Source organism: Campylobacter sp. 10_1_50 (genome assembly GCF_000238755.1).
Classification (GTDB): Bacteria; Campylobacterota; Campylobacteria; order Campylobacterales; family Campylobacteraceae; genus Campylobacter_A; species Campylobacter_A concisus_R.
In genome coordinates, this window is record NZ_JH414888.1 from 696,776 (window position 1) to 754,446 (window position 57,671).

General features: G+C 40.2%; 54 protein-coding genes and 1 pseudogene (2 of these 55 running past the window's edge). 33 read left to right on the top strand and 22 right to left on the bottom strand.

Going from position 1 to position 57,671, the window contains the following annotated elements:
- Positions 1–45: the 3' portion of a hypothetical protein gene (locus tag HMPREF1019_RS07805; protein WP_009295171.1), read on the top strand. It extends 909 nt beyond the left edge of the window; the window shows 45 of its 954 coding nt (coding positions 910–954); its start codon lies off the left edge, out of view; the stop codon is at positions 43–45.
- Positions 42–551 (top strand): hypothetical protein, encoded by a 510-nt coding sequence (locus tag HMPREF1019_RS07810; RefSeq protein ID WP_009295173.1) that lies wholly within the window; start codon positions 42–44, stop codon positions 549–551. Before HMPREF1019_RS07805 ends, HMPREF1019_RS07810 begins: the two co-directional genes overlap by 4 nt.
- Positions 552–608: 57 nt before the next feature.
- Here the strand turns inward: HMPREF1019_RS07810 and HMPREF1019_RS07815 are convergent, their stop codons facing one another.
- The 5 genes from HMPREF1019_RS07815 to rsmA are packed head-to-tail and all read right to left on the bottom strand — an operon-like array spanning position 609 to position 6,196.
- Positions 609–1,439 carry a tetratricopeptide repeat protein gene (locus HMPREF1019_RS07815; protein ID WP_009295176.1) on the bottom strand — a complete coding sequence of 277 codons (831 nt, stop codon included), beginning with the start codon at positions 1,437–1,439 and terminating at the stop codon, positions 609–611.
- Positions 1,440–1,496: 57 nt separating this feature from the next.
- Positions 1,497–2,270 (bottom strand): pseudouridine synthase, encoded by a 774-nt coding sequence (locus tag HMPREF1019_RS07820; protein WP_009295179.1) that lies wholly within the window; start codon positions 2,268–2,270, stop codon positions 1,497–1,499.
- A 1-nt stretch (position 2,271) separates the two neighbouring features.
- Positions 2,272–3,225: a KpsF/GutQ family sugar-phosphate isomerase gene (locus HMPREF1019_RS07825; RefSeq protein WP_009295180.1), complete on the bottom strand. Its 954-nt coding sequence runs from the start codon at positions 3,223–3,225 to the stop codon at positions 2,272–2,274.
- 9 nt (positions 3,226–3,234) lie between these two features.
- Positions 3,235–5,388 (bottom strand): ribonuclease J, encoded by a 2,154-nt coding sequence (locus HMPREF1019_RS07830; RefSeq protein ID WP_009295182.1) that lies wholly within the window; start codon positions 5,386–5,388, stop codon positions 3,235–3,237.
- The gene (rsmA, locus tag HMPREF1019_RS07835; protein ID WP_034901652.1) at positions 5,354–6,196 is read right to left on the bottom strand and encodes a 16S rRNA (adenine(1518)-N(6)/adenine(1519)-N(6))-dimethyltransferase RsmA; all 843 of its coding nucleotides are present in this window, start codon (positions 6,194–6,196) and stop codon (positions 5,354–5,356) included. The genes HMPREF1019_RS07830 and rsmA overlap by 35 nt, the downstream gene beginning before the upstream one ends.
- 106 nt (positions 6,197–6,302) lie before the next feature.
- Here rsmA and HMPREF1019_RS07840 point away from each other — a divergent pair, with 106 nt between their 5' ends.
- Genes HMPREF1019_RS07840 through rlmN form a run of 4 tightly spaced genes read left to right on the top strand, consistent with a single transcriptional unit; the run spans position 6,303 to position 12,161 of the window.
- The gene (locus HMPREF1019_RS07840; protein WP_009295187.1) at positions 6,303–9,581 is read left to right on the top strand and encodes a DEAD/DEAH box helicase; all 3,279 of its coding nucleotides are present in this window, start codon (positions 6,303–6,305) and stop codon (positions 9,579–9,581) included.
- Positions 9,582–9,583: 2 nt separating this feature from the next.
- Positions 9,584–10,339: an imidazole glycerol phosphate synthase subunit HisF gene (gene hisF, locus HMPREF1019_RS07845; RefSeq protein WP_009295189.1), complete on the top strand. Its 756-nt coding sequence runs from the start codon at positions 9,584–9,586 to the stop codon at positions 10,337–10,339.
- A complete protein-coding gene (locus HMPREF1019_RS07850) occupies positions 10,339–11,019 on the top strand; it encodes a purine-nucleoside phosphorylase (protein ID WP_009295190.1) in 681 nt (226 codons plus the stop codon). The genes hisF and HMPREF1019_RS07850 overlap by 1 nt, the downstream gene beginning before the upstream one ends.
- Positions 11,016–12,161, top strand: a complete 1,146-nt coding sequence (gene rlmN, locus HMPREF1019_RS07855; protein WP_009295191.1) for a 23S rRNA (adenine(2503)-C(2))-methyltransferase RlmN — start codon at positions 11,016–11,018, stop codon at positions 12,159–12,161. The genes HMPREF1019_RS07850 and rlmN overlap by 4 nt, the downstream gene beginning before the upstream one ends.
- Before the next feature lie 154 nt (positions 12,162–12,315).
- On the opposite strand, the gene HMPREF1019_RS07860 is transcribed toward rlmN, so the two are convergent.
- Positions 12,316–12,681 (bottom strand): hypothetical protein, encoded by a 366-nt coding sequence (locus tag HMPREF1019_RS07860; RefSeq protein ID WP_009295193.1) that lies wholly within the window; start codon positions 12,679–12,681, stop codon positions 12,316–12,318.
- A gap of 164 nt (positions 12,682–12,845) precedes the next feature.
- On the opposite strand from HMPREF1019_RS07860, the gene HMPREF1019_RS07865 reads away from it, so the two are divergent.
- Entirely contained in the window at positions 12,846–13,049 is a 204-nt protein-coding gene (locus HMPREF1019_RS07865) for a transcriptional regulator (RefSeq protein ID WP_002940622.1), read from the top strand.
- Here HMPREF1019_RS07865 and HMPREF1019_RS07870 read toward each other — a convergent pair.
- A complete protein-coding gene (locus HMPREF1019_RS07870) occupies positions 13,036–13,956 on the bottom strand; it encodes a pseudouridine synthase family protein (protein ID WP_009295194.1) in 921 nt (306 codons plus the stop codon). The genes HMPREF1019_RS07865 and HMPREF1019_RS07870 overlap by 14 nt on opposite strands.
- Before the next feature lie 186 nt (positions 13,957–14,142).
- On the opposite strand from HMPREF1019_RS07870, the gene purB reads away from it, so the two are divergent.
- The 14 genes and pseudogenes from purB to HMPREF1019_RS07945 all read left to right on the top strand — a co-directional run bounded on the left by purB (position 14,143) and on the right by HMPREF1019_RS07945 (position 29,910).
- On the top strand, positions 14,143–15,474 hold the full coding sequence (gene purB / locus HMPREF1019_RS07875) for an adenylosuccinate lyase (RefSeq protein ID WP_009295195.1): 1,332 nt from the start codon (positions 14,143–14,145) through the stop codon (positions 15,472–15,474).
- 364 nt (positions 15,475–15,838) lie between these two features.
- Positions 15,839–18,214, top strand: a complete 2,376-nt coding sequence (locus HMPREF1019_RS07880) for a ribonucleoside-diphosphate reductase subunit alpha (RefSeq protein ID WP_009295196.1) — start codon at positions 15,839–15,841, stop codon at positions 18,212–18,214.
- A 17-nt stretch (positions 18,215–18,231) separates the two neighbouring features.
- Positions 18,232–18,642, top strand: a complete 411-nt coding sequence (locus tag HMPREF1019_RS07885) for a hypothetical protein (RefSeq protein ID WP_009295197.1) — start codon at positions 18,232–18,234, stop codon at positions 18,640–18,642.
- A 9-nt stretch (positions 18,643–18,651) separates the two neighbouring features.
- Positions 18,652–19,134: a TIR domain-containing protein gene (locus HMPREF1019_RS07890; protein ID WP_009295198.1), complete on the top strand. Its 483-nt coding sequence runs from the start codon at positions 18,652–18,654 to the stop codon at positions 19,132–19,134.
- Between the two features lie 478 nt (positions 19,135–19,612).
- Positions 19,613–21,895 (top strand): annotated as a pseudogene (locus HMPREF1019_RS07895) (ribonucleoside triphosphate reductase).
- Between the two features lie 87 nt (positions 21,896–21,982).
- Positions 21,983–22,657 carry an anaerobic ribonucleoside-triphosphate reductase activating protein gene (locus tag HMPREF1019_RS07905; RefSeq protein WP_009295201.1) on the top strand — a complete coding sequence of 225 codons (675 nt, stop codon included), beginning with the start codon at positions 21,983–21,985 and terminating at the stop codon, positions 22,655–22,657.
- A gap of 84 nt (positions 22,658–22,741) precedes the next feature.
- Positions 22,742–23,887 (top strand): iron-containing alcohol dehydrogenase, encoded by a 1,146-nt coding sequence (locus HMPREF1019_RS07910; protein ID WP_009295202.1) that lies wholly within the window; start codon positions 22,742–22,744, stop codon positions 23,885–23,887.
- Between the two features lie 29 nt (positions 23,888–23,916).
- Positions 23,917–24,558 (top strand): NAD(P)H-binding protein, encoded by a 642-nt coding sequence (locus tag HMPREF1019_RS07915; protein WP_009295203.1) that lies wholly within the window; start codon positions 23,917–23,919, stop codon positions 24,556–24,558.
- Complete coding sequence (locus HMPREF1019_RS07920) at positions 24,555–25,325, top strand: SDR family NAD(P)-dependent oxidoreductase (protein ID WP_009295204.1); 771 nt, start codon at positions 24,555–24,557, stop codon at positions 25,323–25,325. Before HMPREF1019_RS07915 ends, HMPREF1019_RS07920 begins: the two co-directional genes overlap by 4 nt.
- A gap of 69 nt (positions 25,326–25,394) precedes the next feature.
- The gene (locus tag HMPREF1019_RS07925) at positions 25,395–26,831 is read left to right on the top strand and encodes a subtype B tannase (protein ID WP_009295205.1); all 1,437 of its coding nucleotides are present in this window, start codon (positions 25,395–25,397) and stop codon (positions 26,829–26,831) included.
- A 15-nt stretch (positions 26,832–26,846) separates the two neighbouring features.
- Positions 26,847–27,527, top strand: a complete 681-nt coding sequence (locus tag HMPREF1019_RS07930) for a putative quinol monooxygenase (RefSeq protein WP_009295206.1) — start codon at positions 26,847–26,849, stop codon at positions 27,525–27,527.
- Between the two features lie 8 nt (positions 27,528–27,535).
- Positions 27,536–29,107 (top strand): tannase/feruloyl esterase family alpha/beta hydrolase, encoded by a 1,572-nt coding sequence (locus HMPREF1019_RS07935; RefSeq protein ID WP_009295207.1) that lies wholly within the window; start codon positions 27,536–27,538, stop codon positions 29,105–29,107.
- A 15-nt stretch (positions 29,108–29,122) separates the two neighbouring features.
- Complete coding sequence (locus HMPREF1019_RS07940) at positions 29,123–29,683, top strand: NAD(P)H-dependent oxidoreductase (RefSeq protein WP_009295208.1); 561 nt, start codon at positions 29,123–29,125, stop codon at positions 29,681–29,683.
- Positions 29,680–29,910 carry a DUF2798 domain-containing protein gene (locus HMPREF1019_RS07945; protein ID WP_009295209.1) on the top strand — a complete coding sequence of 77 codons (231 nt, stop codon included), beginning with the start codon at positions 29,680–29,682 and terminating at the stop codon, positions 29,908–29,910. Before HMPREF1019_RS07940 ends, HMPREF1019_RS07945 begins: the two co-directional genes overlap by 4 nt.
- 37 nt (positions 29,911–29,947) lie before the next feature.
- Here HMPREF1019_RS07945 and HMPREF1019_RS07950 read toward each other — a convergent pair whose 3' ends face one another.
- Both HMPREF1019_RS07950 and HMPREF1019_RS07955 read right to left on the bottom strand, forming a co-directional pair.
- On the bottom strand, positions 29,948–30,238 hold the full coding sequence (locus HMPREF1019_RS07950) for a DUF5339 domain-containing protein (protein WP_009295210.1): 291 nt from the start codon (positions 30,236–30,238) through the stop codon (positions 29,948–29,950).
- A gap of 112 nt (positions 30,239–30,350) precedes the next feature.
- A complete protein-coding gene (locus HMPREF1019_RS07955; RefSeq protein ID WP_002940712.1) occupies positions 30,351–30,995 on the bottom strand; it encodes a ferritin family protein in 645 nt (214 codons plus the stop codon).
- 240 nt (positions 30,996–31,235) lie between these two features.
- On the opposite strand from HMPREF1019_RS07955, the gene HMPREF1019_RS07960 reads away from it, so the two are divergent.
- From HMPREF1019_RS07960 to HMPREF1019_RS07985, 6 genes are all read left to right on the top strand, one after another.
- Positions 31,236–31,892 (top strand): thiol:disulfide interchange protein DsbA/DsbL, encoded by a 657-nt coding sequence (locus HMPREF1019_RS07960; protein ID WP_009295211.1) that lies wholly within the window; start codon positions 31,236–31,238, stop codon positions 31,890–31,892.
- A gap of 8 nt (positions 31,893–31,900) precedes the next feature.
- Positions 31,901–32,521 (top strand): protein-disulfide oxidoreductase DsbI, encoded by a 621-nt coding sequence (dsbI, locus tag HMPREF1019_RS07965; RefSeq protein ID WP_009295212.1) that lies wholly within the window; start codon positions 31,901–31,903, stop codon positions 32,519–32,521.
- Positions 32,522–32,568: 47 nt separating this feature from the next.
- The gene (locus HMPREF1019_RS07970; protein WP_009295213.1) at positions 32,569–34,218 is read left to right on the top strand and encodes a sensor histidine kinase; all 1,650 of its coding nucleotides are present in this window, start codon (positions 32,569–32,571) and stop codon (positions 34,216–34,218) included.
- Positions 34,219–34,221: 3 nt separating this feature from the next.
- A complete protein-coding gene (locus tag HMPREF1019_RS07975) occupies positions 34,222–34,899 on the top strand; it encodes a response regulator transcription factor (protein WP_009295214.1) in 678 nt (225 codons plus the stop codon).
- A gap of 62 nt (positions 34,900–34,961) precedes the next feature.
- Positions 34,962–35,498 (top strand): hypothetical protein, encoded by a 537-nt coding sequence (locus tag HMPREF1019_RS07980; RefSeq protein ID WP_009295215.1) that lies wholly within the window; start codon positions 34,962–34,964, stop codon positions 35,496–35,498.
- Between the two features lie 87 nt (positions 35,499–35,585).
- Positions 35,586–36,320 (top strand): hydroxymethylpyrimidine/phosphomethylpyrimidine kinase, encoded by a 735-nt coding sequence (locus tag HMPREF1019_RS07985; RefSeq protein ID WP_009295216.1) that lies wholly within the window; start codon positions 35,586–35,588, stop codon positions 36,318–36,320.
- A gap of 141 nt (positions 36,321–36,461) precedes the next feature.
- On the opposite strand, the gene HMPREF1019_RS07990 is transcribed toward HMPREF1019_RS07985, so the two are convergent.
- The 7 genes from HMPREF1019_RS07990 to HMPREF1019_RS08020 all read right to left on the bottom strand — a co-directional run bounded on the left by HMPREF1019_RS07990 (position 36,462) and on the right by HMPREF1019_RS08020 (position 47,756).
- Positions 36,462–37,427 carry a UDP-glucuronic acid decarboxylase family protein gene (locus HMPREF1019_RS07990; protein WP_009295217.1) on the bottom strand — a complete coding sequence of 322 codons (966 nt, stop codon included), beginning with the start codon at positions 37,425–37,427 and terminating at the stop codon, positions 36,462–36,464.
- Positions 37,399–40,605 carry a radical SAM protein gene (locus tag HMPREF1019_RS07995; RefSeq protein WP_009295218.1) on the bottom strand — a complete coding sequence of 1,069 codons (3,207 nt, stop codon included), beginning with the start codon at positions 40,603–40,605 and terminating at the stop codon, positions 37,399–37,401. Before HMPREF1019_RS07995 ends, HMPREF1019_RS07990 begins: the two co-directional genes overlap by 29 nt.
- Positions 40,581–42,209: a glycosyltransferase family 2 protein gene (locus HMPREF1019_RS08000; protein ID WP_009295219.1), complete on the bottom strand. Its 1,629-nt coding sequence runs from the start codon at positions 42,207–42,209 to the stop codon at positions 40,581–40,583. The genes HMPREF1019_RS07995 and HMPREF1019_RS08000 overlap by 25 nt, the downstream gene beginning before the upstream one ends.
- Positions 42,210–42,272: 63 nt before the next feature.
- Complete coding sequence (ilvD, locus tag HMPREF1019_RS08005) at positions 42,273–43,946, bottom strand: dihydroxy-acid dehydratase (protein WP_009295220.1); 1,674 nt, start codon at positions 43,944–43,946, stop codon at positions 42,273–42,275.
- A 940-nt stretch (positions 43,947–44,886) separates the two neighbouring features.
- Positions 44,887–46,014, bottom strand: coding sequence for a cytochrome d ubiquinol oxidase subunit II (locus HMPREF1019_RS08010; protein ID WP_232210189.1), 1,128 nt, complete (start codon positions 46,012–46,014; stop codon positions 44,887–44,889).
- Positions 46,004–47,539 (bottom strand): cytochrome ubiquinol oxidase subunit I, encoded by a 1,536-nt coding sequence (locus HMPREF1019_RS08015; RefSeq protein WP_009295223.1) that lies wholly within the window; start codon positions 47,537–47,539, stop codon positions 46,004–46,006. Before HMPREF1019_RS08015 ends, HMPREF1019_RS08010 begins: the two co-directional genes overlap by 11 nt.
- A gap of 1 nt (position 47,540) precedes the next feature.
- Positions 47,541–47,756: a DUF4492 domain-containing protein gene (locus HMPREF1019_RS08020; protein ID WP_009295224.1), complete on the bottom strand. Its 216-nt coding sequence runs from the start codon at positions 47,754–47,756 to the stop codon at positions 47,541–47,543.
- Positions 47,757–47,882: 126 nt separating this feature from the next.
- Here HMPREF1019_RS08020 and HMPREF1019_RS08025 point away from each other — a divergent pair, with 126 nt between their 5' ends.
- From HMPREF1019_RS08025 to HMPREF1019_RS08045, 5 genes are all read left to right on the top strand, one after another.
- Positions 47,883–49,517 (top strand): CTP synthase, encoded by a 1,635-nt coding sequence (locus HMPREF1019_RS08025; RefSeq protein WP_009295225.1) that lies wholly within the window; start codon positions 47,883–47,885, stop codon positions 49,515–49,517.
- 81 nt (positions 49,518–49,598) lie between these two features.
- Complete coding sequence (locus HMPREF1019_RS08030; protein ID WP_009295226.1) at positions 49,599–50,177, top strand: membrane protein; 579 nt, start codon at positions 49,599–49,601, stop codon at positions 50,175–50,177.
- A gap of 312 nt (positions 50,178–50,489) precedes the next feature.
- Complete coding sequence (gene recJ / locus HMPREF1019_RS08035; RefSeq protein ID WP_009295227.1) at positions 50,490–52,064, top strand: single-stranded-DNA-specific exonuclease RecJ; 1,575 nt, start codon at positions 50,490–50,492, stop codon at positions 52,062–52,064.
- Positions 52,065–52,240: 176 nt separating this feature from the next.
- The gene (locus HMPREF1019_RS10025; RefSeq protein WP_156786511.1) at positions 52,241–52,402 is read left to right on the top strand and encodes a hypothetical protein; all 162 of its coding nucleotides are present in this window, start codon (positions 52,241–52,243) and stop codon (positions 52,400–52,402) included.
- Positions 52,403–52,521: 119 nt separating this feature from the next.
- Entirely contained in the window at positions 52,522–53,004 is a 483-nt protein-coding gene (locus HMPREF1019_RS08045) for a hypothetical protein (protein WP_009295228.1), read from the top strand.
- A gap of 18 nt (positions 53,005–53,022) precedes the next feature.
- Here the strand turns inward: HMPREF1019_RS08045 and HMPREF1019_RS08050 are convergent, their stop codons facing one another.
- Both HMPREF1019_RS08050 and HMPREF1019_RS10545 read right to left on the bottom strand, forming a co-directional pair.
- The gene (locus tag HMPREF1019_RS08050; protein WP_009295229.1) at positions 53,023–53,655 is read right to left on the bottom strand and encodes a protein-L-isoaspartate(D-aspartate) O-methyltransferase; all 633 of its coding nucleotides are present in this window, start codon (positions 53,653–53,655) and stop codon (positions 53,023–53,025) included.
- Between the two features lie 60 nt (positions 53,656–53,715).
- Positions 53,716–53,841, bottom strand: a complete 126-nt coding sequence (locus HMPREF1019_RS10545) for a hypothetical protein (RefSeq protein ID WP_262359245.1) — start codon at positions 53,839–53,841, stop codon at positions 53,716–53,718.
- A gap of 193 nt (positions 53,842–54,034) precedes the next feature.
- On the opposite strand from HMPREF1019_RS10545, the gene HMPREF1019_RS08055 reads away from it, so the two are divergent.
- Complete coding sequence (locus HMPREF1019_RS08055) at positions 54,035–54,550, top strand: hypothetical protein (RefSeq protein ID WP_034901546.1); 516 nt, start codon at positions 54,035–54,037, stop codon at positions 54,548–54,550.
- Here HMPREF1019_RS08055 and HMPREF1019_RS08060 read toward each other — a convergent pair whose 3' ends face one another.
- The 4 genes from HMPREF1019_RS08060 to HMPREF1019_RS08075 all read right to left on the bottom strand — a co-directional run.
- Complete coding sequence (locus HMPREF1019_RS08060; RefSeq protein ID WP_009295231.1) at positions 54,551–55,315, bottom strand: carbon-nitrogen hydrolase family protein; 765 nt, start codon at positions 55,313–55,315, stop codon at positions 54,551–54,553.
- Positions 55,316–55,810: a hypothetical protein gene (locus tag HMPREF1019_RS08065; protein ID WP_222859712.1), complete on the bottom strand. Its 495-nt coding sequence runs from the start codon at positions 55,808–55,810 to the stop codon at positions 55,316–55,318.
- Positions 55,797–56,819 carry a ribonucleotide-diphosphate reductase subunit beta gene (locus HMPREF1019_RS08070; protein WP_009295233.1) on the bottom strand — a complete coding sequence of 341 codons (1,023 nt, stop codon included), beginning with the start codon at positions 56,817–56,819 and terminating at the stop codon, positions 55,797–55,799. Before HMPREF1019_RS08070 ends, HMPREF1019_RS08065 begins: the two co-directional genes overlap by 14 nt.
- A gap of 71 nt (positions 56,820–56,890) precedes the next feature.
- A protein-coding gene (locus tag HMPREF1019_RS08075) for a PepSY-associated TM helix domain-containing protein (RefSeq protein ID WP_009295234.1) crosses the window boundary here: on the bottom strand, positions 56,891–57,671 show its 3' portion. Its footprint extends 344 nt past the window's final position; the window shows 781 of its 1,125 coding nt (coding positions 345–1,125); the start codon falls outside the window, past its right edge; the stop codon is at positions 56,891–56,893.

The window sequence follows — 57,671 nt, forward strand, 5'->3', positions numbered from 1 at the left end:
CTTTACGTGCTTAAATACTATTTGTTAAGAGGATTTTTATTTTGATAAAGCAAATTTTTTCTCTTTGTTTATTGGCTCTAGTCTTAGCCGTGCTCGCCTATAATGCCGACATAAGCGATGATAAAATTTTAGTCCTAAATAACGGCAAGTCTGAGCCCATAGAGCAGCTAACGCCAAATAAATTTATATGTTATGAGAGCAGGACGCTCATAGCTGATAACAACGACACAGCACAGGCCATCATGCCAAATGGCGACATCTACTTTTTTAACGACATCACAAATTCTTTCATCTGGTATATGGCGCAAAAGAGCAAAGATAAGATCAAGCTATATGTCTATTCAAGAGATACAAACCGCTACATCCCAGCGCAAAATGCCTGGTACTCGAGGGTCGATATCACGCCGATGGGATACGGCATAGGGGCGTATGAGTTTCACACTTACGGCATAAACGACAACTACTTTAAAGAGGTCTTGCTCTACGCAGCACGCGGCGAAACGCTGCTAAATCCATATATAAACATCCTACTTTCAGAAAATAGGATATAAATTTAGAGAAGCTCTAAATTTGTTAGAGCTTACTAGATTGTTTTTAGTATCAAGGCACTATTCGTTTAATTTTTTGTAAAAATCGCATCCTGATTGAAACCCTAATTTGCAAGCCTTACCAAAATATTCTTTTGCTATGTGATAGTCTTGTTTTGCGCCTTTGCCTTTTAGATAAAAAGCTCCTAAATTAAAACAACCGCGATTGTATCCATTATTGCAAGCTTTTTCATACAATTCTGCTGATTTACTGTAGTCTTGTTTTACACCTTGACCGTTTTCATATAAAATTCCTAAACTAGAACAGCTATTACTAACTCCATCATCACAAGCTTGTTTGTATAGATCGGCTGCTTTATAATAGTCTTGTTTTACACCTTGACCAATATTGTATAAAATCCCTAAATTGTAACAGCTAGTGCTATATTTGTCACTGCAAGCTTTTTGCCATAATTGAGCTGCTTTATAATAGTCTTTCTCTACGCCATGACCGTTTATATATAAAACTCCCAAATTATGGTAGGCTTGGGCAACATTGCCATCACAAGCTTTTTTGTATAGTTTGACAGCTTTGGTATAGTCTTGCTCTACTCCTTGTCCTCTTTCATAAAAACCACCTAGATTATAGCAACCAATAGCATCTTTACTATCACAAGCGTGTTTATACAAGGCGGCTGCTTTATTATAGTCCTGCGCCACACCTTGACCGTTTTCATATAAAGTTCCTAAATTAGTGCAACTATCAATATTTCCATCATTACAACCTCTTTGCCATTGCTTGGCGGCTTTATCAAACTCGCCTTTATTATAAGCTTCAAGCCCAAGCTCAAAAAGATCTTCGCAAAAGCCAGTGGTTAGTAAGATCATGGATAAAAGAACAATCTTTTTCATCTCTTCTTCATTTTTGTAAATTTAGCTTGTCTCTTTGTTAGAGAAGCAAGCCTGATGTTAGTATCTAACGTTATTAACTTTCAAAAAGTCTCTTAGGTCTTCGTATTCGCTATTTTCGAAGTAGCGCCATTTGCCAGGCTTTAGCATATCAAGGCTAACGCGTCCAAAACTAACACGTTTTAGATCCATCACTTCAAGGTCAAAGTAGCCAAAAAATCGGCGTAGCTCCCTGTTTTGACCCTCGTTGATGATGACCTTTAGCTTTGTGTAACCACCGCTTGAGCCAAAGACCTTGTAGGCTAGAAATGGCTTAAATTCCATTGATTTTATAGTGGTTTTTGCGTGCGCGCCTTTGGTGGCATCCTTGGCGAAAAAGCCATTTGTCATCGCCTCTATCACCTCTTTTGTCACCTCGCCTTTTACTTTTAGGTAGTATTCGCGCTCTAAGTCGCTATTCATGAGCGCTGTGGCGATCGCTGGAGCGTCAGTTAGTAAAAGTAGCCCCTCACTTGCGTAGTCTAAGCGTCCCACGCTAACAAATTTTGCAAATTTCTTATCTAACGTGTCGTAGATCGTCTTTCGTCCGCGGTCATCTTTTTTGCTAACTAGCTCGCCCTTTTGTTTGTGATAAACGATAACGGTAAATTCCTTTTTTAGCTTTATCAAACGGCCATTTATGCGCACTTTGTCATCTTCATCCACGCTTGTAGCAAGGTCGCTAACCACACGCCCTGCTATGCTAACCTTGCCAGCTTTTATCAGCTCATCTGCCTCACGGCGTGAGTAGTTTGTGTTATGTGAGATAAATTTATTTAGTCTTGTTTTTTCCATTTTATAGTCCTAAATTTGCAAGGTCATGGATGTGTAAAACACCCACAGGCACGCCATTTTCTACGACAGCAAGAAGCTGAATTTTATACTTTTCTATTAAAGCTAACGCATCTACAGCTAACATCTCTTTGTTATCTATCTCTTTTGGATGCAAGGTTGCAAATTTCATCGCTGGCTCTTCTAGGTCAAAGTCCTCTCTCATAAGCGCACGCCTAAGATCGCCATCACTTAAAAGAGCGTCTAGCACGCCATCTTTATTGACTATTAAAACCGTGCCAAGCTTGCCATGTGTCATCGTATCGATCGCGCTTTTTAGGGTTGCATTCCAGCGGACTATCGGTAAATTTTCGCTTCTCATCACATCTTTGACCTTTAAAAATAGCCTCTTGCCAAGGCTGCCACCTGGATGAAAATTTGCAAAGTCCTCTTTTTTAAAGCCGCGCTTTTGCATCAAACAAACAGCTAACGCATCGCCAAGAGCTAACGTTAGCGTGGTTGATGCCGTTGGGGCGGCATTTAGCGGGCACGCCTCTTTTTCTACATTTATATCTATAAAATCGTCGCTAAATTTACCAAGCGAGCTTGTCTTGCTTCTTGCCATAGCGATTATTTTTACGCCAAAGCGCTTTACATGAGGCAAAATTTTGACAAGCTCATCGCTCTCGCCACTAAAACTAATGGCTAACAAGATGTCATCTTTTTCTATCATGCCCAGATCTCCATGCATGGCCTCTGTCGGATGCAAGAAAAAGCTTGGCGTGCCGGTGCTTGCAAGCGTAGCAGCGATCTTTGCGCCCACGTGACCGCTCTTGCCCACACCTGTTACTATGACTTTGCCTTTTGCATTAAATATCAAATTTACGGCATCTTCTATCTCTACGCTTTTAGCGTGTCTTAAAAGCTCGTTTGCCTCTATCTCTAAGACTTCAGCGGCGATTTGGTTGGCTTTTTGCATAAATTTCCCTTACATTAGATAGATGATCGGCACGATAGTTGGGTACTTTTTGACCTTTCTAAATATGTGCTTTCTGATCACTTGGCGCACCTGTGACTCGAGCAGTCTGCTATCTTTCAAAAGCTCCTCTTTGACGTTGCTTAGGTACTGCTCTAGCACGCCCTCCATCTCTTTTCTAAACTCGGCGTCTTGCTTATCGCCCACAAGGCCGTAGCTGATGACGCGAGGCTTGTTGATGAGCTTTGCGCCGTGACGTGAAATTTGAGCGATTATCATGACGACACCTGCTTCGGCGAGGTTTTGTCTGTCGATGACGACGTCGTCTGCGATTTGTTTATTTATTTGATTGTCTATGAAGACTTTGCCAGTTTTTACCGTTTTTACACGTTTTAGGTACTTTTGACAAACCTCCATCTGATCGCCGTCGCTCATTAGATAGATATTTCTCTCATCCACACCACAGCTAATGGCCGTCTCTTTGTGCTTTGCGATGTGGTTGTACTCGCCATGCACTGGCAAGAAAAATTTTGGTTTTATGAGGCGAAGCATCAGCTTTTGCTCTTCTTGCGCTGCGTGACCGCTGACGTGGATCTCGCTAAAGTCTTGATAAGCGACGCTCGCACCTGATTTTAGTAAGAAATTTAGCACCGTTGAGACGCTGTTTTCGTTGCCTGGGATCGCTTTTGAGCTGATGATTATCTGATCGGTTGGCTTTATCTTTATATATTTGTGCTCGTCTGTCGCCATGCGGTAAAGCGCGCTCATAGTCTCGCCCTGAGAGCCAGTAGTGACGATAAGCACCTCGTCATCTTTAAATTTACCAACCTCGTTTGCGTCGATAAAAATTTTCTTATCGAGCTTGATGTAGCCAAGCTCCATAGCAGTGTATAAATTTCTCTCCATTGATCTGCCGATGACACAGACTTTGCGGTTGTATTTTAAGCCCCACTCGATCGCTTGATAGACGCGGTGAATGTTTGAGCTAAATGTGCTCATTATGACGCGGCCTTTTGCCTTTGAAAATATCGCGTCAAAGGTCTTGCCTACGCTACTTTCACTCTTCGTAAAGCCATCTTTGTAGCTATTTGTGCTATCGCTTAATAGACAAAGTACGCCACGCTCGCCGTAATACGCTAGTCTGCCAAGGTCTGTTGGGTAGCCATCTATCGGCGTGTGGTCGATCTTAAAGTCGCCTGTGTGTATGATCGTGCCAGCCTTTGTTGTGATCGCAAGTGCTGAGGCGTCGATGATAGAGTGTGTTATATGTATCCACTCGACCTCAAAGTCGCCTATGAGATATGGCTTTCTTTTTTCGACCGATCTAAAGAGTGAGCGCTCTTGTTTTAGTCCGTGCTCTTCAAATTTATTATTTATCATGCCAAGTGGAAGCGGTGTGGCGTAGATAGGAAATTTAAACTCTTTGTAAAAATAAGGCACCGCGCCGATGTGATCTTCGTGTGCGTGAGTGATGATGACGCCTTTTATCTTATCTTTTATCTTGCGAACGTAGTCGAAGTCTGGGATGAGGATATCCACGCCGTGCATGCTCTCGCTTGGAAAGCTCATGCCGATATCGACGATTATTGCGCTAGTTTCTGTCTCAAAGACGGTCATATTGCCGCCGATCTCGCCAAGGCCACCAAGTGGAGTTATGCGAATTTTATGTTCGCTTGAATTTAGATATTTTAGTGGCTCAAGTCTTAGCTCGTGAGTGGCTTTGTTTGCCTCCATCGCGCTTGCGATATCTTGTTGCCATTGCTCGTTGCCATTTAGCTTTGCGGGTAAATTTTTCTTTGGTTTTTTAGCCTTTTTTGGCTTCTCTTTTTGCTCTTTTGCCTCATTTTTAGCTTCAGCTTTTGGCTCTTGTTTTGGCTTTTCTTTTTGCTGTTTTTGCTCTTTTGGCTTATTGTTTTCGCCAGTTTTGTTTTGATTTTTATTATTTCTTTGCTTTTTTGGGCGAGGATTTTGACTCTTTGGCTCGGCGTGCGTTTTGGCTTCAGCTTGCTCTGCTGCAAAGAAGTTATCTATCACGCTTTTGCTTGCCAGTGATGTTTGCTCGGTAGTTTCGCCCTCTTGTTTTGGCTTGTTTTTTGGTCTAAATCTTCGTCTTTTGTTGTTTTTACTTTGGTTAGTTACAACTTTCTCTTCGTTTTTGTCGTTCATTATCTTCCTTTAATCTTTCAAATACTTTTAGATAAGAATCGACATCTAGTTCGTGTGGACGTAAATTTTGAGCTAAGCCTAGGTCTTCAGAAATTTCTTCTAGCGCCTTTTTGTCAAAATTTGTGGATAAATTTTTCAAAAGCGTCTTTCTTGGCGAAGCAAACGCAGCTCTTAAAAATGCTTTAAAAGCCTCGTATTGTTTTGCATCTTTGAAAATCCCGTCTTTGCCAAAAATCTTTTTTGTTTTTTGTAGTTTGATGACTGAAGATGTGACCTTTGGAGGTGGGTTGAAAAGCTTTGCATCCACGTCAAACAAGAGCTCACACCTACCTTGAAGTGAAGCGAGGATCGATAAAGCGCTAAATTCTTTATCCTTGCTCTTTGCACTAAATTTAAGAGCAACCTCTTTTTGTATCATCACAATAAGCCCAAGGCATTTTTCGTCATCTATCGCATTTAGTATCATCTTCGTAGCAACGTAATAGGGTAAATTTGCGACTAAAAAGTAGTTCTGGCTACTTAGTCCGCCATTTTGCTGCCACTGCTCTAAAGCATCTTTACAAAAAAGTTTTAATTGTCCATTTTGGATCTCATTTGCAAATTTGACCTTTAGAATTTGAAACAGCTCACAATCTATCTCAAAAGAGGTCGTCTTATAAATTTGCAAAAGTCTAAATGTCAAATCACCTAAGCCAGGCCCAATCTCAACGACGTTTTCTACGTCCTTGGGTATCGCTTGGATGATCTTATCTAGTGTCGCTTTGTCTTGTAAAAAATTCTGTCCAAAGTGCTTTTTTGCCTTTATCATAGCCGCGATATTAGCCAAAAATTACTTATACAATGATTACAAGTTTAGTTTAATCATATATAAAATGGACTATAATCACTAAATAACAACAAAATAAGGCGCAAATTTGAGTAGGGCAAACACCTTAAAATACTTTTTATTATCACAATATTTAGAGCCAAAAACCTTAGATGAGCCAAAAAAGACAAATAGCAAATTTAAAAAATCAATGGACCTTGAGATCGCAAATTTCGATGAGAAATTTATGCAAATTTTAAGGACATTTGACAGGTCGCTTTTAAAAAATGGTGTAGAAATTTCGATTTATGGCGGCATTTTTGAGACTGACTTGCTTGCCCTTGCGATATCAAAGCTAGCAAAGGTGAAATTTGAAAAAGAGCAAATTTTAGAGGAGCTACGCTCTGAGCAAACGAGCTTTGAAAAGGCATTTTGTTATAAGCTTAAACTCTCTGGTGATCTAGTATTTTGCAAAAATGAGCAAAATTTTGCTCTAAAAGATGCAAATTTAGATGATGAGCTAAGCCCATTTTTCACGCCAAACTCATCAAATGAGCTCTTTATACCAACTGCTCCTTGGGCGATGGTGCGCCTAAACCATCTAAAAGAGATCAGCCAAAACGACTTTAACAAAGAGTGCGAGCACATCAAGGATAAAATTTCTATCCATAAAGAGAAAATGAAGCTTAGCGACTATGTAAAAGCAGTCCATGAGGAGATAAAAAGCTCGCTAAAGACGCCATTTTGCAAAGACGTGATCAGGCTTGAAGTAAGGATCGCTGATCCAAATTTTAAAGAGAACGACGCCCTTTTAAATAGCTTTTTTATAGATGATATAAATTTACTTATCAAATTTTACGAGTCAGGCAGGACGCACGCGCTGACGGATCAGTTTTTAGACGAGGGCAGTGAGAATAAATTTGAGAGGATTGACGTTAGAGATGAGCTAAATCAAAGGGCGGTGAGGGACTTTTTTAAGGCTGAGCGCTACCCAAGATCGGCTTTTGCGAGTGATTTTGCCCTAAATTTCTCACAGCAAATGGCACTAAATAACATCATAGAGAAATTTAAAGAAGGAAGCGGCGGGATTTATAGCGTAAATGGTGCTCCAGGCACGGGTAAAACGACACTTTTAAAGGACGTGATGGCTGAAGTGGTGACGCTTAGGGCGATGAAGCTCGCGCAAATGAGCAGGCACGATATCTTTGAGCCAGTTTATGACAGCGACGAAAAGGCGCTTTATTTTAGACTAAATGACGAGCTGCAGGGCTTCGAGATGGTCGTTAGCTCTTGCAATAACGGTGCGGTTGAGATTTTGAGCAAAGAGCTAAGCCAGTTAAAGAGCATAGGGGATTATGCGGGCGAGATTGATTATTTTAAATTTATAACCACAAGGCTGCTCTCGGCTGATGAAAAGAGCGAATATGGCGAGAAGTCCTTTGTCTCAAAGCCAGCTTGGGGGCTATTTTGCGTGGCGCTTGGCTCAAAGCAAAACAAGTCAAATTTTGTTTTTAACGCAATTAATGGCGTAAAGATCGAGGCTACTCACAGCCAGTATGACAAGATCGCAAAAGAGTATGGCGAGTTTTTGGAGCAAGATGGCTTTTTGATGGGGCTTGGCAAATATCTGGCAGTTGGCGAAGGGGTTGATGACTACGACGTGGCGAAAGAGAAATTTAACCTTGCGCTTCACGAGGTAAATTTACTTTTTAGCGAGATCAGGATCAAAGAAGAGGAGCTAAAGAGCCTTAAAACAGAGCTAGCTGACGTCGATAGAAGGCTAGAGAGCTATAACTCAGCCAAGCAGATAGAGGAGTTTTTATCTCCTCTTGAGAGCGAATTTACTAGCGTTAGTGACGAGCTTGAAGATAAAAAGGCTGAATTTAGCGAGCTAACAAGAGTTGTTAGTCAAAATGAAGCTTTGCAGGAGTATCTAAGTACACCAGAAAAGCCGCCATTTTTTCTCTTTCAGCAGATTTTTAAGACAGAGGCCTTTGAAAAGTATAGCGACGAGGCGCTAAAGGTCGGTGAGATAAATCGCCAGATAGCTGAGCAAAATTTAAAAGCTAGCAAGCAAAATGGCGAGAGCAAAGAGAAAAATGAGGCAAGGCTAAACGAGCTAAAAGAGGAGATAACAGGGCTTGAGAGCAGGGCTGCAGAGCTTGGTGTAAAGATAAATCTCTACAAAAGGCTACAAAGCGACTTTGCTAGACGCCAAAAGATACTTGGTAGGAGCGAGGAGCTAGATATCTTTCTAAACGGCAGCTTTAGCGAGAGCAACGAAGAGATGCAAAAGAGTATGCCATTTATGATGGAATTTGGCATAGATCAGAAATTTCACAAGACAAAGCTTTTTAAGGCTAGGATAGAGCTTTTTAAAGAGGCGCTAAATTTGCACAAAGCTGCCATTTTTGCCTGCAAAGAAGCTGTTAGGACAAATTTACGTGCCCTTAGCGTTATCTTTAACGATGAAAAGATGGCTGAGAAAAACGGCTTAGAGGCAAAGCATAGACGCGAGGTTATCAAGGGGCTCTTCTTGCTAACGCCAGTTGTTAGCTCGACTTTTGCCTCGTTTAATAACACCTTTAAAGAGCTTTTAAATGGCGATATAGGCATGCTTTTGATAGATGAAGCAGGGCAGGCAAATTTAACTAACGCGTTAGGTGCCTTGCTTCGCTCAAAGATGGCCGTGGTTGTTGGCGATCCACTCCAGCTTGAACCAGTAGTAACGCTGCCAGTTAGTTTAAATAGGGCGATACTTAGCTACTGCGAGGCAAAAGAGGAGTTTAACTTGCTTAAGTCCTCTGTGCAACTAAGAGCCGACAAAGCGCAGAATATCGGCACATATATAAAAGGTAGTGGTGAAAGTATCTGGGTCGGCTCGCCACTTATCGTGCATAGAAGGTGCGCTAACCCTATGTTTGAGATATCAAACGAGACTACATACGACGATATGATGATACTTGGCAGAAGTGCAGCTAGTAAATTTGCAAACACTAACGTGCAAACAAAGTGGATAGATGTTAGAAGCGAGGAGTGGATAGGCAACTACAACAAAGTCGAGGGCGAGGTGGTTAAAGAGCTCTTGGCAGGCGAGCTAGCTGATGAGAAAAATAACATCAGGATAATAACGCCATTTAAAGATGTTTGTAGAAATTTAAAAGGTGCTGGCACTATCCACACTATGCAGGGCAAAGAGGCTGATGTTATTGTCTTTGTCTTAGGGGGAGCGACAAAGGGTGCTAGAGCGTGGGCTGCTAGCAAGCCAAACCTGCTAAACGTGGCGCTAACAAGAGCAAAAGAGGTTATTTATATAGTTGGAAACCGAGAAAATTGGGCGAGTTTGCCATACTTTGAGGTGGCAGCTAGAAAGATAGACAAAGGATAAATTTGAATCATTTTGCAAAACGCATAATCCCATGCCTCGACGTAAAAGACGGCAGGGTCGTAAAAGGTGTAAATTTTGTTGGACTTGTCGATGCTGGAGACCCAGTCGAGATAGCTAAAAGATATAACGACGAGGGCGCTGACGAGCTTTGCTTTTTGGATATCACAGCCTCTCACCTTGGTCGTGATACGATAGTTGATGTGGTAAAAAAGGTCGCAAGCAAGCTTTTTATACCCCTAACCGTTGGCGGTGGCATACGCACGATAGATGATATCTCACGCCTTTTAAATGCGGGCTGCGACAAGGTGAGCCTAAACTCATCGGCGATAAAAGATCCAAATTTGATCGACGAAGCGGCTAAGAAATTTGGCTCACAGTGTGTCGTCGTAGCGATCGATGCTAAGAAGATCGAAAATGGTTATAGTGTTTTTATAAATGGTGGCAGGATCGATACCAAAAAAGATGCCTTTGCTTGGGCAAAAGAGGTCGAGTCGCGCGGAGCAGGGGAGATATTGCTAACGTCTATGGACAACGACGGCGTCAAGCAGGGCTTTAGCTTGGAGCTAACAAAGATATTTAGTGCGCTTTCTATACCGACTATTGCAAGTGGTGGCGCTGGCAAGGTGGAGCATTTTAAAGAGGCTTTTGAGGCTGGGGCTGATGCGTGTTTGGCGGCTTCGATATTTCACTTTGGCGAGATCGAGATAAAAAAACTAAAAGAGTATCTTAAAGCAAATGGCGTTGAGGTTAGGCTCTGATGTTAGTTATCTCAGCTGGAAAAAATGAAATTTTTGACTTTGCTTTGCCAATGGGGGTGGGGCTAGTCGATATGGCGATAAATTTGACAAAGTTTTTGCAAAAAAAATCATGCGCGGGAGCTGATGAAAAGGGTATAAATTTAAAAAATATTGATCCGCACTACCTCGCAAAGATCGAGGCTAAATTTGCAAACTCATCAAACCCAGAGCTGCAAAATCTAAACCAAAATTCGTCAAAAAATCCCGAGCGAAATTTATATCAAATGCTAGAAAAGATAGTTTTTGTTGGCTCAGCTGGCCTTTATAAAGATGGTGAAATTTTACAAATTTATGAAAGCTCGATTGGGGCAAATGTTGAAATTTCTAGCATAGAAAATAGATCTTATTCGCCTATTGAGTGTGAAATTTCTTCTATTGTTTCACGTGGAACTATCAAAACAAATTCATCAAATTTCATAACGACAGACAAAAATTTGGCCCATAAAATGTTTGAAAAGGGTTATTTTTTAGAAAATATGGAGTTTTTTTCTGTTCTAAAAGTGGCTCAAATTTTTAAAATTCCGGCTTATGGAATTTTTGTAGCGACAAATTTTTGTGATAAAAATGCGCATGCTGACTTTATAAAAAATCACTCTGCTGCCAAAGAGCTACTAATAAAATATGTAAAGGAAAATATGTGAAAAATTTGCTTGATCTTAGCATTGAAGAGTTAAAAGAGCTAGTCTCTCCCTCTTTTAGAGCGACGCAAATTTATGAGTGGGTATATAAAAAAAATGCTACTGAATTTAGCCAAATGCTAAATTTGCCAAAGGATATGCGTCAGGATCTGACTGAGAAATTTTATCTTGATCCTCTAAAATGTGTGAAATTTGAGCAAAGTAGCGACGGCTCTATCAAGTATCTTTTTGAGCTAAAAGATGGACTAAAGATAGAGAGCGTTTTGTTGCCGATGAAAGAGGAGATTAGCGACGAAGATGGCAAGATTAGTCGCCATGCTCGTTACACTGTTTGTGTTAGTTCGCAGGTTGGCTGCAAAATGGGCTGTGCTTTTTGCCTAACAGCAAAGGGCGGGCTTGTTAGAAATTTGACTGCTGGGGAGATCGTAGGGCAAATTTTATGGATAAAAAGAGGGAATAACATACCATACGAAAGGCGCATAAACGTTGTCTATATGGGTATGGGTGAACCGCTTGATAACCTTGCTAACGTTAGTAAAGCGATCAAAATTTTAGCCCTTAATGAGGGTTTGGCTATATCGCCACGCCGTCAAACCGTTTCAACAAGTGGCCTTGGCAGCCAGATAAAAAAGCTTGGCGAGATGGACCTTGGTGTCTTGCTGGCCATATCGCTACATGCTGTTACTAACGAGCTTAGAAGCCGCCTGATGCCGATAAATAAGGCGTATAATATCGAGGCTGTTATGGATGCTGTTAGGGGATTTCCTATCGATATGCGAAAGCGTGTAATGTTTGAATATCTTGTTATCAAAGACTTAAACGACAGCGTTAGTGACGCTAAAAAGCTTGTAAAACTGCTTCATGGTATTAAGGCAAAGGTAAATTTGATCTATTTTAACCCGCATGAAGGTAGTGAATTTGGACGGCCTGAGCTTGCTAGCATGCTAAAATTTCAAGAATATCTAAGGGATCATGGCGTTACCTGTACGATCAGGCAGAGCAAAGGACTTGATATAAGTGCTGCTTGTGGCCAGCTAAAACAGCGAAATGAAAACCCAAAATTCAGAGCTAACGTTAGCGATAAGAACGCAGCTAAAACAGAAGAAAAACCAACTAACGATAAAACTAACGTGAGTAAAAAATGACAGCTCTTGATATCGCCGAGATAATTTTTATATGTATCGTAGTTGGAGTTGGAATCTTTGGACTTATTAAAGTTATATCTGGGGAGAAATAGTATTTTTTAAGGTATTAAAGCCAAACTTGTGCAAGTATAAACTAAAGTTTGGCTTATAAAATCTACTCGTCAAAGGTTTTGTTTTTGTTGTGATAGTAGTAAAGATATATAAGTCCAATAGGCGCGATAAATATAGCAAAGCTAAAACATATAAGCATAGTTATAATTTTAGTTGCAAGTAAAAATAATGCATTTACAAAAAAGACGTTATTCCCAAAAATAAAATCGACTATACTTTCATAAACAAAACGCGAATACGGATAAATTAGAGCATTTGCCACAAAAACAAGAGCCACTAAAATCGATGCTCTACCTAAATTGTAAAACATATATATAAAAAATACTGCCATTATAGCGCCAAAAAATAGATGTCTTAAATAATATGACATACTAAGTCCCCCAAATGTCTTTTTGATGATTTTATTCATCTTGCCTCCTTTTAAATATTTAAACGGAAATATTACCTGCTATGTTCTTAATAAATAATAAATTAAAGGAATAATTACTTATATTTAAATATAAGTAAGAAATATTTACTTTGTTAAAAGTTATAAAGCTTTACTTTAAAATCTCCCAAAAAATAGGATCAGGAATGGCAAATTTAACACAACGTGATATGGCTGGGATTTTAAAAGTAGATGCAAAAACTATCTATAATTGGAGAAAAAATAAACCAGAGCTTTATAGAATAGTAGTGCTAGGTTTTAAATTTGATGAGTTTTTGACGCAAAGCAGAGAAAATTTAATAGAGTTAGAAAAACTTGCAGAAGAAAATAAAACCTTTAGGCTAAAATAAAACTTTCTTTTGCAAATTTATAAAACTCACTTTCGGCGTCAAATTTGCTTTTTATGGTGTAAAAAATTTCATCAAATTTAAATGAAATTTCATCCGAATGAAGCAAGAGCCTTGTTGATCCAGTTAAATTTATCCGTTCACACTCGCTCATCTCTTTATCTAAAATTTTCTCGATCTGCGGACGTGACAAACCATAAAGTGGTTCGCCAATGATCTTGTGTTTCACATGAAACAAATGCAACCGAATTTGATGCTGCCTACCAGTGAGTGGGATAGCCCGAACCAAAGTCGTATCGATATCATCAAAATATCTGATCGGCAAAATTTTAGTCACCGCACTTTTTCCATTTTCACAAATTTGCATTCGCATTTTCACATCGTCGTAGTTGTTCGCTAGATCCATCTTAGCATCGATCGTAAATTCTCGCTCGATCTTGCCTTGCACCATCGCGACGTAGCTTTTAGAAACCTCTCTGTTTTCAAAAATCTTCTTTAGTTTTATCGTAGAATTTCTATCTTTTCCCACAACTATCACGCCACTTGTTTCGCAGTCTAGCCTATGTGCCACGCTCGCTTCTCGCCCAAAAAGTGTGTAAATTTCATCGTTTAGCGAGTAGTCGCAGTGCCTGCCATTTGGATGGCTCAGCACTCCGCTTGGCTTGTCAAATATCGCAAAGCTCTTGCACTCAAAGATCGGTTTTAGTCCTTTTGGCTTGGTCTCATAGTCGATCAAAAAGACATCGCCGCACAAAACGGCATTTTTCTCACTCACGACACTGCCACTACAGATCAGCCTGCCTTTATCGATGAGACGCTGGGTTTGACTTATATTAAAGCCATTTTGCAGCAAAATTTCGTAAGCTTTTTGATGATCTGCAGTAATGATAAATTTATTTACATAGGGCAAAAATGATCCTTTGAAAAACGAGCGAGCTATCTTAAGCCCAAATTTATAAGCGTATAACCGACATTTCAGCCCGGATTTTATATAATCAAAACTTAAATTTAGAGAAATTACACGACGTGATTTCTGGCTCAAAAAGCCAAATTTATACTTTCAGGACAAAAGCAAACTAACACAAAAGGTTCAACAATGGTCGAAAGATACTCACGCAAAGAGATGGCTGAAAAGTGGAGCATACAAGCAAAATATGACGCTTGGCTCAAGGTGGAAAAAGCTGCCGTTAAAGCTTGGAATAAGCTCGGCTTCATAAGCGATAGCGACTGCGAGAAAATTTGCAAAAATGCTAAATTTGAAGTGGCTCGCATCGACGAGATAGAAAAGACGACAAAACACGATGTCATCGCATTTTTAACAAGCGTCAGCGAGAGCCTTGGCGAGGAGAGCAGGTTCGTGCACTACGGCATGACCTCAAGCGACTGTATCGATACAGCCGTCGCGCTTCAGATGAAAGAGAGCCTAGAACTCATTATCAGCGACGTAGAGGAGTTCATGCAGGCGGTCAAAGATAGGGCAAACGAGCACAAGCATACGCTCATGGTCGGTAGAAGCCACGGCATCCACGGCGAGCCGATAACTTTTGGCCTCGTGCTTGCCATCTGGTATGACGAGATTGCAAGGGCGCTAAAGCTCATCAAAGATGCAAAAGATACGATTAGCTATGGCAAACTCTCAGGCGCTATGGGAAATTTAGCCCACGCTCCGATGGAATTTGAAGAGCTAACATGCGAGGAGCTCGGTCTAAAAGCTGCCCCAGCGTCAAACCAAGTGATCCAGCGCGACCGCTACGCACATGTTGTAAGCGCTATCGCAGTTCTAGCCTCTACTTGCGAGAAGATCGCAGTCGCTATTAGACATTACCAAAGGACTGAGGTTTATGAGGCGGAGGAGTACTTTAGCCCAGGACAAAAGGGCTCAAGCGCGATGCCACACAAGCGCAATCCAGTCCTTAGCGAAAACATCACCGGTCTTTGCAGGGTGCTACGCTCATACGTCACGCCTTCTCTTGAAAACGTCGCCCTTTGGCACGAGCGCGATATCAGCCACAGCTCGGTTGAGAGATTTATCCTGCCAGATATGTTTATCACGGCTGATTTTATGCTGGTTCGTATCAAAAATTTGATAGCAAATTTAGTCGTCTATCCAGAAAATATGATGAAAAATTTAAATTTAACAGGCGGTCTGGTCTTTTCACAGCGCGTGCTTTTGCAGCTGCCACAGCGTGGGATTTCTAGGGAGGACGCCTACAAGATCGTTCAGCGCAACGCCATGAAGGTCTGGGCGGACTTGCAAGAGGGCAAAAAAGCGATCGACGAGCAAGGTCACAGTCTATTTTTACAAAATTTGCTAAACGACGAGGACCTAACTAAGAGCCTTAGCAAAGATGAGATCAAAGAGTGCTTTGACTACAACTACTACACCAAAAATGTAGATAAAATTTTCGCCAGAGTTTTTGGCAAATAAATTTAAACGCAAGGGGTAAATTTAGCCCCTTGCAAATACCATAATACAAAATCCACTTTAAATTTAGCTCGCAAAATTTATCAGCCAAGGGCGACATTTTCAAGTAGCTTTTACAAGCATCAGCAAAATTTATCGGCAAAATGTTGGCGCATTTAATCTTTTGTTGCCAAAGCTAATCCAAAAGTTCATCACGTTTAACATTTTTTTATCACCCTCGCGCTAGAAAAATAAGAGTTTTTAGTAAGCCTTTATCTTTCTCATTTTGGTGGTAAATTTTATATTTATTGAGTAGTTTTTGGCAAAGAGAGTTTTTATATCTTTTTGGATAAAATCTCAAATTAAAATTTAACACGGAGAGACATTTTTGAAAGTTATAAAACGTAATGGTAGAACAGAAGAGCTTGATATCAGCAAGATCAAAAAATACACAAACGAAGCCGTCCTAGGTCTTAGCAACGTAAGTCTTAGTGAGCTTGAGGTAGATGCGAAAATTCAGTTTAGAGATATGATAACGACTGAGGAAATTCAGCAAACTCTTATAAAAACAGCAGTTGATAAGATCGACATCGACCGCCCAAATTGGACATTTGTCGCTGCGAGGCTATTTTTGTTCGACCTTTATCACAAAGTGACTGGCTTTAACGGCTACAACCATCTAAAAGACTACCTCGCAAAGGGCGAAAAAGTAGGACGCATCATCCCTGGGCTAAAAGAGAAGTACGATCTTGAGGATCTAAACGCCTACATAAAGCCTGAGCGCGACCTTCAGTTTGCATACCTTGGTATCAAAACGCTTTATGATCGCTATCTCATCAAAGACAAGAGCGGTATGCCTATCGAGCTGCCACAGCACATGTTTATGGCGATCGCTATGTTTCTTGCGCAAAACGAGCTAGATAGTCAAGGCTGGGCAAAGAAATTTTATGATCTTATCTCTAAATTTGAAGTGATGCTAGCCACGCCAACGCTCTCAAACGCTAGAACTACACGCCACCAGTTAAGCAGCTGTTACGTAGGTAGTACGCCTGATAATATCGAGGGCATTTTTGATAGCTACAAAGAGATGGCGCTACTTTCAAAATTTGGCGGCGGTATCGGCTGGGACTGGAGCAAGGTGCGTGCGATGGGCGGCAGTATCGACGGACACAAAAACGCAGCTGGCGGTATCATACCATTTTTAAAAGTGACAAACGACATCGCAGTAGCGGTTGATCAGCTAGGCACTAGAAAGGGCGCGATCGCTGTTTATATCGAGCCTTGGCACATGGACGTGAGCGATTTTCTCGATCTTCGTAAAAACTCAGGCGAAGAGAGACGCCGCGCGCACGAGCTTTTCCCTGCACTTTGGATAAACGACCTATTTATGAAGCGTGTCAAAGAAAATGGCCGCTGGAGCCTCTTTGACCCAGCTCAAGTAAGCGACCTTTGCGACCTTTACGGCGAAGAGTTTGAGAAGAGATATTTAGAGTATGAAAACGACGAAAATATCCAGAAAAACACCATCCTTGCAAAAGAGCTTTGGAAGAAAATTTTAACTAGCTATTTTGAAACGGGCATGCCGTTTTTGTGCTTTAAAGATAACGCCAACAAAGCAAATCCAAACGACCACGAGGGCATCATCAGAAGCTCAAATTTATGCACCGAAATTTTCCAAAACACAGCGCCAAACTACTATAAGATCAAGATCACTTATGAAGATGGCGGCGAGGAGCTATTTGACGAAGAAGAAGACGTCACGGTCGATAGTGGCATAACTAAAAAGGCCAAAAAGCTTAGCGCGCTTGATAGCCTAAAAGGCAAGCAAATTTTTATCGTAGAAAAAGAGAGCATCGAGGGCAAAACTGCAGTTTGCAACCTTGCAAGTATAAATTTAAGCAAGATAAACAGCAAAGAGGACATCGAGCGTGTCGTGCCGATAGCTATCAGGATGCTTGATAATGTTATAGATCTAAATTTCTACCCACACAAAAAGGTAAAACACACAAACCTAGCTTCTCGCTCGATCGGCCTTGGCGTCATGGGCGAGGCGCAAATGCTAGCTGAGAAAAACGTAAAATGGGGCAGCTATGAGCATTTGGCGCTCATTGATAGCATAATGGAAAACATAAGCTACAACGCGATCTACGCTAGCTCAAATTTAGCCGTAGAAAAGGGCATCTATCCAAAATTTGAAGGCTCAAAATGGAGCAAAGGCATCATGCCGATAGACACCGCAAACGAGAACGCAAAGGCGCTTTTAAACGATAAAGGCGGGCTATTTGACGAAAATGTCTGCGACTGGGATAAGCTAAGAGAGAAAGTCAAGCGTGACGGCATGAGAAACGGCTACCTAATGGCGATCGCTCCAACTAGCTCGATCTCGATCCTTGTTGGCACCACTCAGACCATCGAGCCAGTCTATAAGCGCAAGTGGTTCGAGCACAACCTAAGTGGTATGATCCCAAATGTCGTGCCAAATTTAAGCCCAGATACTTGGCAGTTTTACACGCCAGCTTATGAGCTTGATCAGAGAATTCTTATAAAAGCAGGTGCGATCCGCCAAAAATGGATCGATCAAGGTCAAAGTCTAAATATCTTCATGAGCTTAGACAAAGCAAGCGGCGGATATCTAAGTGAAATTTACACGCTTGCATGGGAGCTTGGACTAAAATCAACCTACTATCTACGCTCAGAGTCGCCTGACAGCGAAAAACTAAACGATGTAGCTGACCGCTCGATCGAGTGTGAAGGTTGTCAGTAAAACTAACAAGGTTTAATATGTCAGAAGATAACAAACTAAAATTATTAACAGAAGAATTAAAAATGCTTCAAGATACAATCAAAAGAATGGCTGATAATTCTTTTAAAATGAAAGGTTGGACTATTGCATTAATTGCTGTCGCAATAATCTTCAGAGCAAATGTTAGTAGCATTTTTGTGTCTATTATACCTCTGTTAGCATTTTCATATTTGGATGCATACTATCTACTATTTGAACGAAGATTTAGAGATTTATATAATAAGAAAGTTGATAAATTTCAAAATGGAGATTTTAAAGAAATCTTTAAATTTAGTATAAATGGCAAGATCACACTTTACGATATATTAAATGTTTATAAATCTCAAAGCGTATGGACATTTTATGGTGGTATTTTTATACTCATTCTAATTTTTGAATTTTTTAAATAAAAGGGAAAAATGAGAAAAGTATTTTTTAGTTTTCATTACGATAGAGATATTTGGAGAGTTAGTCAAATAAAAAATATAGGCGTAGTCGAAGGACAAAAAATTTGTAATTCTAATGATTGGGAAAAAGTAAAAAGAGAAGGTAAGCAAGCTATTGAAAGATGGATATCGCAAAACATGTTTAGTTGCTCTTGTGTTATTGTCTTAATAGGCAATCAAACAGCAAATAGAGACTGGGTAAAATATGAAATAATAAAAGCATGGAATGAAGGCAAGGCTTTAATGGGAATTTATATACATAACTTAAAAGATAAAAATGGCTACAAAGATAGTATAGGGTATAATCCATTTGAATATATTGAAATAAAAAATAGTAGAGAAAAATTATCAAAATTTATACCAGTTTTTAATCCAAAATCTGATAATACATATAATGATATAAAAAGCAATTTAGAAAATTGGATTGAATATGCTATAAGAAATAAGAAAAATTAGAATATAGTGTAGTGAATATTAATTTATTATATTTAAGTCTATTTTTTATGATCTTAAATATCTGACTTGTTTACATCATTCACAACTTCTGCTCGTTATTGTGTTAAATGCATATCATAGTTCAGCTAATCAATTATTCGCTTAAGACTAGTATGTATTTGTTGATTTGTATATTCATTGAAGTCATTTTTGTCCTTTAAATTTTTGAGATTATACCCAAATAAGCTTGATTGACCTGTAAAATTTCAAATCTACTATTTTAAAAACTAAAATTAAAATAATTATTTAAGTAAAAATAATCAAATTTTAGTTTAAAATGCCTAAAATGCGTAAAAATATACTTAATAAAACTCTCTAAAATTTTATATTTTTTGATAAATATTATTAAACAAAATAAAATAAGTTTTCTATATTTTAAGCTTTCTTGTCCTATACTTTTAAACTCCATATCAAAAAAACAATCAGAAAAGAGCAAGTGATGCGTGAAATTTTAAAACGAGATGGCACAAGACAAGAATTTGTAGCATACAAGATAGTAGATGCTATAAAAAAGGCATTTGCCAGCGAAAATAAAGCTTACGACGAGCAAGTTTTTACAAATGTAGTCCAAGATATCTTTCAAAAATCAAGCACGATAACAGTCGAAGACATCCAAGACGCGATAGAAAAAGAGCTATTTGACGGCGGACATTTTGAAGTTTTAAAGAGCTTCATGCTCTACCGCCACACCCACAAGCTCCAACGCGAGCAAATTTTAGGGTTAAATGAAGATACGACCTATATAAACTCAACCCAAACGATAAATGAGTATATAAACGGCACCGACTGGAGAATTTCTGCAAACTCAAACACAAGCTACTCAAACGCAGGCCTTATAAATAACACCGCTGGCAAAGTCATAGCAAACTACTGGCTAGACGCTGTTTATAGCAAAGAAGAGGGTTTAGCTCACAGAAACGGTGACTACCATATCCACGACCTTGACTGCCTTACAGGGTATTGTGCTGGCTGGAGCTTAAGGGCTTTGCTAAATGAGGGCTTTAACGGCGTTCGTGGCAGGGTCGAGAGCAAGGCGCCAAAGCACTTTAGAGAGGCGCTTTATCAGATGGCAAATTTCTTAGGCATTTTGCAAAGCGAGTGGGCAGGCGCTCAGGCGTTTTCTAGCTTTGACACCTACCTTGCGCCTTACGTTTTCAAAGATGATCTAAGCGACGCCGAGATCAAAAAGGCGATCACTAGCTTTATTTTCAACCTAAATGTCCCTGCGCGCTGGGGACAAAGCCCATTTACAAACGTAACCATAGACATCACCTGCCCAAGCGACCTAAGGGATCAGATCCCAACGAGCGATGATATACACCTCTTTACAAATGTAAAAGATGAGAAAATTTTGAAAAAAGCAAACGAGCGTGGCAGGAAAAATTTGATCGATATGACCTACAAGGACTTCGAGCCTGAGATGGCACGCATAGACAAGGCATTTTACGAGGTATTAACAGCTGGCGACAAGTGCTCACAGCCTTTTACATTTCCTATACCAACGGTAAATATCACAGAGGACTTTAACTGGGATAGCGAAGTAGCCGACGTGCTCTTTGAAAATACCGCAAAAATGGGCTCAAGCTACTTTCAAAATTTCATCGGCTCGCAATACACTTACGACGAAAATGGCAACAAGATAGAAAACGAAAATGCCTACAAACCAGGCCACGTGCGCTCTATGTGTTGCCGCTTGCAGCTTGATCTAAGAGAGCTTTTAAAACGTGGTGGCGGTCTTTTTGGAAGTGCTGAGATGACTGGCTCGATAGGCGTTGTCACTATAAATTTAGCCCGCCTTGGCTATAACTACAAAGGCGATAAGGTCGCACTTTACAACAGACTAAGCTACCTTTTAGACCTAGCTAAATCAACCCTAGAGAAGAAGCGTAAATTTATCCAAGAGATGTATGACAGAGGGCTTTATCCTTACACGGCTAGGTATCTAAAGCACTTTAACAACCACTTTAGCACGATCGGCATAAATGGCATGAATGAGCTACTTAGAAATTTCACTGACGATAAAGAGAACATCTCAACTAAATTTGGACGAGAATTTGCCCTTGAGATGGTTGGCTTTTTACGCGATAAGATAAGGACATTTCAAGAAGAGAGCGGAAATTTATACAACCTTGAGGCAACTCCAGCTGAGGGCACTACTTACCGCTTTGCCAAAGAGGATAAGAAGCGCTACCCAGACATCATCCAAGCAGGCGAGGGGGACAATATCTACTACACAAACTCAACCCAGCTACCTGCAAATTTCACAGACGACGCTTACGAAGCGCTTGATCTGCAAGATGAGCTACAAAGCGCCTACACTGGTGGCACCGTCTTTCACCTATATATGAAAGAGCGCATCAGCTCGGCTAAAGCTTGCAAAGAGCTTGTAAAGAGTATAATCTCAAACTACAAACTCCCATACATCACGATAACGCCAGTCTTTAGCGTCTGCGCAAAGCATGGCTACATAGCTGGCGAGCATGAGTTTTGCCCGCTTTGTGATGCAGAGCTGATAGAAAATGAGAAGAAAAAATCCAAATAAGGAGAGAAAATGACAGAAAAAGAAATTTTAGAAAAAGTGCAAGACAAACGCACAAGATGCGTGGTTTATACTCGTGTTATGGGCTATCACAGACCGGTTGAGAGCTTTAACCTTGGCAAAAAAGGCGAGCACAAAGAGCGTGTTAAATTTGACGAATACGCAAGTTGCTGCAAAAAGTAACACAAAATCTTAAAAAATAGTATAAAATACGTTTTTTTAAAAAAAGGCACATTCTCTGTGCCTTTAAATTTCACATAGGTTTTAAATTTGCAAAAAATTTTTAGTATAACGCCATTTACGACGCTTGACTATCCTGATAAAGTAGCTGCCGTCATCTGGTTCGCAGGGTGTAATATGCGCTGTGGATACTGCTACAACATCGAGGTCGTAAAGTCAAATGATACTATAAGTTTTAGTGAAGTTTGCGACTTTTTAGACCGCAGGGTCGGCAAGCTAAATGGCATCGTCTTTAGCGGTGGTGAATGCACGGCAAACCCTCTCTTTTTAAGGCTAGCACGCGAGGTCAAGGTACGTGGCTTTAGTTTAAAGGTCGATACTAACGGCTCACATCCTAGTGTTATAAAAGAGGCGATAGATGAGGGGCTGATTGACTACATCGCGCTTGATTTTAAAGCTCCAAAAGAGAAATTTATAGGCATTACTGGCTCAAATTTATATGAGAAATTTGCCGCCACGCTAAAATATCTCATAGAGATAAATTTTAAATTTGAAGTTAGAACGACCGTGCATGCGGACCTACTAAGCGAAAAGGATATCTCTGAGATGTCAGAGCTACTTTATGGGCTTGGATATAGAGGGGATTATTTCTTACAAAAATTCTTTAACACTGGCGAAAATTTTGGAGGCTTAGGCGATCCAAAAAATAGCTTCGATCCAGATAAGATCACATCAAAACTACCTATCAGACTAAGAAATTTCTAAATTTAGCGCCGATAAAAATAGCTAAAAATAAGAAAATTTAACTAAAATTTACCTCAAATCACAAAAGCAAACAAGGAGAAAACTATGCAAAATTTCAGCTTTTTAAACCCTACTAAAATAGAATTTGGCAAAGACAAAGAGCAAAACATCGGCAAATATATGAAAGAATTTGGCGCAAAAAAGACGCTCATCATCTATGGCAGCGACAGGATCATGCAAAACGGACTTTTTGACGTTGCCACAAAGAGCCTAAGCGCAAATGGCATCGAGTTTTGCAAGATAGGCGGCGTGAAGTCAAACCCAGTGCTAAGCAAGGTAAATGAGGCTATAAATTTGGCTAAAAAGCAAGGCGTCGATAGCGTGCTAGCCATAGGCGGCGGCTCGGTACTTGATAGCGCCAAGGCCGTGGCTGCAGGAGTTAAATATAATGGCGACGTTTGGGACTTTTTTACTGGCAAATGCCCAAAAGAGGCGCTTATGATCTTTGACATCATAACACTAGCTGCAACTGGCTCAGAGATGAACGGCGGCGCAGTCGTTACAAATGAAGCTACAAAAGAGAAATTTGCCATGCACGGCGCTTGTCTTTACCCAAAAGTCTCGGTGGTAAATCCGCTTCTTCAAGCAAGCGTTAGCAAAGAGTATTTGGTCTATTCAGCCTCTGACATCATCGCTCATAGCATCGAGGGCTACTTTACGGCGAGCATCCAGCCTGAGATCATAAATTTATACATCGAAGCAAACATCAAAACGGTCATGAAAACGACTGAAATTTTACTAAAAGAGCCAGAAAACTATGGCGCTAGAGGCGAGTTTGCCTGGGCTGCTACGATGGCGCTAAATGGCTTAACTTACGTTGGCACGGCTGGTTACTCTTATCCAAATCACATGATCGAGCACGCCATAGGTGCGGTGGTTGATTGCGCGCATGGGGCTGGGCTAAGTGTGGTGATGCCAGCATGGATGAAGTGGTATAAGAGTAGAAATTTAAAGGCATTTAAGCGCTTTGGCAAAGAAATTTTTGGCGTAGATGACGCAGACGAGGCTATTGAAAAGCTAAAAGAGTGGTTTAGCAAGATCGGCACGCCAACAAGCCTAATTGAAATCGGCGTTGATGAGTCAAATTTAGACGAGATCATGGCGCTAGTTTATGACTACGCCAAGGGCAGGGGCTTGGAGCAAATTTATACAAAAGAGGCCATAAGCGAAATTTTTGCCTTAGCGAGATAGAATTTATCCAAAATTTACAAAGGATAAACATGAAAAAAGTCGCCCTTATAGCAGGAGCCAGCGGCGCTGTGGGAAGTGAAATTTTAAAAGATTTATGTGGGAGTGAGCACTATAACAAGGTGGTCGCCCTTGTTAGGCATGAGCTAGAATTTACCCATGAAAAGCTTGAAGTAAAGATAGTAAATTTTGATGATTTTAAAGATGAGGTGCCATTTATCGCTGATGACGTCTTTTGCGCGCTTGGCACGACGATGAAAGCGGCAAAGCACAAAGAGCAGTTTTACAAAGTCGATGTGACCTATCCGATAAATTTCGCCAAATTTGGCTTGGAGTGCGGCGCGAAACGCTTTGTTTTGCTCTCAGCTGCAGGCGCAAACAGAAAGTCAGGCTCATTTTACCTAAAGGCAAAGGGTCAAGCAGAAGCAAAGATAAAAGAGCTTGGATATAGCTCATTTCATATCGCTAGACTGCCACTTATCGAGGCTGAGAGAAAGGAATTTAGACTTGGCGAGTATCTGGCGATAAAGGCGTTTAAATTTATCCCAAAAGGCTTTTTTGACGAGTATCGTCCGATGAAGGCAGCTGACATCGCTAAAGTGATCGTGCAAGTAGCACAAGATGACCACAGCGAGGGTGTGAAAATTTATAGCCCAGTGGAGTATGTGAAGTGAAAAGATACATCGCCATCACTGGAGCAAGCTCAGGCATAGGAGCGGCCGCGGCAAAGGCATTTGCAAGGCGTGGGGAGAATTTGATCCTAGTTGCAAGGCGCGGCGAGCTTTTAGAGGAGCTAAAAAGCGAGATAGCTAAATTTGCAAATGTCGATGTGGTGATAGAGCTTTGCGATCTCTCAAAGCAAGAAAATGCCCTCTTGCTTTGGCAAAAATTAGAAAAATTTGAGCTAAAAGCGCTTATAAACAACGCTGGCTTTGGCGACTATAACAAGGTTGGCGAGCAAAATTTAGAAAAAATCACGCAGATGATAAATTTAAACATCATCGCTCTTGTGACGCTCTCAACGCTCTTTACTAAAAAATATAAAGACAAAGATACACAGCTTATAAACATCTCTTCGATAGGCGGCTACAAAATCGTGCCAAATGCCGTCACATACTGCGCTAGCAAATTTTTCGTAAGTGCCTTTAGCGAGGGACTTTACCACGAGCTAGCACAGGACAAGCAGGCAAAGATGCAGGCAAAAGTGCTGGTCCCAGCTGCCACAAAGACAGAATTTGGCATGGTGGCAACTAGCAAAGAGAGCTACGACTACGACAAAGCGTTTAAAAAGTACCACACGAGCGAGCAGATGGCGGAGTTTTTGCTTCGCCTTTATGATAGCCACTACTGCGTTGGCTCGGTCGATAGAGATAGCTTTGAGTTTAGCCTAAGTAAGCCTAAATTTGACTATGCGGTCAAATACGAGCCAAAAGATAACTAGGCGCTAAAACCTTGGTAGCCTACGCTAAGGCTAGTAAAGCAAAAGTAGGACAAAATAAAAAGGCAGATCATGAAATGCGTTAGAGTTGCTATTTTAGGGGTTTGTTTGGTAGGCACTTGCTTTGGCGGCGAGCTTAAATTTGATGAAAAGAAATTTGAGCTAAAAAGCGTGCAAGTTGGCGAGAGGACGCTTAAATTTAGAGCCTATGAGGGCATAGTCTATGTGGCAAAGCCAGCTAGTGACTATGAGGTGCTAAATTTCTATGTGCCAGAGGGTAAATTTAGCGACCAAAAAGGGGCTATCTTTATGCCAAACGCGATCGGCGGCTACATGAGCGCAATGCCACAAAAACCAGAAATCCAAAACGAAAAGCCAAATGCCACCCTTGAAGCGCTTCTTAGAGGATACGTCGTGGCAAGCGTTGGCGCTAGGGGCAGGACGCTAAAGGATGGCGAGAAATTTATCGGCAAAGCGCCAGCTGCGATAGTCGATCTAAAAGCGGCCGTTAGATATCTTAAATTTAACGACAAATTTATGCCAGGCGACGCAAATAAGATCATCTCAAACGGCACGAGCGCAGGCGGCGCGATGTCGGCACTTCTTGGCACTAGCGCAAATGCAAAAGAGTATGAGCCATATCTTAAAGAGCTAGGCGCTGCAAAGGCGGACGATCAAATTTATGCCGTCTCAGCCTACTGCCCCGTGACAAATTTAGAGCATGAAGACGAGGCGTATGAGTGGATGTTTGGGGATTTGGATAAATTTGAAATGATTGATTTTACAAGTCTTGATGCGAGCTCTTTTAATGACAGAAGCAAAAAGCCAAAGATGATCACAGGCGAGCTAAACGCCACGCAAAAAGAGCTCTCACGCGAGCTAAAGAGTAAATTTCCAGCCTATCTAAACTCGCTAAATTTAAAAGACGCCAAAGGCCACGCGCTAAGCCTTGATGAAAATGGCGAGGGTAGCTTCAAAGAGTATATAAGCGCTCTCATCTCAAGGGCATTTACCGCTACAAAAAGCAGCGACAAAAGCACGCTAACGCCTAAATTTATAACACTTGACACGCAGGGCTGCTCGCTTGGATATACCTTTAAGCTAGAAGACTTCATCGCTTCGCTAAAACGTGCCAAAGCGGTGGTTGCCTTTGACGGCCTTGGGCTAGAAAATCCAGAAAACGACCTTTTTGGTGATAGCAAAACGCCTGCAAAGCACTTTACTAAATTTGCAAAAGAGCAAAGCTTGGGCGAGATGGCGGAGGTTAGCGTCATAAAGATGATGAATGCGATGAACTACGCTAAAAACAAAGAGGCGGCGAAATTTTACCGCATAAGACAGGGCACAAACGACACCGACCTAGCCCTTGCCGTGCCTGCTATGCTCGCACTTTCGCTTAAAAATGCTGGCAAAGAGGTTGATTTCGAAGCGGTCTGGGGAGAAGGACATGGCGGCGACTACGACTTAGACGAGCTTTTTGCTTGGATGAAAAGAGTGGAGCAAAGATAAATTTAAGGAGATTTGATGTTTAAAAAGCTATTTTTACTAGCGGTTTTGGCGGCGTTTGCCTTTGGGGCGGAGGCGAAAGTGAGCTTATATGAGCTGATTTCAACGCCAAATAACAAGAGCTTGCTAAAGCGTCTTGGCAGGGAAAATATACTAAGCTCAAAGAGCGAGCCAGGCACGCAGGCGATCTTTTTTGCGAGCGCAAAGAGCAAGCCAGAGCTATTTTACGTGCTTGAGTTTTACAAGGATGAGGCGGCTTATAAAAAGCATATAAGCTCGGCGCATTTTAAGAAATTTGCAAGCGCAAGCGCTGAAATTTTAGCTAGTAAAAAGGCTATAAGCGTGAAAAAGAGGGCTGCGTTTTCTAAAAATTTAACGCCAGAGCGCCTAAAAGACGCCTACTTTCACATCACAAATTTAAGCCTTTTAGCAAAGAGCGATGCGAAATTTGAAAAGATCATCAAAAAATATATGCAAAAAAGCGTAGATGAGGGTGCTTATGCGCAGTTTGCCTTTAGTCAAAAGGATGCGCCAAACAAATGGGTGCTGGTTGAAATTTACAAGGACGAAGCTAGCTTTGAGAGCTACCGCCACAGCGAAAACTACAAGGCTTACGCCAAAGAGCGAGCTGGGCTAATAGATGAATTTGACGGCTTTGGCCTAAAAAACGAGACCTCATTTAGCAAGGTAAAATTTTAGGAGATGTTATGAAGAAAATTTCACTTTTTTGCGCATTAGCGCTTGTTAGTAGCACGGCTTTTGCCCTTGATAAGGCAGGATGTGAGAGTTTAAAAGATGTAAAAATTTTAAACAACGAGATGATAGATGCGCTGTGGAGCGAGAGTGGCGAAGTATCAGCCGATAAGATGTCTGCGCTAACTGGTGGCAGTAAAAACACTATCAAAGCAAAGCCTCACTGCGTGGTGCATGGCAAACTCTATAAGCGCACCGGCAGTGACGGCAAAGAGTATGCGATTGATTACGAGCTAAGGCTGCCAGAGCAGTGGAATGAGAAATTTTTATTTCAAGGTGGAGGCGGCATGGACGGCTTTGTAGCACCTGCTCTTGGCGCGGTGCCGATACGTACAAGCACAGCCACGCCAGCGCTTCTTAGAGGCTACGCGGTAGTTACAACAAACTCAGGACACCCAGAGCCAACGGCTGAGTTTGGGCTAGACCAGCAAGCAAGGCTAGACTACGCCTATCAGGCGATCGGCAAGGTCACGGACGCATCTAAGCAAATTTTAGCCGCCGCATACGATAAAAAGCCAAAACATAGCTACTTCATGGGCTGCTCAAATGGCGGTAGGGCAGCACTAATCGCAGCCCAGCGCTACCCACTTGAATTTGACGGCGTCATCGCTGCAAACCCTGGCTTTAGGCTATCTCGCGCGGCGATCGCTCAGCAGTGGGACAACCAAGCCCTTATGAAGTTAGCTCCGAAAAATGAAAAAGGCGAGAAAATTTTTGCAAATGCCCTAACGCAGGATGACCTTGACAAGCTAAGCCACGCCGTGCTAGAAAAATGTGACGGCTTAGACGGACTAAAAGATGGGATCATCAATGCGTGGGAGGCGTGCAAATTTGATCCAAAAAGTCTAAATTTAGATAAGCAAAAGATAGAGGCGATAGAGAAAATCTTTAACGGAGCTAAAAACAGCAAGGGCGAGCAAATTTATAGCGGCTGGTTTTACGACTCAGGCGTGAGCGCTGAGGGCTGGAGGCAGTGGAAGCTAGGCGACTCACAAAGCGCCAAGCCAAACGCTAGAAATATCACGCTTTCAAGCGGCTCGGTGAATTACTACTTTTTAACACCAGCGCAGCCAAATTTTGACACGATAAATTTCGACTTTGACAAAGACACGCCAAAGACTTTTGAGACCGCAGCGATAAATGACGCCATCTCAACAGACCTTAGCTCATTTAGTGTAAATGGCGGCAAGCTCATTATAGTAACTGGCGTCTCAGACCCAGTTTTCTCGGCAAAAGATCAAAGGGATTGGTTTAAAAAGCTAGAGGCTGATAATGAAAATAGCCAAAATTTCGCGGCATTTTTTGCGTTACCGGGGATGAACCACTGCGGTGGCGGCAACGGCATAGATGACGTGGATCCGCTTAGTGCGCTTGAAGCGTGGCACGAAAAGGGCGAAGCGCCAAAGAGCATGCTAGCTAAGAGCAAGAGCTACGCTGGCAAGGAATTTTTAGTGTGTGCCTATCCAAAGGTGGCTACTTACGTGGGCGGAGATGCTAGCAAGGCAAGTAGCTTTGTTTGCAAGTAAATTTAAGGGGTAAAAATGAGTGAAATTTTAGTCATATCAGGTCACACCGATCTTGAAAATTCCTTTGCAAATAAGATCATTTTGGACGAGCTAAAAAAGCACCTGCCAGAGGCTAAATTTGACATACTAAGTGAGCTTTATAAAAACTACGTGATCGACGTAAAAGCTGAGCAAGAAAAGCTAGTAAAGGCTGATGTGATCGTGCTTGTTTATCCATTTTTCTGGTACGGCGTGCCATCGCTTTTACAAAAGTGGCTTGAAGATGTGCTAGTTCATGGCTTCTCTCATGGCAGCAAGGGAGATAAGCTACATGGCAAAAAGCTAGTGCTTTCATTTACCTCTGGCGCGCCTGAGGAGCTTTATAAAAAAGAGGCACTTCAGCGCTACGAGATAGAGGAGTTTTTGCCGCCACTTAAGGCGTTAGCAAATATGTGTGGTATGGAGTTTGCAGGCTATGTTTATAGCGGAGGGCTATCATATCAGAGCAGGCACGATGAGGCAAAGCTTGCTTTGATGAGGCAAAAGGCGCTTGATCACGCAAAGAGGCTAGAGGAGCTGATAGGTAAAATTTCATGATACCGGCGAAATTTTATAGATATGTTTTTGCCTTTATAATGTCAGCATTTATGGCGCTTATAATGTCCTTTATGCTGACATATTTTAACCTAGGCTTTATAGATGGCTTTGTGCAAATTTGGTTATCAGCTTATCTAAAAGCCTTTATGATCGCCTATCCTGTGATATTTCTCATAGCGCCACTGGCTGCAAAACTAGCAAATTTGATATGTAAAAGTGAGAAGTAATTTAAAGAGTGGCTAGAGAGCCTAGCCACATGGAGTTTTATTTTAAAAGACCTTGTTTTTTCATTTGATCCATTACTTGAGCAAACATCTCTTTAGCTTGTTTGCAAGTAGCGTCTTGTTGCTCTTTTGGTAAAGAAGCTAGTTGATCCATTGATTGTTTCTTTTGATCTTCATACATTTTTACTTGTTGCTCTTGACCAGCTTTTTTATAAGCTTCAACCATCTTATCGATGTCTGAGAAGTAAGACTTGCAAGTATCTGTAAGATCTGCAGCGTTTAGGCTTAGTGCAAAGCCAAGTCCAGCTAATACTAAAAGTGATTTTTTCATCTCTTTCTCCTTATGAAAATTTTGGAGAAGTATAACATTTAAAATGGTAATTTTGTGCTTAAAAAATTATAAATTTAGCCAAGACAAGCGCCTTGGCTAAATTTTGGCTTTTTTAGCCTAAGAATTCGCGCTTGAAATACTCTTTTGGAGCTTTGCAAAGTGGGCAAGCGCCTGGAGCTTTTTTGCCTCTGTGAACGTGTCCGCACACTTCGCAAACCCAGATATCCTCTTCGTCGCTCTCAAAAAAGCCCTCTTCATCAAGCATCTTTTTAAGCTCTAGATACTCCCTCTCATGCTCAACTTCAACCTTGCCAATCGCGTTAAATAGCCTTTCAACATCTCTTAGCTCTTCTTCTTTTGCGATCTTTGCAAAGTCTGGATACATCGTCGTATGCTCGTAGTTTTCGCCAGCTGCAGCGTCAAGTAAATTTTTATCCATCTTATCAATCGGATCGTTCATCATCTCGTGGTATTTCTTAAATTCAGCTCTTGCGTGCCATTTTTCGTTTTCAGCTGCCTCGTAAAAGTGTCTAGCTATCGCGTGATAGCCTGCTTCTTTAGCTAGGTCGCCGTAAAGCTCATACTTGTTTCTAGCTTGTGACTCGCCAGCAAATGCCTTCATCAAATTTACCGCTGTTAAATTCTCAGTCACGCATTTCATCTCTTCCCCGCAACAGGTTAGTGTGCCGCCGCCAACCTTTTGAACCTCGATCTCGTTGCCGCATTTCTCGCATTTGTATGTTTCGTACTGTCTCATTTTGACTCCTATTTTGATAAAATTTGAGCGGATTATAACCAAATAATTAAAATATGTAAATAATAATTTTTATTGATAACGTATATTATTTTTATAAAATTTAACAAAAAACAAAATCACCAAATCCATCATCATAAATTTAAAAAAGATAAATTTCAGCCAAAATTTATTCTAGCGTTAAAAGTGCGTTTGAGCTTGGTTGTAGAATAACTCAAAATAAATCATCTAAAGGAGATCATCATGAGTTTTCTATCTAAATTTAGCAAGGCTATCTTTGCCGTTGCGGTAGCTGGTGCGATCAGTGCTAGTGCGTTTAGCGAGGGTGAGGACTACGTCAAGCTTGAAAAGCCACTAAGTGTGGGACAAAATACGCTAGTTAAAATTTTTAGCTATGCTTGCCCATTTTGCTACAAGTACGACAAGAGCGTCACTCCAAAGGTAGTTGAGAAAATCCCTGGACTAAAATACGAGCCATTTCACCTAAAGACAAAGGGTGATTACGGCGAGGTTGCGAGCAAGGTCTTTGCTGTGCTTATCACTATGGACGAGGCAAAGGGAGTTAGCTTGTTTGATGAAAATTCGCTATTTAAAAAGGCTAAATTTGCCTACTACAAAGCTTATCATGACAAAAAAGAGCGCTGGAGCGATGGCAAAGATGCTGAGGGCTTTTTAAAGACTGGACTTGATGCAGCTGGCGTTAGCAAAGCAGACTACGAAAAAGAGCTGGCTAATCCAAAAGTGACTGAGCTACTTAAAAAGTGGGATGAGAGCTATGACGTGGCTAAAATTCAAGGCGTGCCAGCATTTGTCGTAAATGGCAAATATCTCATCATGACAAAATCAATCAGCTCGCTTGACGGCATGGCAGCACTCATCGAAGAGCTTCTTAAAAAATAAGGCGCCACATGAGCTTTTTTAAAAAAATGGCTAAATTTCAAGACTCACGCATCTCTTGGGCGATCTTAGTCTTTGTAAGCGTCGCACTTGTCGTTATCGCGCACTCGCTCTTTCAAAACTACGCTTATATGCCTCCTTGCGAGCAGTGCGTCTATATACGTTTTGCCTTTTTGTGTATGGCTCTTGGCGGCATGATCGCTATCATAAACCCTAAAAATTTGCTCTTTGCTCTAGTTGGCTACGTCTTTGCATTTTGGGGAGCGGTGCAGGGCATAATGTATAGCGTAAAGCTAGCCAAAATCCACGATGCAGTGCATGGAGATGATCCTTTTGGCGTGCAGGGCTGCTCGACTGAGCCGCACTATCCATTTGGCTTGCCACTTGAGAAGTGGGCGCCTGACTGGTTTATGCCAACGGGTGACTGCGGCTATGACAGCCCTATGGTGCCTGATGGCGCGGTGCTAAGCGATTTGCAAAAGAGCATAGTTGATCTTTACGCAGATGGCTGGTATCTTGTGCCGTCCTCTAAATTTATGTCGATGGCGGATTGCACGCTGCTTGGCTTTGGCATTTGCTTTGTTGTGCTTGCACTTATGCTTGTTTCAAAGCTCTTATCTTTTATGAAATAAATTTTAGTTAGCCCTATTTTTGGGCTAACTTAGGATATACTGCGCGCATGGGTATTAATTTAAAATCACAAAATATTAAAATTTATGCGATCATCTTGCTTGCAAGCCTCTTTGTCGTGCTTCTTGGGCTAAACAGCTACAACAAAGCAAAAGAAAAGATCATCGAGCTATCTGATAAAAACAACATCGCAGTTAGTAAAAATATCGTTAGCAACTTTCAAATTTGGCTTGATGAGCGCTTAAATTCACTCATTCGTGCGTCAAAATTTATCCAAAACTCTGGCATCATAGATGACGATACTAGGGTGGCAAATTTCATAAAGCTCTTTAAAGAAAATGCGAAAGAATTTGATCTCATGCAGCTTCTAAGAGAGGATGGCGAGATCTTTGTAGATGGGCAAAAGATCTCAGAAGAGGTGATGTCAAAGCGTGAGCGAGCGGGGCTTATCTGGTATGTCGAGACAAAAAATACAAATGCCCCAAGCGTAAATTTCATGCAAAATCACAAAATTTTAAAAGACTCAACTTTAAATTTATGCGTGCCAGTTGAAAAGGATGATAAATTTGAAGCAGCACTTTGCGGCGTCGTGCGCATAGGCACTATCTTTGATAGCATCAAAAACTTTAGCCTTGCGCCAAATTCCTACTCATTTTTAGTAACTCACAGTGGCGAGATCCTCACATCGATGGCTGATGCGACGCTCAAAAGAGAGATCGAGGAGAAATTTAAAGAGCTATTTTTAAAAGATGAGGACATCACTAGCCTAAAGATAGGGCAAAATTTGATCCAAGTAGCCGAGATACCGACGATGAACTGGTTTATCGGAGCTGGCACAAACAACGAAGAAGAAATTTTAGCCATGACAAGAGAGGCGCTAAAAAACGCTCTAAATTTACTCTTTGCCTTCGTCGCACTTGCATTTTTGGCAAACAGCCTGCACAACTTCATGTATAACAAGATAAAAAAGGTACAAGACGAGTACGAGACCTTGCTAGCGCACAGAGCCAAGATGAGCGAGGCTGGAGAGCTCATAAGTGGCATAAGTCATCAGTTCATCCAGCCAGTAAATTCGCTAAAACTGATGTTAAGCTCGGCGATAATGCTAAAAAAAGAGGGCAAGCTAAGCGATGAGGAGCTTTTAAATTTACTAGAAAAAGGGCAAAGCTCGATCGAGCTACTTTCAAAAACAATCGAAATTTTTAGAAATTTTTACAAAAGCGCTGAAAATGTGAGCGAATTTGACATCCAAACAAGCATTAGAAATTTAATAACACTTATGCACACAGAGCTCAGCCGTGCAAACGTGAGTGTGAAATTTAGCGGATTTGAAGAGATGAAGGTCTGTCAGATAGAAAACATCATCCAGCAAATTTTGCTAATCCTAATCCACAACGCAAAGGACTCTCTCGTTGAGAGCTACAAAGATGAGCCGCTAAAACGCGTCATAGAGCTAAAATTTAGAAGCTTTGAAGATAAGTGCTACATCGGCGTTTATGATAATGGCGGCGGCGTGAGCTACGAGATGAGTAAGAAAATTTTTACCTGGCTAAACACGACTAAAAAGCAAGGAAATGGCATAGGACTTTACTTTGCTAAAAAGCTCGCACGTGAGAAGCTAAATGGCGATATCACGCTTGCGCACAATCTAAAGCCAACGATTTTTGAGCTAAGCTTTAAGAAGAATTTAAAGGGTTAAAAGATGCAAGAGGCGTTAGAAATTTTAAAAAAAGTATCTATCTTAGTAGCTGAGGATGACGAGATGGCAAGGGAGCTCATCATCACTGGGCTTAAACCATACTGTGGTCAGGTAGTTGGCGCAAAAGATGGGCAAGATGGGCTGGAGAAATTTAAAAAACAGGGCTTTGACATCGTGATGAGCGACATCCACATGCCGGTGCTAAATGGCTTTGAGATGATGAATGAGATAAAAAAGCTAAAGCCTCATCAGAAATTTATCGTCTTTACTTCATATGATAGCGATGAAAATTTGATCAAGAGCTATGAGCAGGGGGCGACCTTGTTTTTGAAAAAGCCTATCGATATAAAGGATCTTAGATCGATGCTAATAAGCCTAAGCTTCGAGCGAGATGAGAAGCTAGTGCGCCTAAGTGATGAGGTAAGTATAAATTTAAAAAGAGAGAAAATTTATAAAAACGGTAGCGAGCTATACCTTAGCTTTTTGCAAAATAAGATATTTTGGCTATTTGCCTACAACCTAAACAAGCTTGTCACCTACGAGATGATAGAGGAGTTTGTCTATGATAGCACCGAGGTGAGCAAGGCTGCGATACAAAATGTTGTTTTGCGCCTAAAACGCGAGCTTGGCGTGAAATTTAAAAATATCAGCGAGAGCGGGTATATCTTAGTTGTACCATAGTACAATATACAAATTTGATAAAAAATACTAAAATACATCAAAACCAAAAATAAGGAATAAAGATGACAGCTATAGCTGGTAAGGTAAAAAGCGTCACATCTGATGTTATAGCGATAGATAAAAATGATCACATAAGAGTTCTAAATGTAAATGATGAGGTTTATATTGGAGAGAGCATAAAAGGCGAGAGCCAGAGTGCTAGTGTGACTATTACGGCATTAGATGGCAATGATATATCTTTAAGTGGATATGACACGATATGGCTTGATAGTAGTGTGGTAAGTGCTGATACTAGCGCTGAAAATAGTATCGATACTGATGCGCTTTTTAGAGCACTTATTGGAGAGAACTATCCTGATATACTTGATCATATGAACGAAAAAGTAGAAGATATACTCACAAAAATAGAGGTAAAAGAGATAGAGAGTAGTGCTAATAGTCAAGAGATTGACGAAAATTTATCAGATAAATATAATGTAAGCAAAGATATTTTAACTAACTCAAGTGAGCTAAAAGCAGATAACTCTTATGAGCATGCAAATTTCGACGCAACTACGATATATATCGAGATCGATAACGATTTAAATAAACTTTCATAAATTTGAGCCTCTTGGCTCAAATCCTTTTAAAAACTCAAATTTAACTAACATCTCTTATAATAAGCCAAAATTTACAAAAGGAAAACGATGAAGAAAATTTTAATCATCGCAGGCTCTTGCAATAGCGGCACAGCAGGGCTTCAAGCTGATATAAAGACATGCGCTAGGCTAAACTGCTATGGCGCAACGGCGGTCACTTCGCTAGTTGCTGAGACCACGGACGCGATAAAAAGCGTAGTTTGTTTAGAGTCTAGCTTTGTTAAAGATGAACTTTGCACGCTCGCGGATGAATTTAGCTTTGATGCCATAAAGATCGGCATGCTCTTTAGCGAGGATATAATGGATGTGGTGCATGAGTTTTTACTCACTCAAAAGAGTAAGATCGTGCTTGATCCAGTCTGCGTCTCAAAGAGCGGCCACAAGCTCATAAAAGATAGCGCAGTAGAGAAGCTAAAAGAGCTAATGAAGCTAGCAACCGTCGCTACGCCAAATTTAGACGAGGCAAATGTCCTTTTTGGAGGGAATTTTAAAGATCTGCCTTGCGATATCATCGTGAAAAAACATGTAAGCGAGGATAGCAGCATAGATACGCTTTATAGAAAAGATGGCTCATTGCAAAATTTCAAAACTCCGCTTGCTAGCCCGCTTGTGATGAGTGGGACTGGTTGCACTTTCTCAACGGCGCTTGCTTGCTACCTTGCAAAGGGCAAGAGCCTAGAGGAGGCCATAGGGCTTTCAAAAGAGTATATCTGCTCCATTATAAAAGATAGTATCGACACAAAGCTAGGCAAAAACCGCCTACTTTGGCATGGAGCGAAGTAAATTTTATCTAAAGATCGATATGTATATTTTGCTAACAAAAGGGATTACTGCTAAGCTAGTTAATGTATATAGAAAAAAATTTTAAGAAGATTTTTGTGAAAAAGATATGTTGAAAAAATAATCATATTTATGCAGATATATTTAGTTAGCTTGGCTTAAATTTAATTGTTTAAAATATGCTATCGTGCGCTCTAGTCCTTCAATAATGCCTATTTTTGGACTCCATCCGAGTAACTCTTTTGCGAGAGTAATATCTGGTTTTCGTCTCTTTGGATCATCAGATGGGAGTTTTTTATATACGATAGATGATTTTGAATTTACTAAAGAGATGATTTTATATGCAATATCTTTTATGCTGTATTCCTCTGGATTGCCGATATTAATGGGACCAATTATATCTATATCCATAAATTTTAAAAGCGCGTCTATTGTATCATCAACATAGCAAAAGCTTCTTGTTTGTGCTCCGTTACCAAAGATAGTTATATCGCTGTTTTTAAGAGCCTGCACTATGAAGTTACTGATTACTCGTCCGTCATTTTCGGTCATATTTGGACCATAGCAGTTAAAAAGGCGTGCAATTTTTACATCTATTCTGTATTGCCTCTTATAACTACTACACAATGCTTCGGCGGCTCTTTTGCCTTCGTCGTAGCAAGCTCTAACACCTATAGGATTTACATTACCCCAGTAGTTCTCTTTTTGTGGATGTTGTTGTGGATCGCCATAAATTTCGCTAGTTGAGGCTTGAAGCATTTTTGCTCCATATCTTTTTGCAAGACGCAAACAATTTATTGTGCCAATTAGACAAGTCTCGATGGTTTTTACGGGATCTTCTTGATATTTTATAGGCGAAGCAGGGCATGCTAGGTTATAAATTTCATCGACAAAATAGTCAATAGGCTTAGTAATGTCGTGCTCCATGAGAGTAAAATTTGGATGGTTTTTTAGATGAGCTATATTGGCTCTCGCTCCAGTGCTGAAATCATCAAGACATAAGACCTTGTGATGATCTTTAATGAGCCTTGCACACAAATGTGACCCGATAAAGCCAGCCCCACCAGTAACTAAAATCGTTTTACTCATGATCTCTCTTGTATCTATCATATATTTGTTTCCACGAAGGAGAAATTCTCTCTTTAAATGGCGCTTTTTCACATCTAGGGATAAAATCGCCATAGTTTGGCGCATAATCTTTAAAATTTCCGCAAAATTTGCAAAATTCCTTAAAGTGATCTTGTAAATTTTGTGTTGTTATCTCTTTTAGTGTTTTTATCCCTTTGTTACCACCTAAAACCCTATCTATGCCACCGCAAACTGAACAGGCGTAGTAGCCATTTTTATTTAAACCTAGACCACAATACGAGGCAACCCAGCACGCTGCAGAATAATCAGCATCTTTGAAATTTATATCATCGATCGGAGCATTGTTAAATGGAGTAAAATAATCAACTAAATTTTTAGTTTTAAACGAACCATAATCTATCCTAACATTTTTAAATAGCTCAGCTTGCTTACAAAGCTCTTTTGTTTGTTTTGTAAAGCCGTTTGAAACAACTTGGATAATAGTATCTTGACAAAAGCTATCCACATACTCTCTTTGTAAAATTTCAATAATACGTAAAAAATCTTTATGTAAAGTAGGCTCACCGCCCAAAATGTTAATAAGCTTCCATTTTTTATCAAAAATTTTACTTTCACTAATAAAACGCCTTATGTCATCAATCATCATGCCATCAGTCGAAGGGGCATATCCGCAGGATCTATTGCATCCTTTGCATTTTAGATTGCACTCAAATGTTATGTCGATTTCGATCATATCTAAATTTGAAAGAAATTTTTTTCGTCCTTTGACTACATCTTTTGGCGATAGCGGCGGTTTTTCAAGTATCTCTTTTATAGCCTGCTCTTTAAGCTCTCTGTTTGCGTCTTTTTTATCATAATCACGCTCGTAGTAGTAGTTGATAAAATCCATCTGCAATGGCGATGAACTCATTTGAGCAATAGGAACCATCATGGCGTAGTCATCGCATTTTTCTATCCATTTGCGCTTACTTAGCTTTGCTTCTTTATCTTCATACATAAAATACGAAAGTGGAATCGAATCAAAAAGATATTTTTTAAATGTTTTTAAATGTTGCCATACATTGCCACCAGTTTTACGTGGCTCCATAAAATTTACTGGATAGCGGTAGTGTGGCTCAAGTCTATACGTCTGATGAACTCGCCCGCAAGTCATATCTACGCCCCACATATCATACTTTTTATAAATATCAAAAAGAGCTTCTTTGCCTATTAGTGCATCATCGGTGTCGACGCATACGATGATTGATTCTGGGTTGTCGCAATAATAATGAATCGCTAGATACTCGCACTGCATTTTTGTTTGCAAAGTGCGACCTTTGATAAAAGTCACTTTATCTTTATATGGCTTAATGATTTGCTCGATAAATATCGAAATGCCAGAATTTGAGCAATCATCATAAAAAATAACTCCAAAATCTTGAAATGTTTGGCTAATCAAAGAAAACCACATACGTAAAAATTTATGAATAGTCAAATTTCTAAAACAAGAAAGCACTACCATCTTTTCACTGCGCTTTGGTGTGCACCACTCATAAAACGAGCCGTTGCAGTCAAACTCACCAAACTGCAAATTTGGGATATAACCCTGCTCAACTCTATCTAAGATATTTATCCAGCTATAAGCGTTTGTTTTTCTGTAGTTTTGTGGATGGATGTAAAAGCTTCGTTTATCTCCGCCTCTTATAGAGCAAAAACCGTTATCTTTTTGTAGTTTTTCTAGTGAGCGATACCAAGTAAGCTGTAGTTTTAAATTTTCATCAACCGTATTTGGTAAAGGCCTAACGCTAAAAAGTCGCCTTTTATCAAAAAGCCCCATTCTAACTTCTGGCACAAAACCGCCATTTTCAAAACCAAAATAAGCCTTGGATTCTTTGTTATAGATATTAAAACCGACAAATAAGACATTTTTATTTTTTTGAATTTCTCTTATCATGTCGGCTAAAAATGAGTGATTAATGTCTAGCCTGCCGATAAGTACATCGCTGTCCATCTGCAAAACATAATCCCCTTCGCATTTTTCAAAAGCATAAAGCTGCGAGCTTATCGGAATGTTTGTCGTTGAGTGTGTTTGACTAGTCTTGATATTAAACCACTCTTTGTTTATCCTAATTGTTTCACTAGCATCGTAAATAATAAATCTATCAATAACATGTTTTTGTTGTAAATTTTCCACAATATCTATAAGTTTTTTAAGATCGGTATTATATGTAAATTGCCTAGCAAAATCACTCTGCTTCGTGTCTATAGAAACCACAATTTCGTAAAAACTATTTGGATAAGAAAGCTGCCTGACGATATGCTTAATATTTGCTTCTATAGTTTGGACATCTTGCGCGCATGTTTTTATAAGTAGAGAAATCTTCTCTTCCAATGGCAACAAACTTTTATAGCCGATAGCGATCGACCGTGGTTCAAAATCATTGTTTTCATTTAAAAAAATGTCTGAAATTTGGATATCACAAAGATAGAGATTTTCTTTTATTTTTGAAAAAAATAGATCCTCAAGATGTGGGAGAGTTTTTGCATTATAAATCTCATACTCTAAGTCCGAAAATTTATTTATCGTCGCGTCTTTAAACGCTTTTTTGGACTCTGCAAATATTATATTAGAAAATACCTCGTTTATAAATTCGCGCGCACCTTCTAGCTCAGGTAAATTAAAATTATTAACCGCACTTCTTTGCAATTTTTTTAATTGCGGATTATCTCGCTCATGCAAAAACAGATACATCCTAACGCATGCGTTTAAAAATAGATTGTCGTTGTAATATACACTAGTATCCATATCGACTAATTTTAAATTTTCGCCTACTTTAATAAAATTCTCTTTTTTACAATCCTGCACTATAATCTTTTTTTGCCAGCACTCAGTTAAAAACAAAATAACATCTTTTTGTGTAAATTTATCTATTGGAGTGGATGGCTCATATTTGTATTTTTGAATAAATACGTTTTTATGCTCTATTATCTCTTCAAGATGATAAAACGACTTAAAATTTTCTTCTTCGAAGAAAAAAGTTAGATGCCTATAAGTATTCCATTTATTTTTGCCTTTAAAAAACGGCATGATAACTTTATAAACATGCGTACTATCGTGAAATACGACGCCCTCAAAACCTTGCCCAAGGTAATGGATATCTTTTAAACCAATGTCAACCAAAATATCTTTAGCTTTTAATTTTCTTTCTTCATTTTGCATAGCCGCATCGCTTCCTCATATAGTTGCTTCCTTGCGTTTAAGTACTTTTCTGTTTGTTTGTTATCTGCTGTTTTATTACCACTTAGATTATAAATCGTAAGCAAAATATCCTCGGTAAATTCTATTTTTTTATCACTTAACAAAAGTCGTACAAGTAAAAAATGATCTTCTGCACTTGAAATTTCAGGATAATCTTGCAGGCTATTTGGTGTCATAAAAACGTTGCAAGATGGAAGTTCGGCCTCGGCAATACCCTTGCTCATCTTTTTTAAACGATTTAAAAGATATGCTTTATTAGTAAGTTTTGACGTTGCTATATTAACACGGTCAATAATTTTTCCATCAAGCCTGAGATAGTTTCCTGCCACTAAAACATCAGACTTTTTGTCATCAAATTTACACTCTATCTTAGACAAAACATCTTCACTCGCATATTCATCATCAGCATCTAGCCGTCCAATAAATGATACATTTTCAAAAAGCATTTTTATATAGTGGTTTATATCATTTCTTGTTTTGGCTGTATGATGATTTTTTACATCTATTATCACTATTTTTTCGTTTTTAAGGATATCGCCAAGACTCTTTTTCCAATCATCACTAGAATCATCATCTGCTATCAAAATCCAAACATCACGTTTTACATCCTTTTGTGCGAGGATGGACTCCAAACAGCGACGAAGTGTATTTTTATTATTATGAACAGCAACGCCAATTACTATCTTTTTAGATTTGGTATTTTTATGAACGAGGTTAAAAATTTTCTTTATATTTGCAGATTCTTGATAGTTAAAAAGCTTTCTAGCTCTTTGTAAGGCTTCTTCGAGCAACTCTTTGGAGTAGAGCCTGATATATTTTATGTGAAAGCTATTTAAACCTTTTGTTTTAGAGATAAAATTTGACGTAACGCTATCTTTTGAAGCGAAGTGATTGACGAGTACTTTTGGGATAATCTTTATGTTTTTATTAGAATACTTTTGTAAAAAGCGAATCATCAAGTCTCTATCCGTACAACTTGCAAGTGTTTCATCAAATCCATCAATGGCTTTTAACACCCCAAAACGAAAAAACATGTTGCTGCCTTGAATGCCGGGATTACCTTTTAAAAAGTTACTGATGTTTATATCTTCCACCTCAAAAGAACTACACTTATCACAATCGCCTCGCTTTATAAAGCCAAAAACAGCATCAGGCATTCTGAACGATGATGTAATCACATCATAACAACTACTAATATACTCTTCATACCAGCTATCATCGTCATCTAAAATTGCCATATAGTCATAATCGTCTAAAAAATTTTTATACCATTTGATCCCGCAGTTCCAAGCCCCACTTCCGCTCATATTTGGCGTTTGTGAGTTTTTTATATAGTGAATTTTATTATTTTTTAGTTTTGAAATTCTCTGCTCTATATCTTTGCTTGTGGTTTCGTCTTGATTATCATCAACGATAAGGATATGATCTGGGGGTTTGCTTTGACTAAGAACGGAATTTAATGAACGAGAAAACAGCAAATCGTTTCTATTTAAAGATGAAGCTATTATCACGCCGATTTTAGGTTTTTTCATTATTTTTAAATTTTTATAAATTGCAAAAACCATACACTCAGTCAAGTATAGTTTTTGCTTTGCTTAAAAGAGTTTTATATCAACTCTACTATTTATTTACGCCTCTAGTATCGCTCCGTTGCTTGCGTTTGTGACTAGCTTTTGATACTGCCTTAGCCAGCGAGAGGTTAGCGCCTTATCGACTGGTTTAAATTCCACTCTTCTCTTTGCGATCTCAGCTTCGCTTAGGCGAACGTTTATCTCGTATTTATCGACGTCTATATCGATGATGTCGCCGTCTCGTAGCAAGCCTATCATGCCGCCCTCAGCTGCTTCTGGGCTTACGTGACCGATGCTTAGACCCCTTGTCGCCCCGCTAAAGCGACCATCTGTGATGAGCGCCACGTCCGCGCCAAGTCCTCGTCCCATGATGAGCGAAGTAGGGCTTAGCATCTCTTGCATGCCAGGGCCTCCGCGTGGGCCTTCGTAACGTATGACGACGACGTCGCCTTTATCTACTTTGCCACTTGAAATTCCAGCTATCGCTTCATCTTGTGAGTTAAAGCAGACCGCTTTGCCACTAAATTTACGCTCGCCAACGATGCCAGCTGTCTTGATGACACAGCCTTGCTCGGCTAAATTTCCAAACAAAATGGCAAGTCCGCCGACCTGAGAATAGGCATTTTCCACCCTGTGGATGACGCTTTCGTCTTTGATGTCGCTGGCACGTACTCGCTCGCCCAAAGTCTCACCACTAACTGTTAGGTTGTCCAAATTTAGCATGCCATGGTCTCTGCGTGAAATTTCTTTTATCACCGCATTCATACCGCCAGCTCTGCCGACATCCTCCATGTGCACGTTTGGCAAGCTTGGGCTGATCTTAGCGATGTGAGCGATGTTTTGACTGATCTTATTTAGCTCTTTTATGTCTAAATTTACGCCAGCTTCTCTTGAGATAGCTAGCATGTGAAGGACGGTGTTACTGCTGCCGCCCATCGCCATATCAACGACAAGTGCGTTGCGGATCGCCTTTTCATTTAGTATGTTTCTTATCTTAAATTTCTCATCAAGGGCGATCTGGCAGATCCTGCGAGCAGCCTGCCTGATGAGCTTCTCACGCTCTGGAGTTAGCGCTAGGATGGTGCCGTTGCCAGGGAGTGCTATACCCATCGCTTCGCAAAGCGTGTTCATAGAATTTGCCGTAAACATACCGCTACAGCTGCCGCCACTTGGACATGCGTTGCACTCGATATCTCTAAGCTCAGCCTCGTCTATCTCTTTGGTCTCAAATTTACCAACCGCCTCAAACGCAGTCGCAAGATCGATAGGTCTGCCATCTTTTGTGTGACCTTTTCTCATAGGACCGCCGCTTACAAAAATGGTCGGGACATTGACCCTTAAAGCACCCATAACCATGCCAGGGACGATCTTGTCGCAGTTTGGCATACAAACAAGCGCGTCAAGTGCGTGCGCGTTCATCACGGTCTCAATAGAATTTGCGATGATCTCGCGGCTAGGCAAGCTATATAGCATGCCCTTATGCCCCATCGCGATGCCATCATCGACGCCGATGCAGTTAAACTCAAACGGCACACAGCCATTTTTGCGAATTTCATCTTTTAAAATTTGAGCGTATTTGTTTAAGAAAAAGTGCCCAGGAATAATCTCTATAAAGCTGTTTGCAACGCCGATAAATGGCTTAGCAAAGTCCTCGTCTTTTAGCCCAGTCGCACGTAAAAGTGAGCGGTGTGGGGCTCTTGTGTAGCCTTTTTTGATTATATCGCTTCTCAAATTTGATCCTTTTTTTAAAATTTGAGAGGATTTTATCACATCTAAAGTATCAAAAATTTTAAAAGTTTTTACAAAATTTAAAAGAAAATTTTTAATAAGTTTTATAATGAAAATAACACGTTAAATTTAACTCTCTCTTAAAAGATAAGACGTATAAAATGAGATTTACTTCATTTTGATCAAAATACTATATAAATTGATAAAATAAAATTATCATATATATATCATGAATGCCAATTTAAAAGGCTTTGCTGTACCTAGATATAATAATATGCAAATCAAAGAGTTAATCATAAAATATTTTTGAGATTAATTTATATCAAGAAGATACTTTGTTCATTTGTTTGCACTGAAGAAATCGGATATGTGCAAAGTAAAAAAAAATTTACTCGATGAAGTAAATGAAACAATAAATTTATATTTAGAACCTGTAACAGAAATGGCGGCACGAAGAAGGCTTTAGAAGATAAAAAGCTAAGTAGAGAAATTTTAAAAGATAAATTTAAATCGATCTTTTTAAAATTTGGCCAGATAGATGAGGCTAGTTTTAAGAGTGCAATCCTTGCAAATGAGGAAGCAAAAGAGCTAAACGAGATAGCGATGGCTCTTGAGATAGACGAAGATGTAAGCTTGCTAGAGCTAGAGCGAGCGATAAATTTTTGACCTAACTAGCCTCAAAGAAGAAATTTATAAATTTCAGCATAATAACTAATACACTCGGTGTGAGAATGGGGCTTACACCAAATATTATGCTGATAAAATTTTTATTTCATGGATTTTTGTAAGAGTTGTTTATCTATATAAATTTAGGAGCAAATGCCCCTAAATTTTAGTTATTTGCGTCAAATTTCTTGAGAGAAAAGAGAACAAATTTGTAGCTAATAAATAGCGTTACTGGCCAAAGTATCAAAAAAATTCCTGCTTCTAACATCTTTTATCCTTAGTATGCGTGATGATCGTTTTTGATTTCATCTTGCGTGATCTTCTTGCTATCTATCGCTCTCCAGACGATGAAGATATAAGCAAGCACTACTGGCACTAGCAAGCTAACATAGGCCATAACGCCAAGTGTGTAGTGGCTAGAGCTTGCATTTTTGATAGTTAGCGAGCTAGAGAGGTCGCTAAATGACGGATAAAATGCAGTGCCATTTAGTCCTGTTATCAAAAATAGCGCGGTCACAGCAAGCGTTACGCCAACGCCATAAGCAAAAATTCCACGGATGCTTTTTGTAAATGCTCCTTGGAAAATTCCAACAAGCACCAAAAGAACGCCAACAAGTAGTAGCACGCCAGCGACAGGCATCTCGATCAAATTTATAGCGTATTTGTAAGCAACAAGGCTAACTACACCGTTTGCGTCGTATGCAAAGCCATCTTTTGTAAGTATCCAAGCAAGAAAGCCTAAGAAAAATGGCAAGAATAGCACGGTGTTGATAATTAGCTGTTTTCTAGCGTTTTGTATAAATTCGCCATCAGCGATGTTGTTCATAAGATATAAGCAGCCACCTACGCGAGATAAGAAAAACATAGCTATACCAAGTAAGTATAAGTAAGGATTTGCCAATGCTTCAAGTCCGCGAAACGGAGTCTTCCACTCGACAAAATTGTGCTCATTTAGCACAAAGTCGCTGCCACTAAAAAATGTACTAACCGCCATACCAATAAGGATAACGCCAAGTGAGCCATTTATGAAAAGGAAAATTTCATAAGTTCTAGCACCCAAGAAGTTATCAGGCTTTTTGCGGTACTCGTAGCTTACAGCTTGGATGATAAAGCAAAATAAGATAGCCAGCCAAACCCAGTAAGCGCCACCAAAACTAGTAGCGTAAAATAGCGGGAACGCCGCAAAGCACGCGCCACCAAACATAACAAGCGTCGTAAATGTAAGCTCCCATTTTCTACCGATAGAATTTATGAGCATATCTTTTTTAAGCTCGTCCTTGCCAAGGCTAAAGATGAGCGTTTGGCCACCTTGAACAAACATCATAAATACCAAAAGTCCACCAAGAAGGCTAACTATAAACCACCAATAAATTTGTAAATTTTCTAAGCTTAAACTATGCATGATCGTTAAATCCTATCTTTATTTGCTTAAGCATGATCTTGATCTCAGCTATTAGCAAGACCGTAAATAAAACAGCAAATAATATAAATGAAATTTTGACATTTGAGTCAGATAAATTTGTAGCTCCGACGCCAACGGTCATGAGATCTTGTATCGCCCATGGCTGACGACCGACCTCTGCTACTATCCAGCCAGTCTCAGCTGCGATGTAGCCAAGCGGTATGGTAAAGAGGCAGATCCACAAAAATGCTCTTATGTTTTCAAATTTATATTTTCTTGAGAGATTTAGATAAAGAGTGATAGCAAAAAGAGCTATGAAGTAAGTGCCAAGTGCGACCATGATGTGGAAGCTATAAAATGTAAGTGCAACTGGTGGCACAGCATCTTTTGCGTCCTTAAGATAGCCATATCCTAAGAAATTTAGGTTGCTCTCTAAATTTGAAAGTGAGCTTTTCATCAAGCTCTCGTCATTTGCTTTTTTAGCCTCTTTGTAGTTTTTAAGAGCTTCGATAGCTACTTTGCCTTTTGCCATCTTCTCTTCTACGCTTATTAGATTGTGCTCGCTGTTGCCATAAAGTAGGTCATTTATGCCCGGTGTAAATGAGTCAAGCTCTCTGTTTGCCATGATGCCAAGTGCGTAAGGCACCTTTATCTCAAATAAAAATGGCTCGCTCTCATCGCCAAGCTTTTTAGCTGGGTTTAAAATGCCAGCAGCAACTAGGCCAGCGTTAGTTTCGCCCTTGTAAAGTCCCTCCATGGCTGCTAGCTTCATAGGCTGCTTTTGAGCTGCAAGATATGCGCTCTCATCGCCGCTAAGTAGCAAAAATGCCGAAGTGATAAGGCCAAATGCGCTAGCAACGACGATGCTTTTTTTAGCAAGCAAGATGTGGCGTTTTTGGATCAAAAACCAAGCAGAAATTCCTATCACAAAAAGAGCTGAGATAGTGTAACCACTAGTTACTGTGTGTAAAAATTTAGTGATACCAACTGGATTTAGAGCGACTTCAAAGAAATTTTGCATCTCCATTCTAGCGGTATCTGGGTTAAATTTCATGCCTATTGGATACTGCATCCAGCCATTTGCGATCAAGATCCAAAGTGCGCTTAAATTTGAACCTATCGCAACAAGCCAAGTTGAAAGTAGGTGAAATTTCTTGCTAACTTTATCCCAGCCAAAAAACATAATGGCAAAAAATGTACTCTCCATGAAAAATGCTAGCAAGCCCTCGATCGCAAGCGGAGCGCCAAATATATCGCCTACAAACCAGCTGTAATTCGCCCAGTTTGTACCAAACTCAAACTCCATGATGATGCCAGTTGCCACGCCAATAGCGAAATTTATACCAAAGAGCTTTAGCCAAAATTTCGTTATCTCAAGCCAGGCCTTATCGCCAGTTTTGACATATATCGTCTCCATAATGGCGATGATAAAACTTAGCCCCAACGTAAGCGGGACAAACAAAAAGTGGTAAATGGCAGTCAGCGCAAACTGAGCCCTAGACCAATCAACAAAATCCATCTCAGACATTTTATTCCTTTATTAAATTACGAATTACAAATTCGCTTTTTTCTTCGTCGGTTTGAAATTTGGTATTAAGGGTCTCGTCAAAGATGAAGACCTTTAATATCCCAAACATAATGATAAGCTTTATCGCTATGAGAAGCCATAGTTTCTTGCCTATTTTCATATTTTTAAAGCCGTCTATATATAAAGAGGCGATGTTTTTTAAGCAGTTTTTAATCATGATGTCGAAGTCTATAACAAAAAAACTTAAAGAATAATTTTTAAAAATTGCAAGATTAATGCCTTACTAAATATTTAAGGGGTATAATCGGCAGATTAAAAAATAACTAAAGTTAAGGAAATTTTGATGGCAAAAGAGACGAAGTATATTTTTATCACAGGTGGTGTTTTAAGCTCACTTGGAAAAGGCATCGCAGCTGCGTCTATCGCGACATTACTTAAAAATTCTGGCTTAAAGGTGAGCGTCTTAAAAGCTGACCCATATATCAACGTAGATCCAGGCACGATGAGCCCACTAGAGCATGGCGAAGTCTTTGTCACAGATGATGGCGCTGAAACAGACCTAGACCTTGGTCACTACGAGAGATTTTTAGATGAGAGCCTAAGTCAAGATAATAACTTCACAACGGGCAGAGTTTATAGCTCGGTTATCGAAAAAGAGCGCCGTGGCGACTACCTTGGAAAGACTATACAAGTGATCCCTCACATCGTTGGCGAGATCGTTGATCGTATCAAAAAAGCAGGCGAGGGCAAAGATGTGCTCATCGTTGAGATCGGCGGAACCGTTGGCGACATCGAGGGACTACCATTTTTAGAGGCGATAAGGGCGCTAAGAGTAGAAGTTGGTAAAAAAAGAGCACTAAATATCCACCTAACGCTTGTGCCATTTATCAAAGTAGCTGGCGAGCTAAAGACAAAGCCAACCCAGCACAGCGTAGGCGAGCTAAGACGCATCGGCATAACCCCAGATATCATCATCTGCAGATCTGAAATGCCACTAAACCGCGAGCTAAAAGATAAGATCGCAGCAAGCTGTGGTGTGGAGAAAAACTGCGTCATAGAGAGCTTAGACAGCGCAAGTATCTATCAAATTCCACTTTCATTTTTAAAGCAAGATATATTAACGCCGATCGCTGAAAATTTAGGCTTTGGCGAGCTAAAACCAGACATGGCAAACTGGGATAGCCTAGTAAAAAGGATCATCGCTCCAACAAACGAAACAACGATTGCTTTTGTAGGCAAATATATAGATCTAAAAGAGAGCTACAAGAGCCTAACTGAGGGCATCATCCATGCTGGAGCAAATTTGGACGCTAGGGTAATTTTACGCTGGATAGATAGCGAAAAGATAGAAGAGAGTAATGTAAATGAGCTTTTAAAGGACGTGGATGGCATATTAGTAGCTGGCGGCTTTGGAGAAAGAGGCGTTTTAGGCAAGATGCAGGCTATAAAATTTGCTCGTGAAAATAAGATCCCATATCTTGGAATTTGCCTTGGTATGCAGTTAGCGATGATCGAGTTTGCAAGGGATGTTTTGGGCTTAGAAGATGCAAATTCTATGGAATTTAACAAAGAGTGTAAAAATCCTATCATCTATCTAATAGATAGCTTCATCGATGCTCACGGCAAAAAGCAGATAAGAACGCACACAAGCCCACTTGGCGGCACTATGAGGCTAGGTGCTTATAACTGCGACATCAAGCCAAAGACGCTTTTGGCTGAAATTTATGGCAACGCAAAGAGCGTAAAAGAGCGCCACCGCCACCGCTACGAGGCAAATCCAAAATACAAAGAGACCTTTGAAAAGGCTGGCCTAATAGTAAGTGGCGAAAGCGACGGACTAGTAGAGGCGATCGAGCTAAAAGGCCATCCATGGTTCGTAGGCGTGCAGTGTCACCCTGAATTTACTAGCCGCTTAACTAGACCAAACCCTGTGATACTAGGCTTTATCAAAGCAAGCTTGGCTAATCACGTAAAATGATAAATTTGCAAAAAATATTTAAGTAAAGATAAAGTATATGATACATAAAATTGTAGTGCAATTACTATTGAAAGGATTAACATGAAAAATTGTGTTTTAAAAGGTGTTTTAGCACTTTCACTTGCTAGCTCATTTGCATTGGCTGAAGGTGGATTTGCTGGAGTTGAGGGTGGCTATGATTTTAGCTCAAAGCTAACTAGCGGTGGTAGCATAAAAGATAATAGACCAAACATAGGCATAAAAGGTGGTTATGATTTTGATACAGCTAGAGTTTATGGTGGATATTTCTACCATGCTAAAGCTAAAGACAGCTATAGCAATATAGTGGATGCAAAATGGACAAATCATAAATTCGTAATAGGTGGTGACTACACACCAACCATAGCTGACAACTTTAAACTAGTTGCTGGTCTTTATACTGGTCTTTCAGTGATCAATTTTGATGCTACTGCTAATACAAATGCGGGCAGACTAATATATGATGTTACAAAGTCTGGCTGGTTATTTGGTGCTAAACTAGGTGGTGAGTATAGTTTTGATAAAAATAATGCACTTGAATTTGGCTTAAAAGCTGATAAGTCTTGGTATTCTTCATCTGATTATATTGATCTTAAAACAACAGATGTTGGCGCTTATCTAGGCTACACATATAAATTTTAATTTTTGGGGTCTTATGACCCCTTATTTTTACTTAAAATTTCTCTCATTTTTTACTTCAAATTTACAATGGCTAATTTATAAAGAGTATCAATTTAACAAAAGTTTTTTGCCCTAAAAATCTTACTTTCAATGAAAATTATAAGAAATTAAATTTCAAAAAGATATAATCAAAGCATTCAAAATAAAGACGAAAGATTACGATGAAAAAAAAGCATTTTTGTTGCCAAATTTTTGGCAGTTTGGGCGTAAATTTAAGTGAGCAAATAGCATTAGTAAAAGTTGGCAGGGCGTCAAAAAGTCCTTGCCAAAGCTATGTTAACTAAAGAGGATATTAGGAATTTACTAGCACGTAGATTTTGTAACGACATACACAAAAAACTTAGTGAAATTCCAACGCCAAGCGCTCTAAAGGATATCTACAAAGGCGCTAATCGCATCAAAGAAGCGATCGAGAGAAATGAACACATCGCTATTGTTGGCGATTATGACGTTGATGGCGTGGTTTCAAGTGTGATTTTAGCCGAGTTTTTTGATGATCTTGGCGTAAAAAACTACCTAGTAAAGATCCCAAACCGCTTTAAGGATGGATACGGCTTAAACCCTGAGATCATAGACGAGCTTGCAAGCGATGTGAGTCTAATAATCACCGTCGATAACGGCATCTCAGCTAATGAGGCAGCTAGTATCTGCAAAGAAAAAGGCATCGATCTTATCATCACAGATCACCACATGCCACCAGCCGTTTTACCAGAAGCCTACGCCATCATCAATCCAAAACAAGAGGACTGCAACTTTCCAAATATCGAAATTTGCGGCGCTGAAGTGGCTTGGTATTTAGTCGGCGCGCTAAAGGATGTTTGCAAGCTAAACTACGATATGAGCAAGTTTTTAGAGCTTTTAGCCATCGCTATAATAGCTGATATGATGGAGCTAAGAGATATGAACAGGATGCTTGTTCGCATGGGTATTTGCAAGCTAAACGCCTCTAAGCGCTCGGCATTTTGCGTGATAAAAGAGTTTTACGGCAAGGATAAATTTGAGTGTGATGATATCAGCTTTCTTATAGCGCCTCTTATAAATTCAGCCGGACGCATGGACGATGCGATGAATTCATTTAACTTCTTGCGTGCAAAGAGCATCGAAGAGGCTTATAACTACCTTGATACGATTATCGAGTTTAACAACTCCAGAAAAGAGGAGGAGCGCCAACTCTTTGAGTGCTCGCTAAAGGACGTAAAAGAGGACGATGAGGTCATCATCACTTGGGGAGAGCAGTGGCATGAGGGCGTGATAGGCATCGTGGCTAGCCGCCTGGCAAAACACTTTGCAAAGCCAGCTATTGTCTTTAGTATCGATAAGGGCCGAGCAAAAGGCAGTGCTAGAAGCATTGGCAAGCTTGACATCTTATCGCTCATCGCAAGCCACGAAGATCTGCTAACAAGCTACGGCGGTCACAAAGGTGCAGCAGGGCTAACTCTTGCGCCTGAAAATTTGGAAAAATTTAAAGATGCTATAAATAAAAGCTGCTCATGCCTAAATATGCAAGAGTGTAAAAGCTCAGATGAGCTACTTGGTGACATAATGCCAAGCGAGATCGACTTTGAGCTACTTGAAATTTTGGAATTTTATGAGCCGTATGGACAGAAAAATCCGCGCCCAGTCTTTAAGATAGAAAACGCTGTCGTGAAAAACGAGAGGCTCATAGGTAGGGATCAAAACCACTTAAAACTTATCTTGCAAAAAGACAACAAGACGCTTGAGGCGCTATTTTTCAACTTCACAAGGCACGTTAGAGTAGGTGAAATGATAGATATCATCTTTTGCGTATCTAAAAATTCGTTCCGCGGTCTTGTTACGCCACAGCTTTTGATAAGAGAAATTTTATAGCATTTTGCCTAGTCGTTTGAAATTTAACGACTAAATATTCTTAAAATTAAAATGCTGACTACACACCAAATATCACAGAAAATTTTAAAGCTGTACTTGGCGGTTATGCTGGTCTTGGTTATCTAAGTGTTAGACAAAGCTTTGAAAACGAAACTAGCAAGAAAAATTTCAAAGGCTTGCTAGTTGGCGCAAAAGCTGGTGGTATCTACTCATTTGACGCTCACAACGCGCTTGAGTTTGGTCCAAAAGCTGATAAGACATGTTATAAGAAAAACAGCGGTGCTCAGCTAAGAGATACAAGTGTGGGAATTTATACAGGCTACACTTATAAATCCTAATTCAAGGCAAGGCTTAGGCTTTGCCCTCCATAAAAACTCACATTTATTCTTTAAATTTATAACTCAAGCAACTTTTAAGTGGCACAAGATAGAATGGCTCTTATATAAAATGGAGAAAAATGAAAACAAAATCGCTTCTTGCCATTGTGCTCTGTGTCGTTTTTGGTAGCTTTGCTTTTTGCGAACCACTAAGCCAGCCAATGCTAACAAAAAGTAGAAATTTAGTTGGTCAGACAGTGCCAGGTGCTATTTTGGGCGTTAAAGTGCCAAAGGAGTATCAAGCGAAATTTGACAGCGCAAAGCCTAGGATGCAAGAATTTTTAGCAAATATGGCATGTTATAAGGCTAATAAAAATGATAAATTTATGGAAGGTGGCACAAGGGCACCTGCGCTACGAAGAGATGATAGCCATTTAAAAAGGGCTAGTGGCACTTGTAGCGACAGCGTCGATATCTTGAGTATAGAAAATGTGAAATTTATCGCCAAAAATGCATTTAGTTTTAGCGTTACATTTATCACAGCAGATAGCGAAGAGGTAGCAAAATTTGATGATATTGTATTTATGCAGCACCCTAGCGGTGAGTGGCTGGTTAGGTGGTAGTTGTAGAGGTAAAAGCCTCTACTCTCTGCCCTCAAGAAGTGGCACAAAAAGGCACTCGTCTAAAAACTCTTTTTCTAAATTCCCACTCTCATCTTTTCTAAATTTAGCGATAAACTGTTTGCCATCTTTTTTCATCGGAGCGACCAAGATGCCGCCATTTTTTAGCTGGCTAAATAAATTTGGCGAGATCTCATCAGCAGCAGCCGAGAGTAGAATTCTATCAAACGGCGCATAGCTTCGCCAGCCGTTGTTGCCATCATCATATCTTACGTGCACGTTTTTGATCTTTAGCGCCTCGAAGCGTTTTTTGGCCTCCATGGCTAGCTTTTCTATGCGCTCAACGCTAAAAATTCTATGCGCGAGCTTGCTTAGTATCGCTGCTTGATAGCCGCTGCCACAGCCTATTTCTAGGATATTATCCACATTTTCGCACTCTAGCGCCATCGTCATCTTTGCCACCGTTAGCGGCGAGCTGATCCACTGATTACCCAGTATCGGCTGCGCGTCAAGCTTGTAAGCATGTGCCGGGATAGGCACGAAAATTTCGCGCTCGGTCGTTGATATCGCGTCAAACAAAAGCGGACTTAGCGTGATCTCATCGGCTATGTCGCTAGCTAAATTTTGGCATTTTATCGCTTCTAATTGGGTCAAAATTTCTATCCTAAACAAATTTTAAATCGTTATTATACGATTTAAAGCTTATCTTAAAATTTATAAAAGCCCTAAATTTTTCTTTATCTGTGTGATCAAATTTGCGTCAAAAACTGCGCTTTTCTCCAGCGTGCCATCTGGCAAAAAGACCCCAGCGAGCTCAAGATCAAGCGAGCTTGAGATCATGACGTAGCAGTTATTTGCGATCGCAAGTGCGAATATATCGCCGATCGTAGGTCATGGTGGTGTATTTCGATTTTTACGAGCGGTCGAATAATATCCTTTTTAAATACGTTTTACATCAAATTACATCAAATAAACTTAATATAAGTGGGATAGTTATAAAATCAAACCAATTTTAAATGATATAAGGAAAAACGTGAAAACCTCGGATATTATTATGAGTGTTATAGGTATAATTTTTATAATTGGCGTAATTTATTGCGCAATAAAGCGCCATAAAAGTAATGAAATAACTATATTTTATTCATATATTGATTTTAGCATGGCATTTGGAATAAGTACATTAGGACTTACATATTATCTTTTTTCTGACAAAACAGAAAAAACTGTTACTATTTTACTTTTTATTCATTTTTTGGTAGCTATATGGCAATTTTATATATGTTTTAAAAGTAATAATAGCTTAAAAAACGCCTTTTTGGCATGGATTGTTCAAATGCTTTTAACTTATATCTTTATTTTTGTAATACTGGTAATTATGGCATTTAGTGGAGCTGGAAAAAGAAAAAAATATGAGAGAAAGATTACATATCAAAAAAGACAAAGGGCTGCTAATGCTGCCGCCATGGCAACTATATTTGGTGTAATTTTTTGGCTTAAGGATTCTGTATGCAGAGTGGAGAGTGGATGGCTGGGTATTGCCAAAAAATAGTTAAAGTCCTAAATTTAGTTTAATTTCAAGGATCAGGCTTGGATCAAATTTAACTTCTTTTGCAAACTCACCGCTTGGTAAAAACACGCCCGAAACTTCGAGATCAAGCGAGCTTGAGATCATGACGTAGCAGTTGTTTGCGATCGCAAGCGCCTTGCAAAGGCTAAGGTAGGCGTTCTCTCTGGCCTTGCCCCACATGGCTGGCACCATGATGATGTCGCACCCCTTTAGCTTTGCCCAAAGCCTGCTATCACGCAGCTCAAAGCATATGAGCACGCCAAGCTTTAGCCCTTTAAATGTAAATGCACTTATATCGCTCACCTCGCCAGCTGCAAAGATCTCATGCTCTAAATTTGGCCTAAAAAGCTCGGCCTTAAACTGCGAATGAAAGACGTTGTTTGAGTTAAGAAGTAAAAATTCGTTATAAATTTTTGGTTGGTGCGGATTTAGATTTGAAATTTGAGCTAGCCCTGCGCTTTTGTTTAGGCTGCTAAGGTGCGTAAAACCAAGAAATTTATCTGGGCTAAGCGCCTCTTGCAAGCGCTCAATCAGCATCGCATCAAAGCTGCCTATCATGCCACCAAGCATCGCTTTGTTCGCCCCAGCAAAAAAGCCATCAAAGTCGTAGCCGCTTATGCAAAGCTCACTTGCAAGCAGGAGAGAGTTTTCAGGTGCAGCCTCAACTAAATTTGCAAGCTCTTCTAGTCGCTCGGTAGTATTTTTTGCCTTTAAAGTTAGGCTTATTAGGTTTAAATTTTCGCTCATTTATTTTCCAAATACAAATGTAGTTTGCTTTGGCGCATGACAATCTGCAGGTATCCTAAAATCCATATCCGTGCCGCCGATATCAGGCGTTGGCTTTAGCAAAACAGTTATGGCTGTGATCTTATCATCACGCCCTGAAAGCGGGTCGTTAAAGACCCAGACCTCATAAGAAAACGAGGTTTTATCGTCAAAATATACCATCCTAGTCTCTTTTAGGTCGCTATATTTGAAGTTACACGCCTTATTTATCTCTTTAAAAACATCAACAACAAGTGCAGAGCCAATAGGCGCTATACTTGGCCAAACATCGCCAGCTGGCATGCTTTGGTAGGTGACGGCATCTTTAGTTTCGTTTGTTTTTGCAAGTATGTAAGGGTTAAAGCTGTTTAATAAATCCTTATTTGCTATGCTAATAGCTCTTTCATTGCTACTACTCGCACACCCCACAAAAAGTACGCAGGCAAGGGCTAAGATGCCATTTTTAAAAGTCATCAAAGCTGATACTTCCCTTGCTATAGTTCGTCACCTTTGCTTCAAAGAAATTTGACTTTTGGTCGTTAAATTTCGCAAAGTCATCGACCCATTTGATCGGATGAGCAACGTTGTATTTGCGTTTTAGGCCGATCGCAACTAGACGTTGATCTATGAGATAGTGGATGTACTGCTCGATGATATCATCAGTAAAGCCCATTATTTGGTTTTGGGTGATGTATTTGCCCCATTTGATCTCTAAATTTCCAGCTTTTTCAAACATATCATAAATTTTTGCCTCAGTTTCAGTTGTGAAAAGATCAGGCCTCTCTTTGCGGACTGAATTTATCATGTTTTGAAACAAAAGCAGGTGCGTGATCTCGTCGCGTTGGATGAAGCGTATCATCTGTGCTGAGCCCAGCATCTTGCCAGCGCGAGCTAGAGCGTAGATCGCTGTAAAGCCGCTGTAAAAGTAGATGCCCTCTAAAATTTGGTTCGCAACCATCGCAAGAAGCAGCTTCTCGTCAGTCACTTCGCCTGCAAGCTCCTCATAGACGCTTGAGATGTAGTCGTTTTTCTCGCGCAAGACGTCGTCGTGCTTCTCCATCTCGTAGATGAGGTCGGTGTTGTCGCAGATCGCTTCGACCATGACAGCGTAAGACTTGCTGTGGTTCGCCTCTTCGTAGGCTTGGCGGCTTAGCACGGCGTTGATCTCTGGTGCGGTGATGTAAGGGTTGATGTTGTCAGCTAGGTTGTTTGTCTGGAAGCTATCCATCGAGATGAGCTGGCTCCAGACTAGGTCGTACATGCGTTTTTCAGCCTCTGTGAGGTTGTAGGCGTAGTCGCGCACGTCGTCGGTGGTGTCGACCTCTTTTGGAAACCAGGTGTTTGCCTCCATGAGGTCCCAAAGCTTTAACGCCCACTCGTATTTTGCCTTGGTGAAATTTAAAATGCCGTGTGGGTTGCCGTTAAAGACTCTTCTGTCAGTCAAATTTTCATTTGAACTTGGGTTGTAGATGCGTTTTCTGTTCATAAATTTCTCTCTTGTTTGTGGTAAAAATTTCTTAAAATCTTACCCAAAGCAAGGTAAAAATTTACTTTTATTTAGATGGCTTTGCTCCTTTTTATGGTCATCAAAAAGCCAGTTATTATTAGTAAAACGGCGATCACGCAAGAGATGGCAAAGACGATCTGACCGACCTCGCCAAACATCTCTCCAGTGTGCAGGCTAAGCACCTTGCGGCCAGCCTTTTTTGCCTCTGGGATACTTTCAGCCTTGCTAACAAGCTTGTTTTCTTTGATCTTACCAGCGCTCGCGTCAAGTTTTAGTTTGCCCACTTGGCTCTCGCTAGTTTCGTAGTTTATGGTGTAGGTGCTTTGGTTGTTTTCAGGCACATTTATCGTGAGTGATTTTAGCTCTAGTGTGACATTGTCTTTAAAAATTTGCTCCGCAGCCTCGATCTCTTTAAATTTATCATCGCTTATCGGAGTCAAATTTCTTTGAGGCATTGCCCTTTGCGCCTGGCTTGGTTTTAAGTCGAAAAATATGCTATTTACACCGCTTCTGACCCAGCCATAAGACCAGTAAAGGCCAGTTAGCGACATCACGACAAGCAGGATCGCCACGTATGTGCCAAGGCTCGTGTGGAGGTTGTAAAAGCAGGCGTAGCCCTTTGCACTTGGCTTGATTTTGAGCGAATTTAGCAAATTTCGCTTGATCGCTGGGGCATAGAGGATGAGGCCGCTGATGGCAAGAAGCACCATGATGATGGAGCTAATGGCAACTATTTGCTTGCCGATGTTGGCTGGGACTTTGCTATCAAGCAGGGCAAGGCCTAAATTTCTATGTAGGCTTAGTATTATCATGCGAGTTTTCTCGCCCCAG

Excerpts from the sequence above, each read along its gene's own strand:
- HMPREF1019_RS07865 (WP_002940622.1), top strand. The coding sequence starts at position 12,846 with ATGGCAAATTTAACACAACGTGATATGGCTGGGATTTTAAAAGTAGAT.
- HMPREF1019_RS07945 (WP_009295209.1), top strand. The coding sequence starts at position 29,680 with ATGATACCGGCGAAATTTTATAGATATGTTTTTGCCTTTATAATGTCA.
- HMPREF1019_RS07830 (WP_009295182.1), bottom strand. The coding sequence starts at position 5,388 with ATGAACGACAAAAACGAAGAGAAAGTTGTAACTAACCAAAGTAAAAAC.
- HMPREF1019_RS07980 (WP_009295215.1), top strand. The coding sequence starts at position 34,962 with ATGACAGCTATAGCTGGTAAGGTAAAAAGCGTCACATCTGATGTTATA.
- HMPREF1019_RS08015 (WP_009295223.1), bottom strand. The coding sequence starts at position 47,539 with ATGTCTGAGATGGATTTTGTTGATTGGTCTAGGGCTCAGTTTGCGCTG.
- HMPREF1019_RS07960 (WP_009295211.1), top strand. The coding sequence starts at position 31,236 with ATGAGTTTTCTATCTAAATTTAGCAAGGCTATCTTTGCCGTTGCGGTA.
- HMPREF1019_RS07815 (WP_009295176.1), bottom strand. The coding sequence starts at position 1,439 with ATGAAAAAGATTGTTCTTTTATCCATGATCTTACTAACCACTGGCTTT.
- HMPREF1019_RS07850 (WP_009295190.1), top strand. The coding sequence starts at position 10,339 with ATGTTAGTTATCTCAGCTGGAAAAAATGAAATTTTTGACTTTGCTTTG.
- HMPREF1019_RS08030 (WP_009295226.1), top strand. The coding sequence starts at position 49,599 with ATGAAAAATTGTGTTTTAAAAGGTGTTTTAGCACTTTCACTTGCTAGC.
- HMPREF1019_RS07910 (WP_009295202.1), top strand. The coding sequence starts at position 22,742 with ATGCAAAATTTCAGCTTTTTAAACCCTACTAAAATAGAATTTGGCAAA.
- HMPREF1019_RS08070 (WP_009295233.1), bottom strand. The coding sequence starts at position 56,819 with ATGAACAGAAAACGCATCTACAACCCAAGTTCAAATGAAAATTTGACT.
- HMPREF1019_RS08025 (WP_009295225.1), top strand. The coding sequence starts at position 47,883 with ATGGCAAAAGAGACGAAGTATATTTTTATCACAGGTGGTGTTTTAAGC.
- HMPREF1019_RS07940 (WP_009295208.1), top strand. The coding sequence starts at position 29,123 with ATGAGTGAAATTTTAGTCATATCAGGTCACACCGATCTTGAAAATTCC.
- HMPREF1019_RS08045 (WP_009295228.1), top strand. The coding sequence starts at position 52,522 with ATGAAAACAAAATCGCTTCTTGCCATTGTGCTCTGTGTCGTTTTTGGT.
- HMPREF1019_RS07915 (WP_009295203.1), top strand. The coding sequence starts at position 23,917 with ATGAAAAAAGTCGCCCTTATAGCAGGAGCCAGCGGCGCTGTGGGAAGT.
- rsmA (WP_034901652.1), bottom strand. The coding sequence starts at position 6,196 with ATGATAAAGGCAAAAAAGCACTTTGGACAGAATTTTTTACAAGACAAA.
- HMPREF1019_RS07955 (WP_002940712.1), bottom strand. The coding sequence starts at position 30,995 with ATGAGACAGTACGAAACATACAAATGCGAGAAATGCGGCAACGAGATC.
- HMPREF1019_RS07885 (WP_009295197.1), top strand. The coding sequence starts at position 18,232 with ATGTCAGAAGATAACAAACTAAAATTATTAACAGAAGAATTAAAAATG.
- purB (WP_009295195.1), top strand. The coding sequence starts at position 14,143 with ATGGTCGAAAGATACTCACGCAAAGAGATGGCTGAAAAGTGGAGCATA.
- HMPREF1019_RS08020 (WP_009295224.1), bottom strand. The coding sequence starts at position 47,756 with ATGATTAAAAACTGCTTAAAAAACATCGCCTCTTTATATATAGACGGC.
- HMPREF1019_RS07825 (WP_009295180.1), bottom strand. The coding sequence starts at position 3,225 with ATGCAAAAAGCCAACCAAATCGCCGCTGAAGTCTTAGAGATAGAGGCA.
- recJ (WP_009295227.1), top strand. The coding sequence starts at position 50,490 with ATGTTAACTAAAGAGGATATTAGGAATTTACTAGCACGTAGATTTTGT.
- HMPREF1019_RS07925 (WP_009295205.1), top strand. The coding sequence starts at position 25,395 with ATGAAATGCGTTAGAGTTGCTATTTTAGGGGTTTGTTTGGTAGGCACT.
- HMPREF1019_RS07860 (WP_009295193.1), bottom strand. The coding sequence starts at position 12,681 with ATGAATAAAATCATCAAAAAGACATTTGGGGGACTTAGTATGTCATAT.
- HMPREF1019_RS07985 (WP_009295216.1), top strand. The coding sequence starts at position 35,586 with ATGAAGAAAATTTTAATCATCGCAGGCTCTTGCAATAGCGGCACAGCA.
- HMPREF1019_RS07930 (WP_009295206.1), top strand. The coding sequence starts at position 26,847 with ATGTTTAAAAAGCTATTTTTACTAGCGGTTTTGGCGGCGTTTGCCTTT.
- HMPREF1019_RS07990 (WP_009295217.1), bottom strand. The coding sequence starts at position 37,427 with ATGATAGATACAAGAGAGATCATGAGTAAAACGATTTTAGTTACTGGT.
- HMPREF1019_RS10545 (WP_262359245.1), bottom strand. The coding sequence starts at position 53,841 with ATGATCTCAAGCTCGCTTGATCTTGAGCTCGCTGGGGTCTTTTTGCCA.
- HMPREF1019_RS07820 (WP_009295179.1), bottom strand. The coding sequence starts at position 2,270 with ATGGAAAAAACAAGACTAAATAAATTTATCTCACATAACACAAACTAC.
- dsbI (WP_009295212.1), top strand. The coding sequence starts at position 31,901 with ATGAGCTTTTTTAAAAAAATGGCTAAATTTCAAGACTCACGCATCTCT.
- HMPREF1019_RS07975 (WP_009295214.1), top strand. The coding sequence starts at position 34,222 with ATGCAAGAGGCGTTAGAAATTTTAAAAAAAGTATCTATCTTAGTAGCT.
- HMPREF1019_RS07890 (WP_009295198.1), top strand. The coding sequence starts at position 18,652 with ATGAGAAAAGTATTTTTTAGTTTTCATTACGATAGAGATATTTGGAGA.
- HMPREF1019_RS07995 (WP_009295218.1), bottom strand. The coding sequence starts at position 40,605 with ATGCAAAATGAAGAAAGAAAATTAAAAGCTAAAGATATTTTGGTTGAC.
- HMPREF1019_RS07935 (WP_009295207.1), top strand. The coding sequence starts at position 27,536 with ATGAAGAAAATTTCACTTTTTTGCGCATTAGCGCTTGTTAGTAGCACG.
- HMPREF1019_RS08000 (WP_009295219.1), bottom strand. The coding sequence starts at position 42,209 with ATGGTTTTTGCAATTTATAAAAATTTAAAAATAATGAAAAAACCTAAA.
- HMPREF1019_RS07950 (WP_009295210.1), bottom strand. The coding sequence starts at position 30,238 with ATGAAAAAATCACTTTTAGTATTAGCTGGACTTGGCTTTGCACTAAGC.
- HMPREF1019_RS07970 (WP_009295213.1), top strand. The coding sequence starts at position 32,569 with ATGGGTATTAATTTAAAATCACAAAATATTAAAATTTATGCGATCATC.
- HMPREF1019_RS08060 (WP_009295231.1), bottom strand. The coding sequence starts at position 55,315 with ATGAGCGAAAATTTAAACCTAATAAGCCTAACTTTAAAGGCAAAAAAT.